The sequence below is a fragment of the Actinomadura sp. 9N407 genome (genome assembly GCF_044326315.1).
Classification (GTDB): Bacteria; Actinomycetota; Actinomycetes; order Streptosporangiales; family Streptosporangiaceae; genus Spirillospora.
This window is the reverse complement of the sequence record NZ_JBIRAW010000049.1, coordinates 1-55,817: the sequence shown is the minus strand read 5'-3', so window position 1 is coordinate 55,817 and position 55,817 is coordinate 1. Positions and strand designations below refer to the sequence as shown.

Here is a 55,817-nt window from a genome sequence, read left to right as displayed (position 1 = left end):
CGTCCATCCAGTAGGCCCTGTCCATCGAGTAGCCACCCGCGACGTGCGGAGGGATTCATGCATCAGCCGCCTGACAACGGGACGTTCCGCCGCGTCCTGGGGCACCTGCCGACCGGTGTCGTCGTCGTGACGGCCTCCTCGGCCGGCGTCCCGCACGGGCTGGCGATCGGCAGCTTCACCTCGGTGTCGCTCGACCCGCCGCTGATCGGCTTCTTCCCGGCCAAGACCTCGCGGAGCTGGCCCGCGATCGAGGCGGCCGGGCGGTTCTGCGTCAACGTCCTGGACGAGGACCAGCAGGACCTGTCGGCCCGCTTCGCGGCCAGGGACGGTGACCGGTTCGCGGGCGTGACCTGGCGCCGGTCACCGTCCGGGTCGCCGATCCTGGCCGGCGTGCACGCCTGGATCGACTGCGTGCTGGACGAGGTGACCGGCTACGGCGACCACTGGTTCGTCTCGGCACGCGTGACGGCACTCGGCGTCGAGCGAGGTCACGGCCCTCTGGTCTTCTACCAGGGCGGCTACGCCCGGCTGGTGTCCGGCGACCCGGTGTCCGGCGGTCCGGCCGGATAGGACGGCCGGTCGGCGGGCGCCCCGTCGGCAGGCGGCGGGTCGGCGGATGGGCCGTCGGCGGGCGGGCCCAGCAGCCGGGTCAGCTCCACCCGTGACCGGACGCCGAGCTTGCCGTACGCGGACTTGAGGTGCTGCTTCACCGTGTACACGCTGATGTGCAGGGCCTGCGCGATCTCGGTGTCGCGCAGGCCCTGACCGGCCAGCGCGGCCACGTCCGCCTCCCGGCCGGTCAGCGCCGCGGCCACATGTGCGGGAAGCCCGGCGAGCGCCGCCGCCCTATCGGAACCGCCCGGCGCGCCCGGAGCGCCGGCACCGCCCGGAGCGCCCAGGCTGCCCGGACGGACCGGAGCGGCGCCGGAGTCCAGCCGCAGGCGGAAGATCCGCGTGCGCTCCCCGTTCCCCGCTTGCAGCGGGTGACCGGCGAGGGACGCGGGAGTGCCGTCGTCCTGGGTGACAGGCAGGCGCGCGGGCCCCGTCCCTGCGAGGTACCGGGTGTCGCCTAGTGCGGCCAGCGCCTGCGCCGCATCCCGGATCCCCGCCAGCAGCCGCCTGGCCGCCGCGTTGGGACGGGGCGGCAGCCCAGAGGCGAACAGCACCAGGGGATCGCGGCCGCGTTCCAGCGGTTCCCAGACGGCGGCCGATTCGCGCTGCGCCACGAGCCGGGCCTGGAAGCCGGTGATCGCCACCCCGAAGATCGCGGCGAGCGTGTCCGCCACCGCCAGCTCCCGGGCGTCGAAGGGCGGCGCCGACCGGTCGCGGCCGAAGTTCAGCGTGCCCAGCAGCCGGTCGCCGGCCAGGACCGGCACCATCATGAGGCGGGCCAGGCCCGCCGGACGGAAGACCTCGCGGAAGACCGGCAACTCCGTCCACCGGTCGGCGGGCATCAGCAGATGATCTGCGACCGCGCGCCGCCGGGCCAGCGCCTCCCGGTGCACCGGGTCGCGGTCGCGGCCGAACCGTTCGTACGCCTGGAGGTACCCCGTGCCGACCCCGCGAGCGCTGACCGGCCGGGGCCGTTCGGTCGCCGCGTCGACCAGGTAGCAGGCGGCCCTCCCCGCGACGAGTCCCCCGACCGCGTCGATGTACAGCCGGCCGAAATCGTCGAGGTCATGGGCGTTGACGAGGCTGATCCCCAGCCTCACCAGGTCCGGGACGGCCTCTACCGCCGCCCCGTGGTCGTCCGGGAACCGCACGAGCGGACCGTCTTCCATTACCGAATACTGATGACATATCCGCTGCGAGTACAGCCCCCCGTTCCACTGAACGGACCCGCACGGCATGGTGCCGCACTCCACGAGCGAATTCGGGGTGGTGGGCGGTTTCTTGTCATCACCAATGTCCGTGAAGGCCGTTCGGTCGTGGAGGCGGGCTGTTTGAATTTCGATCATGACTGACTGGACGCAACTGAGGCACGCCTACGGACGCGCGGACGACGTACCCGGCATGCTCGACCGGCTCGTCCCGGACGAGGACGCGGAGGTGTGGACGGAGCTGTGGTCGGCCATCTGTCACCAGGGGACGGTCTACTCGGCGAGCTTCGCCGCGCTGCCCCGGCTGACGGAGCTCGCGCGGGACTGGGCACCGGCCGACCGGCTGTGGCCCCTGTCGCTGGCCGGGAGCATCGTGGCCGGTGCGCATCAGGACCACGGGCTGGGGGACGTCCGCGCCGAGCACGCGGCCGAGATCGCGGAGCTGCTGCGGCTGGCCGAGGAGACACTGGAGGCGGTCGGCGGCGAAGGCCGGGAGTCCGACTTTCTCGACCTGCTCCAGTCCATCCTGGCCTTCGAGGACGTGCCGGTCTGGAGCGAGCGGCTCTTCGCTCTCGCCCATGGAGAGTTCGAGCTGTACTGCGAGGATTGTGATGGGCTCATGCACATCATCCTCGACGGACCTCGGTTCTACCTCTATGTCATCGGAGGCGAGTCCGAGGCCGAGGGTGAGGTGGTGCCGGTGGCTCCGGACGATCTCGAACCCCTGGGGCGCCGCCTCTACCTCGCGGCCGAGGCCGCCGGGCGCTCGAAGATCATGGCTCGGCTGCTCCATCTGTTCGGGAGCACCGCGTGCCCGGAGTGCGGGCGGAGCTTCCAGGTGGCCGCCCAGGTGGCCTCCCCGGGGGGCTAATAGGCGGATCACAGGGGCGGGCAGCCGTCGGCGCCCGGACGGGGCGAGCGGCGTAGGGGAGGGGTGGGGGCCCGCGTCAGCCGTGACGTGTGCGATCGGCCGAGTTCGGCAGCGCTCGACCGAACGCCGGCGCTTCTCGAGGCTGAGCGGGCTGTTCGAGTGGGTCATGGCCGCCGGCCCTCGTGTGCACGGTCGACGAGGATCAGCGGAATCGCGCTGATGGCGAGGACGGCTCCGACCACACAGACAACGGTGAGACCGACTCCCTGGGTGAGGACGATCCCCGCAAGGGCGGGGGTGATGCTGATGCCCAGTTGGAACGCTGAGACGGTCGTGGCACCGGCCAGAGTAGGTGCGTGCGCGGCAAGTGCGAACACCCGGCCGTAGAGGGCCGGGTTCAGCACGAAGGCCGCGATGCCCAGCAGGAATACGGTAGGAGCCACTGCCCGACTCTGGTGGATGGCGAGTGCCAGCCCGGCTGACAGGATCGCTATGGCCGCGGCTCCGGACAACATCGCGGCGTGGGGCCGCCGGTCAGAGATGCGGCCACCGACTGAGAGGCCGATGAAGGCGCCGATCCCGAAGAGCGCGAGAACCGCCGGGATCCAGGCTTCCATCAGCCGAGTGATGTCGGAGAGCATCGCGGCGAGGTAATTGTAGGTGACCATGTAGGCGGCGGTCGTGAGGATGGTGATCGCCCAGATACCCCAGAGCCTCGGGTCGCGGATGGCGGCCAGTTCTTGCGAAACCGTGGGCCGAGCGGCCGAGGCATGTCCGGGGTTCGCGTTCGGGATCATGAGCAAGCAGCCGACGATGCCGGCGAGAGTGAGGGCTACGACGGCCCAGAAGCCTCCTCGCCACTGGGTGAAGTGGCTCAAGAGAGTGCCCGCTGGGCCACCGGCGACCATGGCGACGCTGAGACCGCTGACCACAACGCCCGAGGCGCGGGCGTTCCGGTCTGAGTTGACCAGGCTGATGGCGGTCACCGTTGCGACGGCGAAGAAGCCGGCGTAGGCGACACCCGCGACCGCCCTGGTGAGGAGAAGGACCGTGTAGTCGCCCAGCAATCCCGCGGCGATGCTGGCCGCGAAGACCCCCTGAGCCGCCATCAGCGCGGTGCGTCGTGGCCAACGCAGGCTGAGCACGGCGAACGGTGGGCCGCCGATCACGACGCCAAGCGCGAACGCGGTGATCAGGTATCCGGCCGAGGGAAGTGATACGTCCAGGTCGGCCGCCACCGCTGGGAGGACGCCGGCCAGAAGGAATTCCGCGCTTCCCATCGCGAACAGGCAGAACCCGAGCAAGTACACGCCGGCAGGCAGTCTGCCGGACATGGACTTCCGGGACGTCTCCGTGGTGGTGCCGGTCATCGGCCTTCGCCCCCGAGCTCTGTGACCGCCCCGGACAGTTCGCGTTCCAGCAGCCAGCTCGACATGGCGATACCCGCCGCGGAGCCGGCACCGGCAGCGGTGACGACCTGGGCGCGCGGATTGACCACGTTCCCAGCCGCCCACAAGCCGTCGACGCTCGTGGCCCCTGAGGTGTCGACGGTGACGAGGGCACTCGCCGGATCGGTCTGGGCGCCGAGCGTGGTCAGGATGGCGTCATGGGGCGCCGGGCGGGGTGCGACGAAGATGGCCTCGCACCTGAGTGACTTCCCGGTGTCCAGCTCGACGATGACCGACGGCTCGCCCTCACTCGCCGGTGCCTGTGCCTGTGCCTGTGCTGAGACTCGCTCCACATGCGCGTCGATGACGTTCACGCCGTAGGCCGTCAGGCGCTGTCGCTCGGTCTCCTCGAGCTCGGCTCCGTTCACGCAGAGCGTCACCGAGGTGCTGTGGCGGCGCATGAGCGCCGCCAGATGTGCCGACGACGCACCCATGGCCGAGCCGATCACCACGATCTTGCGGCCGCTCACCTCGTAGCCATGGCAGTGGGGGCAGTGATGCACCACCGATGCCCACCGCTCGGCCAGTCCGGGGATGTCGGGCAGCTCATCGGTCAACCCCGTGGCCACCAGCAACGCCCTGCCACGAACGGTGCCCCCGTCGGCGAGCCGCAGGACGAATGTGCCATCGGTGGCGCGTTCTGCCTCGGCCACGGTCGCCTGCACGATCGAGGCGCCATAACCGGAGAGTTCTTCCTGCCCGGCAGCGATGAAGTCGCGGGGCGCCATGCCATCGCGGGTCAGGTACCCGTGCATGTGCGCTGCGGGGCCGTTCCTGGGGGCCTTGCTGTCGAGCACCAGGGTGGCGAACCGTGCCCTCGCGAGTACGAGGCCGGCTGACAGCCCGGCGGCACTTCCGCCGATGATGACGCTGTCCCAGACGTCTTCTACCTGCGGTTCACCCGGTGCGTTCGTCGTCGTATCCATGTGGACCACCTCCGCGGAGAGGATCCGACGGAGGCGCCGGGATCGACAACTATCGTTGCCGTTTCCGGGATGGATTGGTTGACTGCCGGCTGTGAACGATCAGCCCAGCGTCGGCGCCGTGATCGAACAGATCGCACCGCGCCTGCGCGATGCCCGCGAGAAGAAGAACCGCAGCCTGGCCGACCTCGCTCGCGCCACCGGAATCTCGACCAGCACCCTGTCCCGGCTCGAATCAGGCCAGCGCAAGCCCAGCCTCGAGCTGCTTCTCCCGATCACGGCGGCTCTGGGCGTTCCGCTCGACGAGATCGTCGCCGCGCCCCGCATCGTCGACCCACGGGTGCCTCAACAACCCACCAAGAGGGACGGCCGCGTGCTGATCCCGCTGTCGCGACAGCAAGGCGAACCCCGCGCCTACAAAATGATCATCCCGGCCCACGATGAGGAACCGCACCTACGAACACACGCGGGCCACGAATGGCTCTACGTCCTGCGAGGGCGGCTTCGCGTAAAGCTTGGCGACCACGACTTCGTCATGGGCGCCGGCGAAGCAGCCGAGTTCGACTGCCAGATCCCGCACTGGTTCGGCGCCGCAGGGCGCGGAACCGTGGAGGTCCTCAGCCTCTTCGGCAAGTCCGGCGAGCGCATCCACCTCCGCACCCCACGACGCTGACCTCCGCTGTGTTTCAAAGTCCCGGCCCAGGTACTCGCCTGGCGGCTCGTACCTGACCGGTTCTTGTGCGAGCGCGGCATCGCTTCGCGATCTGACCGGTGAGGCTCGCCTTCGGCTTCGCCGCACCGGCCAGGTAACGCGCTCGCGCGGTGGCTGAGGCCAAGGCCCTGTCACTGTCGGACGCGTGGGGTTACGGGGCGGGTGCGTTCGGCGATCGGCGGGTCACGGTGTGGTTCGAGGTGACGTCGTGACGCGGAACCGGGGGCGTCTCGGCGAGGCGGGCGGTGAGGAAGGCGCGTTCGGCTTCGTTGCCGGTCAGGGTGAGCGCTCGTTCGTACGCGGCGGCGGCCTCCTCGGTACGGCCCAGGCGGCGCAGCAGGTCGGCCTTGATCGCCGGCAGGTAGCGGTAGCCGGTGAGCCGCGCGTCGCGTTCGAGGGACTCGATCTCGGCCAGCGCGGTCGCCGGTCCGCTGACCATCGCGACGGCCACGGAACGGTTGAGCGCCACCACCGGTGAGGGCCAGACCTTCAGCAACTCGTCGTAGAGCACCAGGATCTGGTCCCAGTCGGTGTCGTCGTACGTCGGTGCGGTCGCGTGCAGCGCCGCGATGGCCGCTTGCAGGGCGAAGCGGCCGGGATCGCCGCCGCGAAGCGCTCCCAGGACCAGGTCGTGTGCCTCGGTGATGGCCTGGCGGTCCCAGGCGGAACGGTCCTGTTCCTCCAGCAACAGCAGGCGCCCGTCCGCGCCCGTACGGGTGGATCGGCGAGCGTGGCTCGTGAGCAGCAGCGCGAGCAAACCCTTGGCCTCGCGCTCGTCGGGCATCAGGTCACGAAGGAGGCGTGCCAGGTCGAGTGCGCGTTCGGCCAGGTCGTTCCTGGTCAGCCCGGGCCCTCCGGGTGCGGTGTGGCCGGTGGTGAAGAGCAGGTGGATCGCGGTGAGGGCCGCGTCCAGCCGGCCGGGCAACTCGTCCGGTCCGGGCATCCGGAACGGGATCCCCGCCGCCGCGATCTTCTTCTTCGCCCGGGTGATCCGGGCCGCCATGGTCGGCTCCGAGACCAGGAACGCCTTCGCGATCTCCGGGGTCGTCACACCGCAGACCAGCCGCAGCGTGAGCGCGACCTGGGCCTCGGCGGCCAGCGCCGGGTGGCAGCACAGGAAGACCAGCCGCAGCCGGTCGTCGCCTCCCGCCGGGAGCCCCGGACTCGCCTCCGGCTCCACCAGCAGGTGCAGCTTCGACCGCAGCGTGGTGGCCCTGCGCAGGACGTCCAGCGCGTTGTGCCGGGCCGCGGTGGTCAGCCAGGCACCCGGCCTGGACGGTACGCCGCCGCGCGTCCACTCCTTGAGCGCGGCGACGTACGCGTCCTGCACGCATTCCTCGGCCAGGTCGAGATCGCGCGTGACGCGTACCGTCGCGGCGAGCACCCTGGCCCACTCGCGGCGATGCGCGTCGGCGATCGCCTCCTGGACCGAGGTCACTCGGCGAGCAGCGGCCGTACCTCGACGGCCCCGTCCATGATCGGGAGCAGCCGGCCGATGGCGATCGCCTGGTCCAGGTCCGCGGCCTCCACCACGAAGAACCCGGCGATGACCTCCTTGCTCTCCAGGAACGGGCCGTCGGTGACCATGCCGCCCTTGTGGATCGTCCGCGCGGTCGCGCTGGGCTGCAGCCCCTGCTCGTTGACGACCCGCGCGCCCATCGCGGCGATCCGGTCCCCGGCGCGCAGGTTGGCCTCCATGACCTCAGGCGGGATGTCGGCCACCCCGCCGGGGGTCTCCTTCTCGTAGATCAGGATCGCGTACTGCGGCATGCGGCTTCCTTCCGGGTCACACGATCACCAGTTGCCGGTCTCCGGGCCCATCGCACCGTATTCGAGCTTGCCGGCTCGCGCGTAGGTGCTGATCTGGACGCCGGTGCCCGACGTCGCGGTGTCGACCAGCTTGAGACCGCCAGGGACGGTCCCCTCCGCGAAGAGCCGCTTGCCGGAGCCGATGAGCACCGGGAACACCACCAGGTGGAACTCGTCCACCAGATCATGCCCGATGAGCGTCTGGATCAGCCCGCCGCTGCCGTGGACCTGGATCTCGCCGCCCTCCTCCCGCTTGAGCCGGCCGACCGCCTCGGCGACGTCGCCGGTGAGCAGCGTCGAGTTCTGCCAGGACACGCTGTCCAGCGTCCGCGACGCGACGTACTTGGGCAGGGTGTTCATCCGCGACCCGATCGGGTCGTCGGCCTCGGCCAGCGGCCAGGTGGCGGCGAAACCCTCGTAGGTCTTGCGCCCGAACAGGAGCGCGCCCGCCCGACGGGCCACCGCGGTCATCACCTCGATCAGCTGCGGGTCGAAGTACGGCACGGCCCAGCCTCCGTGCTCGAATCCGCCCTCGCGGTCCTCATCGGCGCCGCCCGGTGCCTGCATGACCCCGTCCAGGGACATGAACGTGGTCACCATCAGTTTCCGCATGTCGACTCCTCGGTTCGTACCGCCGCAGGGCATCGGTTGGTGATGCCCTCACCAGATACGGCGAACGAGACCGTCCCCAATCGACAGCGACCCGTTCACGAACGTCTTTCGCGGAACGAGGCCGTCATGTCCTGAGTGCCGATGACCGACAGCAGATCCAGTTGGGCCGCGCCCTCGGTACCGGGCGGGGCGGCGAACCACAGCAGGCGCTGGCGTCCGTCCTCGCTGAACAGGCTGTGGCAGTCCAGTTCGATGATGCCCAGCGCGGGGTGGACGATGCGCTTGTGGTCGGTACGGCGCAGCGCGACGTCATGGGTGTCCCACAGGGCGGCGAACTCCTCGCTGCGGCGGCGGAGCGCGGCCACCAGCCCGGCCACCTCGCTGTCACGGCCGCGCTTGGCCGCGACCGCCTGGAGGTCGGCCACGAAGACCCGTGAATGGTGCGGGTGATCGTCGACCGGGTAGATCGCGCGGGACGCGGGGTCGGTGAACCAGCGGTGAACGAAGCTCGCCTCCGGGCCGCGTACCGCCGGAGCGCGTCCCAGGAGCGCGACGGCCGGCTCGTTCTGGACGAGGGGCTCGTGCAGGTCGGTGATGATCTGGGCGGGGGTCGTGGTGAGCCGGTCCAGCAGGCCGAGCAGGGCAGGCCGCGGGTGCGTGGACGGGCCGTGCGCGACCAGGGGGACGGGCCGGTCGGCGAGGTGGAACAGGTGATCGCGTTCGTCGCCGTCCAGGCGCAGCGCCCGGGCGAGGGCGGCCAGGGTCTGGGCCGAGGGCTGGACGCCGCGCCCGCGTTCCAGCTCGGTGTAGTAGTCCGCAGACAGGGCGGCCAGCTGCGCGACCTCCTCGCGGCGCAGGCCGGGCACCCGGCGGCGGGGACCGGTGGGCAGGCCCACGTCGGCCGGCCGGACCCGATCGCGCCGGGACTTCAGGAAAACGGCCAGTTCGGGAAGGTTCACACCCCCATCGTCGCCCATCGCCCGAGGTCGGAGCCAGGGGACGGTGACCCCAGGGTGAACACGGCCCTGGCTGGGCATGGAGCCTTGGCCGATCGTGGAGGGGACCGCGATCACCGACCCTTGCAGGAGTCACCATGTCCCTCTCATCAGAGAGCCGAGCCATGCCGGCTCACCCCCGCGTCGCCGTCGTCACCGGCGGATCCCGCGGTATCGGCCGCCAGGCGGTGAGCCGGCTGGCCGCCGACGGGTTCGCCGTCGTGGTCGGCTACGCCGGTGCCCGCGACCTGGCGGAGGAGGCCGTCAAGGAGGTCACCGCGGCCGGTGGCCGCGCGGTCGCCGTCCAGGCCGACGTCGCCGAGGAGCGGGAGGCGGCCGGGCTCTTCGCCGCCGCCGAGTCCGAGTACGGCGGTGTCGACGTCGTCGTCCACGCCGCCGGCCGGATGCACCTGGCGCCCATCGCCGACCTGGACCTGGCGGAACTGGACGCGCTGTACCGCACCAACATCCGCGGGACGTTCGCCATCGCCCAGCAGGCCGCCCGGAAGGTGCGGCCCGGTGGGACGATCATCACGTTCTCCACGTCCGTGGTGGGCCTGGCCTTCCCCGGGTACGGCGCGTACAGCGCGAGCAAGGGGGCGGTCGAGGCGCTCACGCTGATCCTGGCCCGTGAGCTGCGCGGCCGGGACGTCACCGTCAACGCCGTCGCCCCCGGACCCACCGCGACCGGCCTGTTCCTGGACGGCAAGGACGAGGAGACCGTGGCCCGGCTGGCCGCACAGCCCCCGCTGGAACGGCTCGGTACCCCCGCCGACATCGCCGAGGTCGTCGCGTTCCTCGCCTCCCCGGCCGGCCACTGGATCAACGGCCAGGTCGTCCACGCCAACGGCGGCATCATCTGACGGCCGGTGCCGGGGAGTTCGGCGAGCTCGGCAAGCTCAGGACTCGCGCTTCGGCTCGAAGCGCAGCGCGACGATCCCGCAGTCGAACGGTGTGGCGGCGACGAGGCGGAGCCGCTGGTACGCGCCGCTCGGGAACACGGGCATCCCGGTGCCGATCGCGGTCGGGTTGACGAACAGGTGGAGTTCGTCGAGCAGGTCGGCGGCGATCAGGTTCGACACGAGCGTGCCGCCGCCGTAAGCGATCATGTCGCCGCCCGGCCGGGACTTGAGCCCGTTCACGGTCTCGGCCAGGTCGCCGCCGGCGACGACGGCGTTCTTCCAGGGTGACTCGGTGAGGGTGTCGGAGATGACGACCTTGGGGATCCGGTTCATCTGGTCGATGGACTCCTGGGTCTCGCCCTCGGGCCCGGCCTCCCACGTCGGGATGAACCCCTCGGCCAGCTTGCGGCCCAGCACCATGCAGTCGACCGGCTTCGTGAGGGCGTCGACGTAGGCGTTGATGTCGTCGGTCCAGTCGAACGTCAGCCAGTCCATCTCGCCGTTCGGGCCGGCCATGTAGCCGTCGACGGTGGTCTGGACCTGGAGCTTGAACTTGCGCATGAGGTGCTTCCTTCCGGGATCCGCCGGGCCCCATCGGCCCCGCTCTCTTCCTGTGCCCTCACCTTGGCGGACCCCACTTACGGAACTCCTACGGCTTGCCTAAAGCGGTGACCGCGAACGTTCACCGTGCTGGGGCCCGCGCGCGTCGCCGGCACCGCCGCCGCGTTCAGGGCCGTCCGCGCCGCCGTGCTGTGCCCGCCGTACCCGCCGTGCGATCAGCCGAGTGATCTCGACGGCGACCGCCACGACGAGGACCAGGAAGGCGACGGCGACCGAGCGTCCGGGCGCGTCCGTCGTCACGGTCTCGGCGAGGGACTGGTCCGGCAGGAAGATCAGCGCGCTCAGGGTGACGAGCGCGAAACACGTGACGTAGGCCGTCACCGGGGCGATCAGGGGCCGGATCGCCCCCAGCGGCGACTGCGGGCGGCCGGCCAGCCGCCAGGCGAGGACGATCCCGCCGACGAGGGCGAACGCCATCCATCCGAAGTTGGTCGTGCTGAAGCCGCTGATGCCGCCGTAGTCGAACCGGCGGCCCAGGCCGCCGAGCAGCAGGTTCACGACGATGGCGGCGATGGTGGCCGGGATCCACGGCAACGTCCGGAGCAGGTCGGGGAGGCCGGGGAACGTTCCGGCGTCTCCCATGGGCCGGCTTCTCTCGTCCGGCTGGACGGCATCTGACATGTCACGTCTCCATCCCTCGCGGCCTCCGACGACGGCCGAGTATTCGGCCATGCGTTTCGGCCGTGCATCGAACGCTAGGAGAACGCGCGCCGCGTTCCATCGGCCCTGGGAGCGCTTAGCGGTACCGCGTTCGCTGCAGCGCCGTTACCGCGTCCGCGGTACGTTCCGGATTGACCTCTTCTCTGGCGATCCGTGTGAACCGCAGGCCGGCATTGACGAGCGCGTAGTGCCGGTATGCCGGAGGGGGCGGGCTTGATGAGGAGGCCGGTGGCGCCGCGCGTGGATCTCGCCGGGTGGGCGCGCCGGATGCCGTGGGCGCTGGACGCCGCGGTCTGCGCGGTCGCCGCTGCAGCGAGCGCCTACCGGATCGGCACGGGAGCGCTGGAGCCCGGCGACCGAGCCGTGGACGGGTGGGCGTTCGGGCTCGGTGTCGCCATGGCCGTCTGCCTGGCCGCGCGGCGCCGCCGGCCCGCGCTCGTCCTGGGCGCGGTGTCGCTGCTGTGGCTGGCGTACCACATGCGCGACTATCCGGGCGGGGCACCCGCGGTCGCCGTGTGGATCGCGCTGTACTCGGCGGCCGCCGCGCCACGGCGGCGGGCGGGTCTCGCCGTGGCAGTCCTGCTGATCGCGGCGGACGCGCTGACGCGGTCGGAGGACTCCGGGGTCGGGCCGTTCGACGCCGTCCTGGACGGGTCGACGGTGGTGTTCGTGGCGATGCTGCTGCTCGGCGACGCCGTCCGCAGCCGCCGGGCGAGGCTCGACGAGTACGAGGGGCGGCTGGTGGCCCTGGCGGAGCGGCGCGAGTACGAGGCCGCGCAGCGGGTCGCCGAGGAGCGGATCCGGATCGCGCGCGAGTTGCACGACGTGTCGGCGCACACGATCACGGTGATCGGAGTGCAGTCGAGCGTGGCGGCCGAACTGCTCGACGACGACCCCGCCGCGGCCCGCGAGGCGCTGCGGGAGGTCAGGCGTACGGCCGGTGCGGCACTGCGGGAGCTGCGGGCGGCCGTCCACGTGCTGCGGGACGAGGACGAGGCGGAGGGAGCCGCTCCGGCGCCGGGCCTCGACGGACTCCCACGGCTCGTGCGCGCGTACGGGGAGGCAGGGCCCCGTATCGACCTCCGGACCGAGGGCGACGCCCGGCCGATGCCGCGGCTGGTGGAGCTGACCGCGTACCGGATCGTGCAGGAGGCGCTGGCGAACGCCCTCCGGCACGGTGATCCCGAGCTGGTCGAGGTGATCGTCCGGTACCGTGACGGCGGCCTCGACCTCGAGATACGGGACGACGGGGGCGCGCCCAGGGGACGGGACGGTCACGGGCGCGACGGTGGCGGCCCGGGCGGCCACGGGCTGCGCGGCATGGCCGAACGGGCGGCCGGGCTGGGCGGCTGGGTCGAGGCTGGGCGGAGCGGTCCGGCGGGCGCCGCCGGGAGCGGGTTCCGGGTGCGCGCGTGGCTGCCCGGCGAAGGGACGGCATGACGCGGGAACGATCGCCGGAGGATGCGGACGCTGTGATCCGGGTGCTGCTGGCCGACGACCAGACGCTGGTCCGCGCCGGGTTCCGGGTGCTGCTGGAGCGCGCGGACGACATCGAGGTCGTCGGCGAGGCGGCCGACGGCGACGAGGCGGTCGCGCTCGCGCGGGCCCACCGTCCCGACGTCGTCCTCATGGACGTGCGGATGCCCGGGACCGACGGCCTGACCGCCACCCGGCTCCTGCTGGCGGACGACCGGCTCGCCGCGACCAGGGTCGTGGTGCTGACGACGTTCGACGACGACGAGTACGTGTTCGGGGCCCTGCACGCGGGCGCGAGCGGCTTCCTGCTCAAGGACATCGACCCGGAGGCGCTGCGGCAGGCCGTCCGGACGGTGATGGCGGGCGACGCGCTGCTCGCGCCGAGGGTGACCAGGCGGCTGATCTCGGCGTTCACGAGCCGCGGCGGCCGGGCACCGGTCGAGCCGGAGCTGCTGGCCGCGCTCACCGGCCGCGAGCGGGAGGTCGTGGCGCTGGTCGCGGAGGGTCTGTCCAACCAGGAGATCGGCGACCGCCTCGCGATGCGTCCCGCCACGGCGAAGACCCACGCCAACCGCGCCATGGCGAAGCTCGGCGCCCGCGACCGCGCCCACCTCGTCGTCATCGCCTACCAGTCGGGCCTGGCCGGGATCCCGCGACCGCGCTAGCCGGTGTCGTGTCCCCAGGGTGTTGACTCGTGGCGTGTTCGCCTGGAACGACAACGCCAGAGGCGAACACGCCACGAGTCAACGGAGGCCGGCGGTGCGGGCGAGCCGGAACCCGAGGTCGTCGATGCGCAGGGTCGGGTGGCTCTTGCGGCGGCACGACGCCCGGCACCCGCGCGGCTGGTCATCCGCGCCGCCCCCACGGAACACGCGGTACGGGCCGTAGATCTGGGGATCGTAGCGATCCCAGCACCACTCCCACACGTTGCCGATCATGTCGTGCAGCCCCCACGCGTTCGGCGCGCGGGTGGCGACGTCATGGACCCGGCCGCCGGAGTTCCCGCGATACCAGGCGATGTCTTCCAGGTCCCCGTAGCGGGCGCCGGACGTCCCGGCCCGGCACGCGTACTCCCACTCCGCCTCGGACGGAAGGCGATATCCACCGGCCTCCCGGTCGCAGGTCACGTCCAGGCCGTCGGGGTCGTCGCCTATCGAATAGCAGGGCTTGAGCCCCACTGCTTCTGACAGCAGGTTGCAGAACTGGAGGGCGTCCAGCCAGGACACTTCGGTCACCGGCGTCTGCGGGCCTGCCGTGGGCCCGGGCACCTCGTTCTGTACGGCGCCGTACAGCTCACGGGTCACCGGCGTCGACCCCAGCAGGAAGGGCTCGACCTGGACGTTCCAGGTCGTGCGCGTGCCCTCGTCCAGCAGGACGATCTCCCCGGCGGGGATACCGATCATGCGCTCGTCCAACGTTCCGAGCTTCATCGCGGACCTTGCGCGCCCTGCTCAAGCCGTACGCGCTCAAGCCGTACGCGCAACGCGTCGATGTCGGGCAGGAACCAGAGCTGCGTGCCGCGGTTGCTCTCGCGGACGAAGTCCCGGAGCGCCGTGCCGCCGTCGGTGTGCCGGGAGATGTCCCCGATGATGGCGAGGCCCATCCGGTAGGTCACGAACTTCTGGACGATGTCGCCCGCGAGCCGGGTCCGCAGCCGGAAGAAGTCGTCGGTGAACCGTTCCGCGGGGATCACGGTCCAGGCGGCGCCGGCATAGGACGCGTTGCCGATCAGGTCGGTCGCGTCGCGCTCGTCGAGGAGCGGCGCGCCGTCCGGGGCGCAGATGAACACGGACGTCCCGGCGAGGTCCTGGAGTACGTCGGTCATCGGGATCGTGGTCCTTCCGGAGGTTCGCTGAGGAGTGCGTCGATGACCTTGAGCAGGTCGGCCACGACGGCCAGCCCGCCCAGCACGACGATCTTGAGTGCGGCCCGTTCCTCGTCGTAGACGGTCTCCACGCGCAGATGGTCGGCGCCCCCGTCGCCGCGCCGGCTCTGGGCGACGGCCACGATCGTGTTGCTCAGCCGGGTCGTCTCCTCGGGGGAGATGGCGTCGACCTGGACGATCCCGGAGACCTCGGAGTGGCGCGTACGGCGAGCGGCCGGCGGGGCGGGGACGCCGGTGAACGCCTCCAGGTCCTCGCGCGTGATCCGGTACTGCCTGCCGACCCGGGTCGCCTTCAGCCGCCCGTCCCGGACATAGCCGCGCACCGTCCTGACGTGCAGCCCGAGCAGCTCCGCCACCTGGTCCACCGAGTAGTAGGCCTGCCGCACCCTGACGCCCTCACAAGATCAGCCCTGAAGCGGGCACCGTAAACTACCTTCAACATACCTAATGAGAGGGCTTTTGCGTAATTTTAGGGAGTGCACTGAGGAGCGAGGTGCGTCATGCCCCGGGGGGTTCCGCCGCAAGGGCGGCGGCCAGGAGGCCGCCGCCCTCGCCCGGCGGGCCGGGAAGCTCACTGATCGCGGCGGTGCACGCTGATGACGGTGAGTACGGCCGCCGCGAGCGCCCACACGGCGTAGACCGTCCAGGCTCCGCCCGTCGTCCAGGGGAAGGCGGTCGGGGCGGGATCGGCCGCTACCAGCCGGAGCCATGCCTGGTAGGGGAGGGCGTGCCCGGCCACCGCCGACCAGTGGCGGTCGTCGCTGAAGACGATGGGCAGGACCAGGATGACCATGACGGCGACGATCATGGTGGTCGCGGTCTGCCGGATGACGGTCCCGAGCGCCAGGCCGGCGAGCGCGCACACCGGCGCCAGGAGGGTGGACGCGGCGACGACGCTCAGCGCGCCCGGATCGCCGATCGAGATCCCGACGCCACGGCCGTCGAGGATCGCCTGCGTCAGCCCGAACGAGATCCCCGCGACGAGCGCGCCGAAGGCGGTGGTGACCGCCGCGACGACGACGACCTTGGCCGCCATCACCGAACGGCGGGCGGGAACGGCCGCGAACGTCGTACGGATGGTGCCCGTGCTGTACTCGCCGATGATCGCGAGGGAACCGATGGTGGCGAGGGCGAGCGCCATCACGATCGTGGCGTTCGCGGTGAAGGCGGTCTGCAGCGGGATCCCGTCCCGGACGAAGGCGGCCGCGCCCTCCGCACCCTGCTGCGACCAGTGGCTGTAGGTGTCGTAGGCGGTGCCCGCGTTGATCGCGATGACGGCCAGGGCGGTGGCCCCGTACGCGATCCAGGTCGAGCGCAGCGAGCGGAGCTTGACCCATTCGGCGGCGACCAGGTCGCGGAAGCGGGGGCGGGGCTCGGCCGCGCCGGTTCCGGTGGCGGCGATTCCGGCGGCGGGTACGGATGTCGCGGTCATCGGTTCTCTCCTGCGGGGTACTGGACGCTGTCGGCGGTGAGTTCCATGAACGCCTCTTCCAGGGAGGCGGACGAGGCGTTGAGGTGATGCAGCATGATGCGGTGCTCCTGGGCGATCGCACCGATCCCGGCCGCGGTCAGCCCGGTCACGGTGAGCAGTTCGCCGTCCGTGTGAACGGCCGCGCCCGCGGCCAGCAGCAGGTCTCCCAGGATGCTGGGGGTGGGCGTGCCGACCGTGACGCTCTGCCGGGTGCCGCGGGCCGAGAATTGCGCGAGGCTCTCGGCCGCGATCAGCTCGCCGCGGCCGATGACGATCAGCTGGTCGGCGGTGTGCTCCATCTCCGCCATCAGATGGCTGGAGACGAACACGGTGCGGCCCTCGGCGGCGAGCCGCCCGAACAGGTCGCGTACCCACTTCACGCCCTCGGGGTCGAGGCCGTTCAGCGGCTCGTCGAAGAGCAGCACCGGGGGGTCGCCGAGGAGGGCGGAGGCGATGCCGAGCCGCTGCTTCATGCCGAGCGAGAATCCGCCGATGCGGCGCCGGGCGACCTCGGCGAGGCCGACCTCCTCCAGTACTTCGTCGACCCGGCGCCGCGGGATGCGGTTGCTGCGGGCCAGGGCCGTGAGCTGCGCCACCGCGCTTCGCCCGCCGTGCACGTCGTGCCCGTCGAGAAGGGAGCCGACATGGCGCAGGCCCCGGGGGCGGTCACGGAACGGGCGGCCGTCGATGGTGACCGTGCCGCTGGACGGCTCGTGCAGGCCGAGGATCATCCGCAGCGTGGTGCTCTTGCCGGCACCGTTCGGCCCGAGGAACCCGGTCACCTGGCCGGGCCGCACGGTGAAGGTCAGGTCCTTGACGGCGTTCGCCTTGCCGTAGCGCTTCGTTAGTTCGTTGACTTCGATCACGAGGACAACGGTGCCGCCGGGGACCCCGTCCCGTCGTCGGACCGGCGCTGACAATCGCGGGGCCCGGGTGTCGACCGTGGTTGTACGACCCCGGGTCGACGACGGCACCACGAGCCCGCGCTTACGATGACGGCATGTCCGCTTCGCCGTCCCTTCCGCTGCTCAAGCGCATATCGGCGGGCTTCTGGGTCGCTCTGCTCTGGGTCACGGCGGCGGTGTATCCGATCGTCGAGTACGTCCTGAGGCCGCCACGGCAGATGTACTCGACCAGCTATCCCCGGGACGGTCTGGACTCGCCCGGAGCACAGGCGCTGCTCGCCCTCGCCTTCGCGCTGGTCGTGGCCGGCGGCGTGCTGCTGCGCCGCCGGGCGTTCGCGGCGTACGGCCTGGTGGTCGCCGGAACGGTCGTCCAGACGGTCGCCTGGCGCCAGGACGAGATCCCGTCCATCCAGTTCCTCGGAGTGAGCGTCGCGCTCTGCTACGTCGCCGCCACCAGGTCCCGGCGGGGCTCGCTCATCGCGGCCGGCGCGGCGGTCGGCGTCCTCGTGGGCTATCTCATCATGCGCGCGGTCATGGGGATCGGCTCCGGTACGGACTCCGAGCCGTACATGGTCCTGGTCGTGGCCATCGCCTGGCTCATCGGCAACTCGGTACACCAGGCGCGTGCCCACACCGAAGAGCTGCACGCGCGGGCCGCCGCCCAGGCCGTCACCGCCGAACGGCTGCGCATCGCGCGGGAGATGCACGACACGGTCGCCCACAGCATCGGCATCATCGCCCTGCAGGCCGGCGCCGCGGCCCGGGTCGTCGAGACCCAGCCGGACCGGGCCCGCGAGGCGATGATCACCGTGGAGAAGGCGGGCCGCGAGACGCTGTCCGGGCTGCGGCGGCTGCTCGGCGCGCTGCGCCAGGCCGACGAGGACCCGGAACGTTCCGGCGACCGGATGGAAACGCCCCTGCGACCGGCCGCCGGACTGGCGGACGTGGAACGGCTCGCCGCGACGACCACGGCCGCCGGTATCCGCGTGGAGGTGTGGTGGCAGGGCACGCGCCGGACGCTGCCCGCCGACATCGACCTGACGGCCTTCAGGATCGTCCAGGAGTCGGTGACCAACGCCGTACGGCACTCGGGCGCCGATGCCTGCCGCGTACGGGTCGACTACCGAGAGGACGAGATCGCCATCGAGGTATCGGACCGTGGGAAGGGCGGGGGCACCGGCACGAACACCGGGTACGGACTGGTCGGCATGCGCGAGCGGGTCACCCTGCTGGACGGCGCCTTCACCGCGGGGCCGCGTCCCGGGGGCGGCTTCCTGGTCGCGGCCAGGCTGCCCGTACCGGCGGGGGCCGCGTGACCATCCGCGTCGTCCTCGCCGACGACCAGCCCCTCGTTCGCGCCGCCCTGCAGATGGTCATGACCGACGCCGACGACATCGAGGTCGTGGGCGAGGCCGGGGACGGTGCCGAAGCGGTACGGCTGACCGAGGAGCTCGCCCCTGACATCGTCGTGATGGACATCCGGATGCCCGGCATGGACGGCGTCGAGGCCACCCGGCTGATCACCACCAGGACCGACGCGACCCGGGTCGTGGTCCTGACCACGTTCGACGACGACGATTACGTCTACGGGACGCTGCACGCGGGCGCGTCCGGCTTCCTCGTCAAGGACATGGCCCTGGACGACATCCTCGCCGCGGTACGGATCGTCGCCGCCGGGGACGCGCTGCTCGCACCGAGCGTGACCGGCCGGCTGATCAAGGAGTTCACGGCCCGTCCCCAGGCGGCGCCGCCGCGGCGGGTCGAGCTCGGCGGCATCACGGACCGGGAACGCGAGGTCCTGACCCTGGTCGGCAGCGGCCTGTCCAACACGGAGATCGCGGAGCGGCTCTCCATCAGCGTCGCCACGTCCAAGACGTACCTGACCCGCCTGCTCGCCAAGCTCGACGCCCGCGACCGGGTCCAGCTCGTGATCCTCGCCTACGAGGCCGGCCTGGTGGCACCGTCCGCGAACTGAGGCCGACCCGGATCAGGCATGACCGGGGGATGTGCGGCGGCCGGCGCCGGTCAGGTAGGCGACGACCATCTCGCCGATCATCTCGCGGTGCCGGTCGCGGTGCTCCGGGGCGGTCAGCTCGCGGCCGAACAGGGCACCGAAGGTGTACTGGTTGGAGATCCGGAAGTAGCTGAACGCGCTGATCATCATGTGCACGTCCACGGCGTCGGCGCCGGTCACGAAGTCGCCGGCCGCGCGTCCGGCGGCCAGGATCTGGGAGATGAGCCCGGCCGCCGGCGCGCCGAGGTTGGACAGCACCTCGGACTTGCGCAGGTGCTCGGCCTGGTGGATGTTCTCGATGCCGACGAGCTTGATGAAGTCCTGGTGCGCGTCATGGTGGTCGAAGGTCAGCTCGGCCAGCGTGCGGATCGCCTCGACCGGGGCCAGATGCTGCACGTCGATGGTGGCCTCGGCGGCCCTGACCTCGCTGTACGCCCGTTCCAGTACGGCGATGTAGAGCTGCTCCTTGCCGCCGAAGTAGTAGTAGATCATCCGCTTGGTGGTGCGCATCAGCGCGGCCATCTCGTCCACCCGGGCGCCCGCGTACCCGTGCCTGGCGAACTCCCGCTGCGCGATCTCGAGGATCTCGGCCCGGGTGCGCTCGGCGTCGCGCTGGCGTCCCCCGGAGGCGGGCGTGACGGGCTGGGACGACATGTGACTCCACGGGACGGCTGCCTTCGGACGTTCCATCCTAGGACGAGCCCTCCTAGGACGAGCGCGAGGCGCTTCCCCGCCGCAGACCGTGCGCGTGCTGGGCGGCGAGCCGGATCGGGGCGTTGACGGCGCCGTACCCCTGGTAGCCGCCGGTGCGCTGGACGATCTCGAAGAAGACCCGGCCGGTGGTGACGGTGTAGAAGTGCAGGAACTCGCCGTGCTCGTCCCGGTCGTACAGCAGGCCGAGTTCGCGGAGCAGCCGGTGCCGTTCGGAGCCCAGGTCGTGGCGCGCTTCCAGATCGTTGTAGTAGTTGTCGGGGATCGCCAGCTGCGCCGCACCGGCCGCGCGGACGCGGCGCGCGGTGGCGATGATGTCGCCGCTGGCGAGGGCGACATGCTGCCAGGCCACGTCCGGAGCGCTGTCGTGCGCGCCGACGTAGGCGACGTTGAGGGCGATCCTGACGCGGCCGTCCTCGGTGGAGACCGCCCGGCTGCGCAGCAGGCCGTACGGGTCGGGCAGCTCCAGGCTGTCGTGCGGCCGCAGGCCGAGGACGCTGCGGTAGAACAGCGAGGCCTCGTCGAAGTGGTGCCACGGCTGGGTGAGCGCCACATGGTCGATGTGCGTGATCTCGCCGGCCACGGCGCCCGGGCTGCCGGTGAAGTCCTCGGTCCAGCTGGGATGGTCGGCGTGCGCGGTCCGGCAGAAGAACAGCTCGGTGCCGTCCGGTGCGGCGACGGCGTCCAGCGGCGCGTCGTGCGGGTCCCGCATCCGGGGTAGAACGGGTGACAGCAGCGATCCGGCGCGCTTGACAGAGGCGCCCGGATCGGGGGATTCCAGGCCGATCGCGCTGAGCGCGGGGCCGTCCTGGCTCTCGGTGCTTCCGGTGTTGAGCAGGATGCGAGCGGTGTTCTGCTCCCACAGCTCGACGGGCTTGTGCGCGTGCGTTCCGGTACGGGTGAAGCCGAGCGCGGTCAGGAGATCGCCCAGCGGGCCGGTGCTCGGCGTGGCCAGTTCGGCGAAGGCGAAGCCGGTCGGGACCACCGGCGGTGGCGGCGAGGCGAGGGTCGCCGGACGGGACGCGCCATCGAGCCGTTCGCCGACGGCCTCCTCCAGTGAGATGAGCGAGCGCATGGCGTCCTGGGCGGTACGCATGGACGCGGCCTGCCGGAAGATGTCGTTGAACACCTCCAGCGACAGCGGCCCGCGATATCCGGCCCGCAGGACGTGCGCGACCAGTCCGGCCACGTCGAGGTCGCCCTGGCCGGGGAAGCAGCGGTAGTGCCGGCTCCAGTACAGGACGTCCATCGGCAGCCGGGGAGCGTCGGCCAGCTGGAGGAAGAAGATCTTCTCGGCCGGGATGGTCTCGATCGCGTACGGGTCCACGTCCCGGGCCAGGATGTGGAAGCTGTCCAGGCAGACCCCCAGGTTGGGGTGGTCGGCCATCCGTACGATCCGCCAGGAGTGCAGGTAGTCGTCGACATGCCGGCCCCACGCCAGCGCCTCGTACGCGATCCGGATGCCGTGCTGCGCGGCCCGTTCGGCCAGCAGCCGCAGTTGCTCGGCCGCCAGCTCGTCATCGTCGATCGAATCGGGGGAGACGCTCGAACAGACCAGCAGCCGGGTGGCGCCGAGCCGTTCCATCACGGCGAACTTGTGCTCGGCCCGCCGCAGGTTGCGGGCCAGGAGGGCGGGCGGCACCGCCTCGAAGTCGCGGAACGGCTGGAACAGATCGATGGACAGCCCCAGATCGGCGGCCCGGCTCCGCACGTCCTCCGGGCTCATCGGGCCGGCGATCAGATCGTTCTCGAAGATCTCCACACCGTCGAAGCCCGCCGCGCCGATCGCGGTCAGCTTGCCGGCCAGCGAACCGCTCAATGACACCGTGGCGATGGATCTGCGCATCTCCCGTACCTTCCCAGCTCGGCCCTTGTGCAAGTACGGACTAGTTCGTACATTGTGCCATGTGAGTCAAGCCACAACCACCCGCAGGAGTCCGGCATGAGCGAGCACCCGATCACCGAGGTGCGCGCCATGCGGCCGTGCCGGTACGGGCTGATCGGCTCGGGCATCGGCACGTCGCTGTCCCCGGCCCTGCACGAGGCCGAGGGCGGCCGGCACGGGCTCGACCTGTCCTATGCCCTGATCGACATCGAGAGACCCGGGACGCCGGCCGACCTGGGCCGGCTGCTGAGTGACGCGGAGCGGGTCGGGTTCGCCGGGCTCAACATCACGCACCCGTTCAAGCAGCAGGTGATCTCCCATCTCGACCGGCTCTCGCCGCAGGCCGAGGCCATCGGAGCGGTGAACACGGTCGTGCTCGAAGGCGGCCGCCGGATCGGGTACAACACCGACGCCATGGGGTTCGCCGAGTCGTTCCGGCAAGGGTTGCCCGGCGCGCCGACCGGCCATGTCGTCCAGCTCGGCGCGGGCGGGGCGGGCGCCGCATGCGCCTATGCCCAGCTGTCCGCCGGTGTCGGCCGGCTGACCGTCGCCGATCCCGACCCGGCCAGGCGCACGGAACTCGTCCGATCGTTCACCGCCAGGTTCGGCGCCGACCGGATCATCGGCATCGCCCCCGAGGACCTGGGCGAAGCGCTCGCGTCCGCCGACGGCGTCGTCAACGCGAGCCCGATCGGCATGCGGGCGCATCCCGGGTCGCCGATGCCGGTCGAGCTGCTCCGTCCCGGACTCTGGCTTGTCGACATCGTCTACATGCCGCTGAACACGCCGCTGCTGCAAGCGGCGCGCTCCCGGGGCCTGCGCGCCATCGGCGGCGCGTCCATGTGCGTGTTCCAGGCGGCCGAGAGCTTCGAGCTGATCACCGGCCGTACCCCCGACACCGGCCGGATGCTCGGCCACCTGAAGAACCTGCTCGCCTCCGCCCCCACCACCCCCCGGAGAGTCACATGAGCCAGCCCACCAAGTCACCCGGTCCATCGGCGGAACCGGCCGTACAGCGGGACCTGCCCGAACCGATGCCGCTGCGCCGCATGGTCGGCCCCGGCATCGTGGCGGTCGGGATCGGCCTCGCCGCCGGCGAGATCATCCTGTGGCCGTACCTCACCTCGATCGGCGGGCTCGGGCTGCTCTGGCTCGCCCTGATCGCGCTGGTGATGCAGTTCGTCATCAACATGGAGATCGAGCGCTACACGCTGGCCACCGGCCAGACGGCGGTGGCCGGGTTCTCCCGCTGGTGGAAGGGCTGGGGCGTCCTGATCTGCCTGGCCGGGGCGTTCCAGTACGTCTGGCCCGGCTGGGCGACCAGCGGCTCGACCGTGTTCACCTACCTGGTCGGCGGCGGCGACCCGGTCTGGATCTCGGTCGCCACCCTGTTCGTCATCGGCGTCCTGCTGACCTTCTCCAAGGTCATCTACAGGACCGTCGAACGGGTCGAGATGGTCAAGGTCGCGCTGACCCTGTTCTTCCTCGTGGTCGCCGTGGTGTTCGTGATCTCCCTGTCCAGCTGGGGCGAGGGCGCCGAGAAGACCGTCACCGGGTTCGGCCGGATCCCCGAAGGCATCACGTTCACCATGATCCTCAGCGCACTCGGCGCGGCCGGCGCCGGCGGCGTGCACAACCTCGTGCTGAGCAACTGGATCCGCGACAAGCGCTACGGCATGGGCGTCCACGTCCCCCGCCTGGTCTCCCCGATCACCGGCAAGGAGGAGGCCTCCGGCGGCGACCGGTTCGCCTTCCCCGAGGACGAGGAGAACCTCGCCCGCTGGCGGATCTGGTGGAAGCGCGCCAACATCGAGCACTTCACCACGTTCTTCCTGGTCTGCATCGCCACGATCGGCATCATGAGCCTGCTGGCGTACGAGACGCTGTTCGGCCGCGACGACCTGGAGTCCGACACCTCGTTCCTGCGCATTCAGGGCGACATCTTCGCCGCCGAGGTCGGCGAGTGGGTCAAGATCCTGTTCTTCGCCATCGCCGCCGTCTCCCTGTGGGCCGCCGCGATGGGGCTGCTGGACGTGATCGGCCGGGTGGCGGGCGACTTCCTCAGGCGCAACTACCTGATGGACTCCACCCGCTGGACCGAGGCCCGCATCTACCTCGCCGTCGTGTGGGCCGAGATCGTCCTCGGCTCGATCATCCTGCTGTCCGGCTTCGACCAGCCGATCGGCCTCCTGCTGGTCTCCACCTGCGCCGCCTCGGTCGTCACCCTGCTCTACTCGATCCTGCTGGTCCGGCTGAACATCAAGGACCTGCCCCGCGCCATCCGGATGCGCGGCGTCCGCCTCACCACCATGGTCATCGCGATCTGCTTCTACGGCTTCTTCGCCATCGCCATGATCGTCACCCAGATCCAGAAGCTGTAAGCGGCCGGTGCCCTCGGTCCAGGCCGAGGGCACCGCCGACTTGATCTCAACCAAGCTTGAGGTCGCACGGTGGGGCCATGAAGAACTTCGAGGTCGGCGTCATCCTCCCCGCGATCGCCGTCCAGCGTCAGTCCGGGCTCGACCTGCGACGAGCCGCCCGCCACGCCGAGGAGGCCGGCCTGGACGGCGTCTGGCACGGCGACCACCTGGCCGTCGGCGGCCCGACGCTGGACGCCCCGATCGCGCTCGCCGTCGCCGCGTCCGCGACCACCCGGATCAGGATCGGCACCAGCGTGTTCATCCCCGCGATCCGGCCCCTGGCCTGGGCCGCCAAGCAGATCGCGACCCTCCAGTACGTCTCGGGCGACCGCCTCGTCCTAGGAGTCGGATCCGGCGGCGGCCCCGGCCAATGGGCCGCCGCCGGAGTCCCCTATGCCCAACGAGGCCGTCGCACCGACACGGCCCTGGAACTGCTCCCGCACCTCCTGGCCGGCAAGGAAACGCCACTGCCGGACGAGCCCGGGGAGCCCGGCGTCACGCTCGCTCCAGCCACGGCGATGCCGCCGATCTGGGTCGGCAACGCCTCCGCCGCGGCGATCCGCCGCGCGGCCCGGCTGGGCGACGGCTGGTTCCCGTCCCTGATCACCCCCCGCGAGGTCGCCGAAGGACGAGCCTGGCTCGCCGAACTGGCCGCCGAACACGGCCGATCTGCCCCGGTCATCGCGATCGGGGGCGCCGCGGCTCTGGGCAACGGCCCGGGCGTCCCGTCCAGCAACGAGATGGCCTCGGGTATCAGCGCCGCCTATGGCCGTCCGCTGGAGGAGGTCGCCCAGATCCCGCTCACCGGCCACCCGGAACAGGCCGCCGAGAAACTCGCCGCCTACCGCGACGCCGGCGCCGACCACGCCGTCATCGGAATATCAGGCGACGACTGGCAAGCCCAAGTAGACCTCCTCGCACAAGCCCGCACCCTCCTCCACTAGCCCGCGGGTCGTCGGTGGACGTTGGCGGTCACCGTTCCGGCCTTTCGCCCAGGAGGGAAGGATCTTCCGGGTGGGGCTGGAACGATGGGTGCATGATTTCTGTCGAGGGCCTTGCCAAGCACTTCGGGCCCGTACGTGCCGTGGATGGGTTGAGCTTCACCGCGGAGCCGGGGATGGTCACCGGGTTCCTGGGGCCGAACGGAGCGGGAAAGACGACCACGCTGCGGATGCTGCTCGGTCTCGTGGCGCCGACCGCGGGACGGGCGCTGATCAACGGGCGGCCGTATGCCGAGCTGGAGCGGCCCGTCGCCGAGGTGGGCGCCGCGCTTGAGGCGACCGGGTTCCATCCCGGCCGCAGCGCCCGCGATCATCTGAGGATCACGTGTGCGGCGGCCGGGCTGCCCGAGAAGCGGGTGCCCGAGGTCCTGGAGATGACCGGGCTCGTCGATGCCGCGGACCGCCGAGTGGTGGGGTTCTCCCTGGGGATGCAGCAGCGGCTTGCGCTGGCCACCGCGATCCTTGGGGAGCCGCGGGTCCTGATCCTGGACGAGCCCACCAACGGCCTCGACCCGGCGGGCGTCCACTGGCTGCGCTCCCTGCTGCGCCATCTCGCGGGGATCGGTTGCACGATCCTGGTCTCCAGCCACGTGCTTCCCGAGGTCGAGCAGACCGCCGACCATGTCGTCATCGTCGCGCGCGGCCGGATGGTACGGGACGCGCCGCTGGCCGAGCTGGTCGGCGCGGGCGGGGAGTTGCGGGTCCGTACCGAGCAGGCCGGGGAGCTGGCCGTCGCGCTGGAGAACGCCGGCGGCGAGGTCCGGCGCGAGGACGACCGGCTGTGGGTGACCGGGCTTGAGCCGGAGGAGGTCGGCGCGGCGGCCCTCCAGGTCCAGGCCGTGCTCGGCGAGCTCGCGCGGGAGCGGTCGGGGCTGGAGAAGATCTTCCTGGAGCTGACCATGGCGGAACTGAGCGGCCCGGCTGCTCCTGACGGCGCGCCTCGGCCGCCCGTACCGGACGAACCCGTACCGGACGAGACCGCGACGGCAGGCACGGACTCGGGAAAGGGAGGCCCGGCATGATCAGGCTGATCAAGGCGGAGCTGCTGAAGATCCGTTCCACCCGGATGTGGCTCGGCATGCTGGCCCTGAGCCTGGGCTTCAGCCTGATGGGCCTGGCCGTGTACGTGCTGCTGGCCGGGACGGAGATGAACGGGCAGACGGCGATCCCGCCGGTCACCGACCCCAGCACGGTCCGCGCGTTCTACGCCAGCGCGAGCGGCGGGGTGATGTTCATGATGATCCTCGGCATCATGGGGATCACCGGCGAGTACCGGCACCAGACCATCAGCGGGGCGTTCCTGATCACGCCCCGGCGCGGCCGGGTGCTGGTGGCCAAGCTGATCTCCTACTTCCTGTTCGGCGCGGCGTTCGGGCTGGCGACCGTGCTGTTCACGGTGGCGGTGGCGCTGCCCGCGCTGGCGATCAAGGGTGGCTCCACCTCGCTGCTGGACCATGACGTCCCGCTGATCCTGGGCGGCACGGTGCTGGCCATGGCGCTGTACGCGCTGGTCGGCCTGGGGCTGGGCGCGCTGATCCGCAACCAGATCGCGGCGATCATCGTGGCGGTGGGCTGGGTGCAGCTGGTGGAGGGCATCGTCACCGTGGTGCTGCCGCAGGTCGGGCAGTGGCTGCCGGCCGGGGCGGTACGGGCGATCACGCTCACCACGTCGGCGTTCGGCGGATCGGGCGGGCTGGACACCCTGCCGGCCTGGGGCGGGGTGCTGCTGCTCGTCGCGTACGGGCTGACGTTCGCGGCCATCGCCACCGTCACGACCGTCCGCCGCGATATCACCTGATCACGTAGTTACCCCTGATCACGTAGTTACCATGGCCTATGACCAGCGAATCCCGTGCGGTGGCGCAGCGCCGCCGCGAGCAGCTCCGCGACTTCCTGCGTACGCGCCGGGCACGGCTCACGCCCGGTGACGTGGGCATGGCGGTGGCCGGCCGGCGCCGGACACCGGGGCTGCGGCGCGAGGAGGTCGCGGTGCTGGCCGGGGTCGGGGTGTCCTGGTACACCTGGCTCGAGCAGGGCCGCGACATCAACGCCTCGGCCGAGGTGCTCGACGCGATCAGCCGGGCGCTGCGGCTGAGCGAGTCCGAGCGCGCCCACCTGTATCTGCTGGCCGGACTCAACCCGCCACTGGAGGGCGGGGCGCGCGGTGCCTCGGTCACTCCTGAGCTGCGGCACCTGCTCGACGCGTGGCGGCAGCCCGCGGTGCTGCGGGACCGGCACCGCAACCTGCTCGCGATCAACGACGGGGCGCGGACGGTGTTCGGGTACGACGACACCGACCACAACTGCATGGTCATGTTCTTCACCAACGCCCGGTACCGCGACATGCACCTGCACTGGGAGTCGGTCGCGCCGGGCGTCGTCGCCGCCTTCCGCGCCGACGCGGCGCTCTCTCCCGACGACCCGGAGTTCCGCCGCTTGGTGGACGACCTCAGCGCCGTGAGCTCCGAATTCGCGGAGCTGTGGGCCCGCCATGACGTCGGCCCGCAGATCCAGGCGGTGAAGGCGGTGCTCCATCCCGAGGCCGGCGAGCTGCTCTTCGACACGACGACCCTGGCGGTGGTCGACCATCCGGGCTGGTACCTGGAGCTGTACAACCCGCGTCCCGGCACCGAGACCGCCGAACGGCTCGAACGGGTACCGCACCTCCGGCTCGCCGCCCCGGCGTGATCGTTCGCTGAGCCTGGTGGTGCCACTCCCCGGATAGCCGCGCACTGTTCGCCCCACGTGCCCGGCGGCACGCTGGGACCCATGACGAACTCCCGATTCGACGGCAAGATCGCACTCATCACCGGTGGCACGAGCGGCATGGGACTGGCCACCGCACGACGGCTGCTCGCCGAGGGCGCCGAGGTGGTCATCACCGGCCGCGACAAGACCCGGCTGGACGCCGCGGTCGAGGAACTGGACGGCGGCGACCGCGTTCTCGCGGTACGCGGCGACGTGGCGAACCTCGCCGACCTCGACACGCTGACGGCCGCGATCCGGAACCGGTACGGGCGCCTGGACGTGGTCTTCGCCAACGCGGGCGCCGCGTCGTTCCAGCCGAACGGCGAGGTCACCGAGGCCGACTTCGACCGCCTGGTGGACATCAACTTCAAGGGCGTGTTCTTCACCCTCCAGAAGACCGTCCCGCTGCTGTCCGACCACGGGGCGATCGTGATCAACGCGTCCTGGACGCTGCACCGCGGTCTGGCCGGCGCCTCCGTGTACGCGGCGACCAAGGCGGCCGTGCACAACCTGTCCTACACCTTCGCGGGCGAACTGGCGCCCAGGAGGATCCGGGTCAACTCCGTGAGCCCCGGCTACATCGAGACCCCGATGTTCCACAGCGAGGTCCCCGCCGAGGACCATGCCGGCGTCGTCGCCGGGGTGGCCGCCGGCCGGCTCGGTACCGCCGAGGACGTCGCCGACGCGGTCGCCTTCCTCGCGTCCCGCGAAGCGTCCTACATCAACGGCCAGGACCTGATCATCGATGGCGGCCTGGTCGCCACCGTCCCCGGGGCGACGGGATAGCGGCGGGCGCCAGGGCCGGGGCGGCGTCACGGTGAGCCACCAGGGACCCAGTGCCACCGGAGACTCAGTGCCACTGGGGACTCAGTCGATGATGCCGCCCAGGCCCTTGCCGATCAGTACGGCGCCGATGACCAGCAGCAGTACGAACATCACGGTGGCGCTGTTGGCCTCCAGCCAGGCCTTCAGGTCTTCGAGCGGGGCGCGGACGCGTTCGGCGTTCGAGACGTACACGATCACCGGTACCGTCACGCTGCAGGCCGCGATCAGCGTGAAGATCAGGATGGCCACGATGTCGCCGCCGGCGCTCAGTTCGCCCTGGCCGATGGCGATGCCGGCGGCGACGCACATCATGAGGTTCTTGGGGTTGGCGGCCGACAGCAGCAGCCCCAAGGACGCCGCTCTGGCCGGTGTGACCTTGTCGATGGCCCTCATCCAGCCCGGCAACTCGGCCGAGGCGCCCGCTTTGGGGCGCGAGGTCCATTGCTGGACGGCGAGCACGAGCAACAGGATGCCCAGCAGCAGCTTGATCCAGGACACGGAGGTCTTCGGCTCGCCGGGCGAGGACGCCATGCCGATGCCGTTGGCGATCAGTACCAGCACCACGGTCGTGAGCACGATACCCAGGGCCCAGCCGGCCAGGAACCCCAAGCCGGTGTCGCGGGCTTTCGGCGCCAGCAGCATGAGGATCACCGCGATGATCGGGATCGGGCTGATCGCCACTCCGATCGCGAGCGGCAGCAATTCTCCGATGACTTCGCCCACTGTCCCCCCACTGCGGCCGGGCGGCGACGACGACCGTGCCGCCTGAGGCCCGAAATACCCCACATAGCGGCACTGATAACGCAGGATGCGCGTGGTGGTGGACAAAAGGACGGCTGTGGCCATTCCTTGTTCAAGGGTGTCCCTGTTTTTCTTAAGGGTGGCCTCAAAATCCTTTCGCTTTGGTTTGTTGCCCATGGAGAAATGGGGATTTTCCGGTCGATCGAGAGAGGGGAAGGTTCCATGACGTCCAAGACGATGCCCGACTCCGGGCCCCCGGCGTCCGCGCAACGGCAGGTGCGGACATCGGGGTGGCTGGCGTTCGCCGGCACCCTGGCCCTGGTGATCGGCGCGTTCAACGTCATCGACGGGCTGGTGGCCCTGTTCAACGATGACTACTACCTGGTCGGGGCGGACGAGATCCTGATCTTCAACTTCACCACCTGGGGCTGGATCTGGCTCATCATCGGCATCGTCCAGATCGCCGTGGGCGCGGGGATCATGACGGGAAAGATGTGGGCGCGCGCCACCGGCGTGGTCTTCGCCGTCCTGGCCGCGGTCGGGCACCTGGCCTTCCTGCAGGCGTTCCCGGTCTGGTCGGTGCTGACCATCGCCATGTGCGTGCTGCTGATCTACGCGCTCACCGCGCCACCGGCGGGCACGACCGGCCGCTGACGGGGCCTCGAACGGGGGCGGGGACGGGGTCTCGGGCCACCTGTGCGGCGGCGGCCGGGGCAAAACTGGACAGATGTCTGGTCAAGTGCCTAGATTGAGTCGGACCTACGCCTGGAGGTCCCGTTGCCCAGTCGCTACCACCATCTGTCCCGTGCGCAGCTCGCGGTGCTGGTGCCGGAGCTGCTGTTGATCGGCCATCTGATCGACCGTGCCGGCATGCCCTTCTGCCTGGAGGCGTGGGGCGAGGACCAGATGACGCAGGTCGCCATCGAGGAGTGGGCCGGCGCCAGCCCGATCTACACGCGGCGGATGCAGCGGGCGCTGGCGTTCGAGGGCGACGACGTCCCCACGATCTTCAAGGGCATGCAGCTGGACATCGGCGCGCCGCCGCAGTTCATGGACTTCCGCTACAGCGTCACCGACCGGTGGCACGGCGGCTTCCATCTCGACCACTGCGGCGCGCTGCTGGACGTCGAGCCGATGGGCCCGGGCATGGTCAAGAACATGTGCCACGACATCGAGGACCCCACCTTCGACGCGACCGCCGTGGCCACCAACCCCAGGGCGCGGATGCGGCCGATCCACCGGCCGCCGCGTACCCCGTCCGACCGGCAGCCGCACTGTGCCTGGACGGTGGACATCGAACCGGACTCCCCGGAGGTGCAGCCGATCCCGGCCCTGGCCGTCAACGAGCGCTCGCACGCCGCCACGCTGGTCCTGGACGGCATCGACCCGGCTCAGGACGGCTTGGCCGACTACAGCGGGGCCCTGGTCAGCGACTTCGACTTCGGGGCGTTCTCCCACTCGGCCCTGGTCCGCATGGCCGACGAGGTCGTCCTGCAGAACCACCTGCTGAACCTGTCGTTCCACCTGGCCGTCCGGCAGCGCGCGGCGGACGACGACGCGACGTTCCACCGCGTTGTATCGCGCCAGCTCATCGGGCACGCCGGCGTGGCGGCCGAGCGTCTGCACAAGGCGATGGGCTTGGGCGACACCCCGCAGGACGCGGCGTACCTCATCGAACTGCACCCGCTGATGAATCCCCAGCCGTACACCGAGTTCTCCAGGGACGGCGAGACGGTCACGGTGTCGCGTTCCCTGGCCCACGAGGACGCGGGCTGGCTCTCCCTGTGTACGCCCGACACGCCGGATGCGCTGCGCTCGATCGTCCGAGCGGTGAATCCGTACCTGGACGTGGAGATCGCCGGAACCGACACCGACTGGACCGCACGGGTCGTCCTGACGGATACCGCCGCCCGTGAATCGGGCGAGGTCGCCGTCACCAAGTTCAGCAAGGGCGCGGCCTTCCAGTTCGAGCCGCGCAAATCCCTCCCGCTGTTCGTCAAGTAGGCGAGCAGGGGATCACGACGGCTCCGACCAGCCGTCGAGGGTGCCGTCGCCGTGCAGGTAGCGGCCCGGGGAGGTACCGACCGTTCGGCGGAACGCCGCGAGGAATGCGCTCGGGGTCGAGTAGCCCACGGCATGCGCGGCCTGCGACACCGGCCGGCCTTCGGCGAGGAGGGGGAGGGCCGCACGCAGCCGCATGTGGGTGCGCCAGCGGTCGAAGCTCATGCCCGTGTCGTGGGTGAACAGCCGGGTCAGGGTACGCCGGCTCACCCCGATGGCCCGCGCGTGCGCCTCGAGGTTCCGCGAGTCGGCGGGATCGGCGAGCAGCGCGTCGGCCACGGCACGGACCCGTTCATCGGCCGGATACGGCACCTCGATCGGCGTGGCCGGCAGGGGATGCAGCAGGTCCAGGACGACCGCCTCGGCGCGCAGCCGGGCGTCGTCGGCCAGGTCCTGGCGGCCGAGGTGGGCGATCAGGTGGGCCAGCAGCCCGTTGACGGCGACCGGTGTGGGCAGCGCCCAGTCCAGAGCGCACCGGTCCGGTTCGAGGTAGAGGCTGCACAGCACCGCGTCGCGGGTCGCGCCCGTGTCGTGGACGACTCCGGCCGGCAGCCAGAGCGCCCGCGTGGGCGGCAGCACCCAGTACGCGTCGTCGACGGCGATGCCGAGCACGCCCCGCCTCGTCCAGGCCAGCTGGTGCTGCGGATGGCTGTGCGGGCCGATCCACTGGCCCGACGACAGCGGAAAATGCCCGACGACGATCGCTCCCACTCCGGTGGGAGCGGCCTCTACGAAGGCCTTGGTCATGCGTCGCAGCGTATGTCCTCAACGCGACATGGAACGTCCCCATCGCGGATTGTGGCCACCGCGGACGGATCCATAGCGTTGCCGCATGCTGAACGAGTCACCCGTCCCATCAAGACCTGCCGACCGCGTCGACGTGCCACCGGCCTCTGGGCTTGCAGCCCGGCGGCGATCGGCGCTGGTCGTGCTGTGCTTCGTCCAGTTCATGCTCGTCCTGGACGACACCGTGGTGAGCGTCGCGCTCCCGAGCCTCCGGGACGATCTCGGTTTCGGCAGCGCGGGACTGGCCTGGGTCGTCAACGCCTACTTCCTCGCCTTCGGCGGTCTGCTCCTGCTGTTCGGGCGTGCCGGCGACCTGCTGGGCCGCCGGCGCGTCTTCATCGCGGGCGTGGCATTGTTCGGGATCGCGAGCCTGGCGTGCGGTCTCGCCCAGGAGCCCTGGCAGCTGGTGACCGGACGATTCGTCCAGGGAGCCGGTGCCGCCATGGCCGCGCCGGCGGCCCTCTCACTGATCACGTTGATGTTCCCCGAGGCCAGGGAACGGGCCTGGGCGCTGGGCATCTGGGGCGGCATCGCCGGCCTGGGCGGCACGCTGGGCCTGGTGATCTCCGGTGCGCTGACCGGACTGGCCTCGTGGCGCTGGATCTTCCTGATCAACCTGCCCGTGGCCGTGCTGGCCGTCGTCCTGCTCCCGCGCCTGGTCGGCGAGAGCCGGGCCGACCACAGGCCACGCCTGGACGTGCCCGGTGCCGCACTGGGCACCGGCGCCGTCCTCGCCCTGGTCTACGGATTGCTCCAGGCCGGGGAGTCCGGCTGGACGGGCCGGGCCGTCGCCGTTCCGCTGCTTCTGGCGGCGGTCCTGGCCGTCTCGTTCGTGGCCGTCGAGTCGAGGACGGCCGAGCCGCTGGTCCCGCTCGCGTTCCTGGCGTCCCGGACGCGTGCCGTCGCCAACGGCGGGACCCTGCTGTTCTCCGCCGCCTTCTACGCGATGGCGTTCCTGCTGATGATCCACCTGCAGACCGTGCTCGGGTACGGCCCGCTCAAGGCCGGGTTCGCGTACCTGCCCTACGGCGCCGGCATCCTCGCGGGCATGTGGCTGTCCTCCCGCGCGGTGATCCGTTTCGGGATGCGCCCGACCCTCGTCGTCTCGTTCCTCATCAGTGCGGCCGGGCTGCTCCTGCTGTCCGGCGTCGCCCCGAGCGACGGCTATGCGGCGGGAGTGCTGCCGGGCATGCTCATCACCAGCCTCGGCTGCGGACTGAGCCTGCCCGCCCTGACGGTCGCCGCCGTCTCCGGAACCGACAAGGAGAACGCCGGCCTCGGCTCGGCCGTCCTCAACTCCGTCCAGCAGATAGGCGGCGCAGTGGGAGTGGCGGTCCTGGTCAGCATCGCCGCACGCCGCAGCGACGACCTGGCCGATCCGCTGCGTGCCGCCACCGAGGGCTTCTCGTACGCGCTCACCATCGCCGCCGTTCTCCTGGCAGTAGGCGCCGTCCTGATAGCCGTCCTCCTCAGAACGAGCCCCCAGCCTCCCGCGCACCACCGATAGCCCGCCGTAGGCTGGAGGCATGCCTTCGATCGCGACCAACACCCGAGTCGACCGTGACGGACTGCTGGAGTTCGTCCGTCCCCGGCACCGGGCGATCCTGCTGACGACCCGCGCGGACGGCGGCGTTCAGGGGTCCCCGCTGACCTGCGGGGTCGATGACTCCGGCCGCCTGGTGATGTCCACCTATCCCGAGCGCGCGAAGTCCCGCAACGCCCGCCGCGACCCCCGGGTCAGCGTGATCGTCCTGTCGGACGAGTGGAACGGCCCCTGGGTCCAGATCGACGGAACGTCCGAGGTACTCGACGTCCCCGAGGCCGTCGAGCCGCTCGTGGAGTACTTCCGCAACATCTCCGGCGAGCATCCGGACTGGGACGAGTACCGCACCGCCATGATCGAGCAGGGCAAGTCCCTCATCCGCGTCACCCCGGAACGCTGGGGCCCCATCGCGACCGGCGGCTTCCCACCACGCCTAGTCTCTTAAAGTCCCGGTAAAGTCCCGGCCCACGGCGACTCGCCTGGCGGCTCGCACCGTGACCGGTTCTTGTGCGAGCGCGGCATCGCTTCGCGATCTGGCCGGTGAGGCTCGCCTCCGGCATCGCCCCACCGGCCAGGTAACGCGCTCGCGCGGTGGCTGAGGCCACTTGAGACAGTAGGCCTGGCCGTACGTCGCCCGCCTCCGACCACTGCGAGATCCCTGACTTCCCGTTGACTCGTGGCGTGTTCGCCCTTCCAGGGGTGGCGAACAGGCGAACACGCCACGAGTCAACCGGGGTAAGGCCGGGCGGTGGTGATGTTGTGAAGCGTCGGATTCTGTCGGAGAGGCCGATGGAACTGTGCGTATAGGTGAGGTCAGCGCGTATCGCGAGCGCGTGGGCGGTCGGTGAACAGGACGCCGAGCCGGTCGGAGGTCAAGTCTCCTCGAGTTGCCGCAGCTCTTCGGCCAGTTCGGGGACCATCGGCAGTAGCTGCGGGTCGACGCTCTGGCGGATCAACCTGGCGACCTCCTCCTCACCGCGTTGGCCCTCGAGGATGACGACGATGAATCCGGGTGGAAGCGAGCCGTGGATGCCGCCCCGGCGTGCTGTCGTGGTCATCGCTTTGCAGACATTGGCCATCGCGGTGTCGTGCGCCGCATCGAGCGCCTCCACCGCCGCATCCAGTTCGGCCTCGGTGGTAGCGGGCGCCAGGTACTCCTGGGTGAGACGGTGGTACCACGGCGACATCGCATCGTTGGTGTTCAGGACGTCCCACCGCCACTCAGGCGGGGCGAACCGTGTGGAGTATCCATGGTCCTGGTGCACCGCTGCCTCCGTGTTGGCGGCCAGGCCAGGCGCGAGGATCTGGGTGTCGTCCAGGTAGAAGAGATGGAAGGCCGCGGCGTACAGCCGCTCGTCCGGATGCGCCGCTGCGAGGTCGCTCAGGACGCGGCAGCCGAGGTCATGCCATGCCGTCTGGAAAGCGCCCCAGTCCATCGCCGCATGCTACCCCCGGCGCAGTTTCTTTCAGGGACTGGATGACGCGGCCGCGATGGGGTTGGAGGACTCGTGGCGTGTTCGCCTCTGGCCATGGCGCTCCAGGCGAACACGCCACGAGTCAACGCCCTGGGTGCGTTCGGCTGCCTGGCGGCTCGGGGCGGAGTCGGCCGCCGGTGATGTGGCTGTCAGGGCTCGACGCGGCCCGGCCACCAGTTCCAGGTGCCGAGCACGGTCATCAACGCGGGCAGGACGAAGACGCGGATGACGACCGCGTCGATGAGGATGGCGACGGCCAGGCCGACGCCCAGCTGTTTGAACTCGACCATGCTGAGCGTGCCGAAGACGGAGAAGACGCCGACCATCACGATCGCGGCGCTGGTGACCACGCCGGCCGAGCGGGTGATGCCCTCCCGTACGGCGTCCCTGGTGGACAGGCCGGTGCCGGCGGCTTCGCGGATCCGGCTGACCACGAATACGTGGTAGTCCATCGACAGGCCGAAGAGGACGACGAACAGGAACAGCGGCAGCCAGGAGACCACCGCGCCCGAGGACCGGAAGTCCAGCAGCCGTTCGGCCCAGGTGTTCTGGAAGACGGCCACCAGGACACCGAACGAGGCCGCGGCCGACAGCAGGTTGAGCGCCGTGGCGGAGAGCGCGATGGCCACCGAGCGGAAGATGGCACCCATCGCCGCGAGGGTCAGCAGCAGCACGAAGCCCACCACCCAGGGCAGGCGTTCTTCCAGGTGGGCGGTGAAGTCGGTTCCTTGCGCCACCTTGCCGCCCACGCCGTACTCCGCGCCGGGTACGGCGCTGACCGCCTGCGGGAGCCAGGATCGCAACGTGTCGAGCGATTCGCGGGCTCCGTCGCTCTTCGGGGAGAACGGGGTACCGATGTCGACGGTGTGGACGCGGCCGTCCGCGGACGCCCGTACCGCGGGGCGGCGGTCGTGGGCGAACAGCCGATCCTGCGCCGCGCGCTGGACCAGGCCGTTCAGGGCGGCCCTGGCCTGGCCGGCCTGCTCGGCCGGTGCCCGGACCGCCACCTGATGGATCGTCCCCTCGCTGGGGAAGGCGGCGGTGAGCCGGTCCATGGCGCGGACGACCGGGATGTCGCGCGACAGGTCGTCCGAGCCGGGCTGCTTGAGCCGCATGTCCAGGGCCGGCAGCGCCAGGAGGAGCAGCGCGCCGACCGACACCGCCAGGGTCGCGAAGGGACGGCTCAGCGCGGGGCGGAGCAGGGCGGGCCACACGCGCGAGGGGCCGGAACGCATGGTCATCCGCCACAGGAACGGGATCCTGGGGCGGTCGACCCACCGGCCGAGCTTGGCCAGCAGCGCGGGCAGCACGGTCAGTGAGGCCAGTACGGCCACCGCGACCACGATGATGGAACCGGTGGCGAGCGAGGAGAACGTCGACTCCCCGGCCAGGTACAGCCCGGCCATCGCGACGATCACCGTGCTGCCCGACACGACCACCGTGTGGCCGGAGGTCTCCGCGGCGATCTCGATGGCATCGGCCCGGCCCCGGCGCCGTTCCTCCCGTTCGCGCTTGAGGTAGAACAGCGAGTAGTCGACGCCCACCGCCATCCCCATCAGCAGGATCACGTTGCCGATCGCGCTCGTGGCCGGCATCAGATGGGAGACCAGCGAGGACAGGCCCATGGCGGCGGCCACCGAGGACAGGGCCAGCGCCACCGGGACGCCCGCGGCGATGACGGCGCCGAACACCACCAGCATGATCACGAGGGTGAGCGGCAGGCTGATGAACTCGGCCCGGCGGAAGTCCTCGCCGAGCGTCTCGGTCAGCCCCTTGGCCGTCGATCCGGTGCCGACCTGCTCGACGCGCAGGCCGGGATGCGCCTGCTCGACCGCCGCGCTCTGGTCGAGTAGCGCCGGGACCCGGGCGTCGGCGGTCTCCGGATCTCCCTTCATCGTGACCGGTACCAGAATCGCCGTCGCGTCCGGGGAGGTCTGGGCGCGCCCGACGGACTCCACTTCCGGCAGCGCCCGCATCCGCCGTCCGACCTCCTTCGCCGCGCCCCTGGCCACCGGTACGTCCAGGGGGCCGCCCCGTACGGCGGTGATCAGGACGTTCTCCTCGGCCACGGTGCGAAAGTCGCCGGAGGCCACGATGCGACCGGCGCGCCCGGACCCTCCGACGCCGGACTCCTCATCGCTGATCGAGTCGGTGCCCGCCGCGCCACCCAGTGCCAGGCACAGGAAGACGAACAGCGTCCACAGTCCGATCGCCGACCACGGGTGCGCCGCGCTCCATCGGGCCATCCGTACCGTCGCGGGTCTCTTCTTCAACGCGGTGCCCTCCGTTCCGGGTGCCCGGAAGATCACCGGGCATCCCGCGAGAAGGACGCTAGGTCGCACGGCTCCACGGAGACCACGAGGCGGACCACAGTCCTGAGGCACCGAAACCGCACCCGCGACCTGCGGGAAACCACACCCCGCGCGAGTGCGGGGTCAGGGCTCGAAGCGGTAGCCCATGGCGGGCTCGGTGATCAGGTGGCGCGGGTGCGCCGGGTCGGGCTCCAGCTTGCGGCGGAGCTGGGCGAGGTAGACCCGCAGGTAGTTGGTCTCCTTCTCGTACGAAGGACCCCACACCTCGTGCAGTAGCCGCTGCTGGGCGATCAGCCGTCCGGGGTTGCGGACGAGCACTTCGAGGATGTGCCACTCGGTCGGGGTGAGGCGGACGTCCCGGCCGTTCCGGGTCACCTTCTTGGCGGCGAGGTCCACGGTGAACGCCTCGGTCTCGACGACGGCGGCCTCCTCGGCCGGCTGCGCGCGCCGTACGGCCGCGCGCAGCCGGGCGAGCAGCTCGTCCATGCCGAAGGGCTTGGTGACGTAGTCGTCGGCGCCGGCGTCCAGGGCCTGGACCTTTTCCGCCGAGGCGTGCCGGGCGGACAGCACGATGATCGGGACGGTCAGCCAGCCGCGCAGTCCCCTGATCACCTCGACGCCCTCCATGTCCGGCAGGCCCAGGTCGAGCAGGACCACGTCGGGGTGCCGCTTGGCGGCGAGTTCCAGGGCCGTCCGGCCGTCGGGTGCCGCGTCCACCTCGTAGCCCCGGGTCTTCAGGTTGATGCGCAAGGCGCGGACGAGTTGCGGCTCGTCCTCCACGAGGAGAACCCGTGTCACGTCGACTCCCTTGAACGGTGGCCCGGCCCGGTTCCGGCCCGGCGCAATTTAGCAAAGAGCGCGGGGCGCCTCGGCCTCCGACCAGCCGTGACCGTGCGGAACGAGGTCCTCGTTAGGACGGCGTTAAGACCGGCGCGGCGGGCGCTAAGGACCCGTCAAGAGGCCACGAAACCAGTCGGAAGCAGGGCAACACTGCCTAACGGCCCCAGCAGGGACTGGTGGCCCGTTCCGGTTCGCCGCCGGACATCCGACAGAGGAAACCGACCATGAGTGACGTGGCATTCGTCCTGCTGACAGTGGTGATCTTCGCCCTGCTCGGCCTGCTGGTGAAGGGCGTCGAGAAGAACGGGGCGGAGAATCCGTGACCGCCGAGAACGCCGCCGGCCTGGTGCTGGCCGTGCTGCTGATCGCCTTCCTGATCGCCGCCCTCTTGTTCCCGGAGCGCTTCTAGATGAGTACGAACGTCGCGGGGATCCTCTTCCTGGGATCCCTCGTGCTCGCCCTGGCCGTGGTCCACCGGCCGCTGGGCGACTACATGTACCGCGTCTACAGCGGGACGCGGCACTCGCGCGTGGAGCGGGTGGTCTACAAGCTGATCGGCGTCCGGCCCGGCACCGAGCAGACCTGGGGCGTCTACGCCCGCAGCGTGCTGGCCTTCTCCGTGGTCGGCGTCCTGTTCCTGTACGGGCTCCAGCGTGTCCAGCAGCACCTGCTGCTGAACCTGGGCTTCGGTCCGGTCAAGCCGGACCAGGCGTGGAACACCGCGATCAGCTTCGTGACCAACACCAACTGGCAGTCGTACTCGGGCGAGTCCACGATGGGTCACCTGGTCCAGATGTCCGGGCTGGCGGTCCAGAACTTCGTGTCGGCGGCGGTCGGGATGGCGGTCGCCATCGCGCTGATCCGGGGCTTCGCGCGCAGGAAGTCCGAGCAGCTCGGCAACTTCTGGGTGGACCTGACCCGGGGCGCGATCCGGATCCTGCTGCCGATCGCGTTCATCGGCGCCATCGCGCTGATCGCGGGCGGGGTCGTCCAGAACTTCGGCGACGCGGGCGACCACGTGGTCCGCACGCTGTCGGGCGGGCGGCAGGCCCTCACCGGCGGCCCGGTGGCCAGCCAGGAGGTCATCAAGGAACTGGGCACCAACGGCGGCGGCTTCTACAACGCCAACTCCGCGCACCCGTACGAGAACGCCACCTCCTGGACCAACTGGCTGGAGATCTTCCTGATCCTGGTCATCCCGTTCACGCTGACCCGCACGTTCGGCCGGATGGTCGGCCAGGTGCGGCAGGGGTACGCGATCGCGGCGGTGATGAGCCTGCTGGCACTGGTCAGCATCTCGCTGACGATGCTCTTCCAGGGAATGGCCGGCGGCACCGTGCCCACGGCGGTGGGCGCTGCGGCCGAGGGGACCGAGGCGCGGTTCGGGGTGATCAACTCGGCGGTCTTCGCCGCGTCCACCACGCTGACCTCGACCGGCGCGGTGAACTCCTTCCACGACTCCTACACCAGCCTCGGCGGCATGATGACGATGGTCGACATGATGCTGGGCGAGGTCGCGCCCGGCGGGGTCGGCTCCGGCCTGTACGGAATGCTCGTGCTGGCCGTGATCACGGTGTTCGTGGCCGGGCTGATGGTCGGCCGTACCCCCGAGTACCTCGGCAAGAAGATCGGTGCCCGCGAGATCAAGTTCGCGGCGCTGTACTTCCTGATCACGCCCATCCTGGTGCTGACCGGGACCGCGATCGCGATGGCCACCGGGAGCGGCCGGGCGGCGATGCTCAACACCGGCCCGCACGGGCTCTCCGAGGTGCTGTACGCCTTCACCTCCGCCTCCAACAACAACGGGTCGGCGTTCGCGGGCGTCACGGTCAACACGGTCTGGTACGACACCGCGCTGGGCCTGTGCATGGCGCTCGGCCGGTTCATGCCGATCATCTTCGTGCTCGCGCTGGCCGGCTCGCTGGCCCGCCAGGGGCACGCGCCGGAGTCGGACGGCACCCTGCCCACCCACCGGCCGCAGTTCGTCGGCCTGGTCGCCGGCGTGACCGTCATCCTCGTCGCGCTCACGTTCCTGCCCGCGCTCGCGCTCGGGCCGCTGGCCGAAGGAATCCACTGATGTCCGTACAGACCCAGACGCCCGCGCCCGTTGAGGCCTCCGCACCCAAGGAAGGCGGCAAGGTCTCCGGTGGCCTGCTCGATCCGGGGCAGCTGGTCAGATCGCTGCCGGACGCCGTCCGCAAGCTGAACCCGCGCACCCTGTGGCGCAACCCCGTGATGCTGATCGTGGAGATCGGCGCGGCATGGACGACCGTCCTGGCCGTGGCGGATCCCAGCGTGTTCGCCTGGCTGATCGTGGCTTGGCTGTGGCTGACCGTACTGTTCGCCAACCTGGCCGAGGCGGTGGCCGAGGGCCGGGGCAAGGCCCAGGCCGACGCGCTGCGCAAGGCCAGGACCGACACCGTCGCGCGCCGGCTCACCGGCTGGGCGCCGGGCCGTACCGGATCCCCTGAGGAACGGGTCGGCGCGCCGGAACTGCGGCAGGGCGACCATGTCGTGGTCGAGGTCGGCGAGATCATCCCGGGCGACGGCGACGTGGTCGAGGGCATCGCCAGCGTGGACGAGTCCGCGATCACCGGCGAGTCGGCCCCCGTCATCCGGGAGTCCGGCGGCGACCGCTCGGCGGTGACCGGCGGGACGAAGGTGCTGTCGGACCGGATCGTCGTGCGGATCACCCAGAAGCCGGGCGAGAGCTTCATCGACCGGATGATCGCGCTGGTCGAGGGGGCGGGCCGGCAGAAGACGCCCAACGAGATCGCGCTGAACATCCTGCTCGCCGCGCTCACCGTGATCTTCCTGCTGGCCGTCGCCACGCTGCAGCCGCTGGCGATCTACTCCAAGGCCGGCGACCCCGGCGTGGCCGACACCCTCGCCCTGAACGGCGACGGCGTCACCGGCATCGTGCTGGTCTCGCTGCTGGTGTGCCTCATCCCCACCACGATCGGGGCGCTGCTGTCGGCGATCGGCATCGCCGGCATGGACCGGCTCGTCCAGCGCAATGTGCTCGCGATGAGCGGGCGGGCTGTGGAGGCCGCCGGCGACGTCGGCACGCTGCTGCTCGACAAGACCGGCACCATCACGCTGGGCAACCGGCAGGCGGCGGCGTTCGTCCCGGTGAACGGGGTGGGCGAGGACGAGCTGGCGGACGCCGCGCAGCTGTCCAGCCTGGCCGACGAGACCCCCGAAGGCCGCTCGGTGGTGGTGTTCGCCAAGCAGCGGTACGGCCTGCGCGAGCGCACGTCCGGCGAGCTGCCCCACGCGACCTGGGTCCCGTTCACCGCCCAGACGCGGATGAGCGGCGTTGACCTCGACGAGGGCGTGGAACGTTCCCTGCGCAAGGGCGCGGCGACCGCGGTCGCGGACTGGGTGCGCGAGCGGGGCGGGACCGTCCCGCCGGAGCTCGGTGAGATCGTCGACGGCGTCTCCGCTTCCGGCGGCACGCCGCTGGTGGTCGGCGAGGTCCTGGACGGTACGGCCCGCGTGCTGGGCGCCGTCCACCTCAAGGACGTCGTCAAGGAGGGCATGCGGGAGCGGTTCGGCGAGATGCGCGCGATGGGCATCAGGACCGTGATGATCACCGGCGACAACCCGGTGACCGCCAGGGCGATCGCGGACGAGGCCGGCGTGGACGACTTCCTCGCCGAGGCCAGGCCGGAGGACAAGCTCGCGCTCATCAGGAAGGAGCAGGAGGGCGGCCGGCTGGTCGCGATGACCGGGGACGGCACCAACGACGCGCCCGCGCTCGCGCAGGCCGACGTCGGGGTGGCGATGAACACCGGGACCTCGGCCGCCAAGGAGGCCGGGAACATGGTGGACCTGGACTCCGACCCGACCAAGCTGATCGAGATCGTGCAGATCGGCAAGCAGCTGCTCATCACCCGCGGCGCGCTGACCACGTTCTCGATCGCCAACGACATCGCCAAGTACTTCGCGATCATCCCGGCGATGTTCATGGGGCTGTTCCCCGGCCTGGCCGCGCTCAACGTCATGCGCCTGCACAGCCCGCAGTCGGCGATCCTGTCCGCCGTCGTCTTCAACGCCCTGGTCATCATCGCGCTGATCCCGCTGGCCCTGCGCGGCGTGCGGTACCGGCCCGGGAGCGCGTCCCAGCTGCTGTCGCGCAACCTGTGCGTCTACGGCCTCGGCGGGATCGTCGCGCCGTTCATCGGCATCAAGATCATCGACCTCATCGTCCAGTTCCTTCCTGGGATGTCCTGACATGCGAATGCCCACCTGGATCCGCCGGCACCTGGCGGCGCTGCGCGCGCTGCTGGTCTTCACCGTGCTGCTCGGCGCCGTCTACCCGCTCGCCGTCTTCGCCGTGGGACAGTTGCCCGGCCTGAACGGCAAGGCCGACGGATCGCTCGTGAAGTCGGACGGCCGCGTCGTCGGCAGCAGGCTCATCGGCCAGTCCTTCACCGACGCGAACGGCGACGCGCTCCGGCAGTACTTCCAGAGCCGCCCGTCCAACGCCGGCGACGGCTACGACCCCACCTCCAGCGGCGCGAGCAACCTCGGCCCCGAGAGCGTCGTCGACACCCTGCCCGACCCGAAACTCATCGCGGCCGGCAAGGAGGACGGGAACGCCGCCCAAAGCTTGCTCACCCAGATCTGCGAGCGCGGCAAGGCCGTCGGTGAGCGGGAGGGTGTGGACGGGCGCCGCCCGTTCTGTACGCCCGGCGGCGTCGGCGCGGTCCTCGCGGTCTTCGGCACGCGGACGGCGGACGGCACCGTACCGGCGCCCACCCGCGTGGTCAGCCTGAACGAGCAGGACGGCGTCGTGCGCGCCCCGTTCATGGCCACCTACAAGGGCGTCAAGGTCGAACTCGCCCGGTACGGCGAGGACTACGCCATGGGCAAGGTCGTCCCGATCAGGGGGAACGCGCCGGACAAGCCCGCCGTACCGGCCGACGCGGTCACCGCCAGCGGCAGTGGCCTCGACCCGCACATCAGCCCCGCGTACGCCACCTTGCAGGTCAAGCGGGTCGCGACGGCCCGGGGGATCTCCACCGCCCAGGTGGAGGAGCTCGTCAAGGCCAACCGCACCGGCCGTGCCCTCGGCTTCATGGGCGAGCCCGTCGTCAACGTCCTGACGCTCAACATCGCCCTGGACGAGCGGTTCCCCGTTCAGAAGTGAGGCCTCCAGGGCGCCGCTACAGGAAGGAGGGGTGATGGGCCGAGGACGGTTGCGGATCTACCTGGGAGCGGCGCCCGGGGTGGGCAAGACCTACGCCATGCTCGCCGAGGGTGCCCGGCGCCTGGCCCGGGGCACCGACGTGGTGGTCGGGTACGTGGAGACACACGGACGGTCCCGGACGGCCGAACTCCTCGATGGGCTGGAGATCGTCCCGCGAAGGACCGTCCACTACCGGGGGACCACGTTCACCGAGCTCGACACCGACGCCCTGATCGCGCGGCGCCCGCAGGTGGCGCTGATCGACGAGCTGGCGCACAGCAACGTGCCCGGCTCGTCCAACGCCAAGCGCTGGCAGGACATCGAGGCGGTCCTGGACGCCGGCATCGACGTCATCTCCACCGTCAACGTCCAGCACCTGGACTCGGTCAACGACGTCGTCGAGCAGATCACCGGCGTACCGCAGCGGGAGACCGTACCGGACGAGGTCGTCCGCCGCGCCGACCAGGTCGAGCTGATCGACATGGCACCCGAGGCGCTGCGCCGCCGGATGGCGCACGGCAACATCTACGCCCCCGAGAAGATCGACGCCGCCCTCGGCAACTACTTCCGCGTCGGCAACCTCACCGCGCTGCGCGAGCTGGCGCTGCTGTGGCTGGCCGACAAGGTCGACGACCAGCTCGACCGCTACCGCGCCGACCACGACATCGACAGCACGTGGGAGACCCGCGAACGCGTCGTCGTCGCCCTCACCGGAGGGTCCGAGGGCGACACGCTGATCCGCCGCGCCGCCCGGATCGCCGACCGGACCAAGGGCGCCGACCTGCTGGCCGTCCACGTCACCCGCAGCGACGGCCTCACCGACGCCGACCCCGCCAACCTCACCCGCCAGCGCTCCCTGGTGGAAAGCCTGGGCGGCAGCTACCGGCAGGTCGTCGGTACGAACGTGCCCGACGCGCTGCTGGACTTCGCGCGCGGTGTCAACGCCACCCAGCTCGTTCTCGGAGCGTCCCGGCGGGGCCGCGCCGCACAGCTCTTCTCCCGTGGCGTCGGCGTCACGACCACCGCCCAGTCGGGGACGATCGACGTCCACCTGGTCACCCACGAGGAGGTCAACCAGGGCCGGCGGTGGAAGGCCCTGCGCACCGCCTGGGGCGTCCCGTCCAGCCGGCGGAACGCGGGTTTCGCGGTCGCCACCCTGGGGCTGCCGCTGCTCACGCTCCTGCTGGACCATCTGAGCGGCCAGCTCTCCCTGACCAGCGACATCCTGCTGTTCCAGGCCGCGGTCATCGGCGTCGCCATGATCGGCGGGTTCTACCCCGCGCTGTTCGCCGCGATCGCCGGGTCACTGCTGCTGAACTACTTCTTCACCCCGCCCTTCTACACCTTCACCATCCATCAACCCGAGGCGTTCCTCCAGCTCGTGGTGTACGTCGTGGTGGGCGTGACCGTCAGTACCGTCGTCGACATCACCGCGCGCAGGAGCCGTGAGGCCGCCCGCGCCAAGGCCGACTCCCAGATCCTGTCCACCCTCGCCGGCGACATCCTGCGCGGTGAGCACGGCGCGGGCGCCGCGCCCCGGGCCTCCCGCACCCTGGCCCGCATCCTGGAACGGCTCCGCGAGACGTACGGGCTCAGCTCGGTCACGCTGCTGGAACGCGCGCACGACGCGCCCATGACACCCGCCACCAAGCGCGACCCCGGCTCCTGGATCATCGTCGCCACCGTCGGCGGCGAGCCCTGCACCAGCCCGGACGCGGGGGAGTCCGACGTCCTCATCGACGACGGCCCGCCCGACGGCGGCGTCCTCGCGCTGGTGCTGCGCGGCCGTACGCTGCCCGCCTCCGACCGCCGCGTCCTGGAGGCCTTCGCCGCCCAGGCCGCCGTCGCGCTGCGCCACCAGCGCCTGGCCGAGGCCGCCGAGCAGGTCCGTCCCCTGGCCGCCGCCGACAAGATGCGCACCGCCCTCCTGAACGCCGTCAGTCACGACCTGCGTACACCGCTCGCGTCCGCCAAGGCCGCCGTGGACAGCCTGGGCAGCCGCGAGATCACCTGGAGCGTCCGGGACCGCGACGAGCTGACCGCCACCGCAGCCGAGTCCCTGGAACGGCTCGACCGCCTCGTCGCCAACCTGCTCGACATGAGCCGCCTGCAGGCCGGCTCCCTCGGCATGTCCCTGCAGCAGATCGCGATCGAGGACACCATGCCCCGAGCCCTGGCCGACGTGGGAGGCGCGGACATCGAGATCCGTACCCCCGAGGGCCTGCCGGAGGTGGTCGCCGATCCCGCGCTCCTGGAACGCATCCTGGTGAACCTCATCAGCAACGCCGTCCGCTACAACCCGCCGGGACGGCCGGTGCTGCTCACCGCCAGCGCCCACGCCGACCGGCTGCAACTGCGCGTCATCGATCGCGGCCCCGGCATCCCGCCCGCCGACCGCGACCGCGCCTTCGAGCCGTTCCAGCGCCTCGGCGACCGCGACAACCACACCGGCGTCGGGCTCGGCCTGGCCCTCTCCCGCGGCCTCGCGGAGGCGATGAACGGATCCATCGAGATCGAGGAGACCCCCGCCGGCGGCCTGACCATGGTCCTCACCCTTCCCACCGCCGTCCCCCCTTCCCGTTGACTCGTGGCGTGTTCGCCCTCCCAGGACCGAGGAAAGGCGAACACGCCACGAGTCAACGGGGTGGTGGTGATGTCGTGGAAGTGTCGGATTCTGTCAGTGGGGGCCGATAGAACTATGGGTATACGACGGACCGCGAGGGTGGAGGTCGAAACTCATGAGTTCCGGCGAGGCCGGGTGGGAGGAACGGAGTGCGGTGCGTGTGGTGCCGCCCGTTCAACCACGCAAACTGGTCAAGGTGCCGTTCGTCGAACTGGCGGACGGGCGGCTGCAAGGAGTGGTATCGAGCGGTTCTGATATCGCTCGGGTGTACGTTTCCTCCATCGCGGCGGAGACGCACAATTTCAATTGCAGTACCAATAACAATCGGCCGTGCAGTGGGGCCGGAGGCTTCCATCGCTGCAAGCACCTCAAGGCGCTGATCGATGAGGCGGTGAAGCAGTACGGCCTTGAACGGGTCGCGCGTTACCTGAAGGTCGAGGCCGCGGAGGGCGACGATCTGAACTCCCTGCTGAAGGGCGCTCAGGAAAAGGCTCCGGCCGCCATGGTGTTCAGCCGGTTCCTGCGGCACCTGACCTATCTGGAGGTTCCGGCGAGCCCGGAGCCCCTGACCGAGATGCACTGGTTCCCGGCTTTGGGGGCGGTCCGCTGATGCAGGGAGTCCAGCTCGCCGAGCTGCTCGTCCAGAGTCCGCCCGGCGCGGGGGAGGCGCTGGATGTGGTCGCCGGGTTCGACGCCGCGCTGGCCAACGGCCTCGCCCGGCTCAGCCCGCGGCATACCGAGGCCCTCGACGCGCTTGCGGGCGCGGTGGGCGCGTCCCCGCTCGGCACGGCGGTGGCCGACGCGTCCGGCAAGCTCGCCGCCGGTTCGATCGGTGTCACCGAGTTGTCCGTACTCGCCGGGGCCCGCGCCGCGCTGCTCGGTGCGGTGCACGATGCGCTGCTCGCCCAGCTCGACGGCGCGCTCGGCCGGTCCCGTTCCACGTGGGAGGAAGCCCCCGCCGATGGGGAGCCGGTGCCCGCCAACCTGCTCGCCGGAGGCCGCGCCTGGTTGCAGGAGCTGGCCATCGCGGGCTGGCGGGGCGTGAACGACGCGCTGGTGTCGGCCGCTGACCAGGCCCTTGAGGCACTGTGGGCGGAGCCGCGGTTGCGCCGGGTGGCCGTGCTGCTGGACGGCCTCGCCGCCGAGCTGCGCGCCTCGTGCCCGGTCGCGACGATGGAAAAGGTCCCGGAACGCCGCTGGGCCGACCTGTGGACGCGCGCGGTGCTGCTGTCGCACTCCGGCAGCTGGACGGGCGGCGCGAGCGTCGCCTCCGGACGGCTCCTGCCCCTGGGCGTCGACGTCCAGGAGCACGGAACGGCCGTTCAAGCACAGTTGCACGCGGTGCTGGAGCCCAAGGGCGAGGGACCGGTGCGCCTTGTACGCGTCGCCGTCGCCGCCGCCAAGGTCGACACGATCCTCGGTCCCTCACTGTGGCAGCTGCTTTCGGCGTACCCGACGCTGCTGGCCGCCCTCGCCGAGCACCGCGCCGTCGACATCACCGACATGTCCCTGACCGCCGGCGGCGACCTGCTCTGGGACGAGGAGCGCGCGGAGGCCGGTGAGACCGCCGACCCGTTCGCGACGGCCCGCGTCCGGCTCCCCGGCGCCGAGGCCCCGGCCGTCGCACCGCTCGACCGCCACCCGGTGCGCGTCGCCGAGCCGGTGCTGGTCGAGGGCTACACGGCGAAGCGCGACGGCACGTTCGACCTCAACGGCGAGACCCTGGCCGTCGACCTCGACCGGCTGCCGCTCAGCGGCCCGCTCACCCCGCAGCTCGTGGGCGCGTCCACGGCGTGCATCGGCCTGCTCCGCTGGGATGCCGGGCAGTGGACGCTGCAGCCGCTCGCCCTGCAGAGCAGCGTGAAGAAGCAACCGGTCGAGGCGCACAACGGCGACTGGGCGCTCGGCCCCACCGATCCGAAGGTCGTGAAGGCCCAGGCCCGTTCCGGCGACGCCGTGGCCGTCCTGACCGAACGCGCGGGAAGGCTGCTTCGCAAGTGAGCGAAAGTGAGAGCGAGAGCGACGATGTCCGCCGGCAGGTGCTCCTCTGGCGGCTGCTGGGACGGGTCTTCAACGCCGAGGAGCAGCCCGCCCTGGAGGCGGCGAGCATGGCCGTCGTCGGGGAGCGCGAGCTGCCGGCGGCACTCCTCGACCCCGGCGTGTCGGTCGACACGGTCGTGCAGCGGTTCCCCGAGCTGGAGCCGGAGCTGCTCGACCCGCTGGCGGACGGCGACGACGGCGACCGGGTGCGGCGTACGGCGCTGGTGTCGAAGCTGCTGCTGAACGCGTTCTGTACGGGCGGTGGCAGCGTCACCGTGAGCCAGCTCTCCGCCTGGCAGCGCGACGCCGAATGGCTGCGCCGCGCCCTTGGTGCGTGCGCGGGCGGCGGGCCCGGCCAGGGGCAAGGAACGGGCATGGGCACCGGGGAGGGCAACGGCACCGGGCAGGATAACGGCAAGGCGCCCGGTCCGGGGCGCGGGTCCGGGGCAGGGCAGGGGTTCGATGTCACGGACGCCGACCTCAACGCGCTGCTGGCCGACCTGGAGGGCGATCTCGTCCGGCGGATGCGGTTGCGCGAGGTGCTGGCCGACCCGGCGCTGGCCCGGCAGCTGACTCCCAGCATGTCGCTGATCGAGCAGCTGCTGCGCGACAAGCACAACCTGTCCGGGGAGGCTCTCGCGAACGCCAAGTCGCTGATCAGGCGGTTCGTGGACGAGATCGGCGAGGTGCTGAAGACCCGGGTGGAGAAGGCCAGTACCGGCAAGATCGACCGTAGCGTGCCGCCCAAGCGGGTGTACCGCAACCTCGACCTCGACCGGACGATCTGGAAGAACCTGGTCAACTACAGCCCCGAGGACGAGCGGCTCTACGTCGACAAGCTGTTCTACAAGCGCACCGCCCGCCGCACCACCCCGGCACGGATGATCGTGGTGGTCGACCAGTCCGGGTCCATGGTGGACGCGATGGTCAACTGCACCATCCTGGCCTCCATCTTCGCCGGGTTGCCCAAGGTCGACGTGCACCTGATCGCCTACGACACCCGCGCGATCGACCTGACGCCGTGGGTCAACGACCCGTTCGAGGTGCTGCTGCGCACCACGCTGGGCGGCGGTACGCACGGGCCGGTCGCGCTCCGGCTGGCCCGGCCGAAGATCGCCGACCCGCGCAACACGGCGCTGGTCTGGATCTCCGACTTCTACGACGACCGGAGCATGATCGACGACTTCGGGTCGCTGCACCGGTCCGGGGTGAAGTTCATCCCGGTCGGCTCCGTCAACAGCTCCGGCCAGGCCAGCGTCGACTCCTGGTACCGGCAGAAGCTCAAGGAGCTGGGCACCCCGGTCATCTCCGGCCACATCGACAAGCTCGTTCTGGAACTCAAGACCTTCCTGGGCTAGACCCGGACCTGCAGAGGAGACCCCCACATGACCGACGACATCCTGCGCGCCCCGGCCGAGGTCAAGTACGCCGACGAGCTGGACTACCTGGAGTCGATCGACGACGCCCCCAAGCCGTTCTCGTGGCGGCTGAGCCCGAAGATGGTGTGCACGTTCATCCTGGGTTCCGAGCGCTCCGACGGGCTCGACCGGGAGATCCCGCAGAAGTGGTTCGGCGACCGGACCTTCGTCGAGCGCTCGATCGTCACGCTCGCGTCCGACCGCGGGCTGCTGCTGATCGGTGACCCGGGCACCGGCAAGTCCTGGCTGGCCGAGCTGCTGTCGGCCGCGATCAGCCGCAACTCGACGCTGGTCGTGCAGGGCACCGCCGGCACCACCGAGGACCACATCAAGTACTCCTGGAACGTCTCCATGGTGATCGCCAAGGGGCAGTCCAGGGAGTCGATGATCCCCTCCCCGATCATGACCGCGATGGAACGGGGCGTGATCGGCCGGTTCGAGGAGCTGACCCGTTCCACCAGCGACGTCCAGGACGCGCTGATCTCCATCCTGTCGGAGAAGTACGTCTCCATCCCCGAGCTGGACACCGACAACACCGTGTTCGCCCAGCCGGGCTTCTCCATCATCGCGACGGCCAACAGCCGCGACCGGGGCGTCAACGACCTGTCCTCGGCGCTCAAGCGGCGCTTCAACTTCGTCCGCATCCCGATGGTGACCAGCAAGAAGGCCGAGTCGGAGATCGTCCGGTTCCGGACCACCGAGCTGCTGCGGCGGCACCGGATCGAGCTGGAGGTCGCGCCGTCGCTGCTGGAGGTGCTGCTGCAGAGCTTCGCCGACCTGCGCGCCGCCGCCGCGTCCGCCCGCAGCGACGACGAGAAGCTGGAGTCGGCGCTGTCGACGGCCGAGCAGATCGGCGTGCTGGAGGACGCGATCCTGCACAGCCAGTTCTTCGGCGAACGGGAGTTGCGCGCCGAGACGATCGCGTCCTCGCTGGTCGGGTCGCTGGCCCGCCGTACCCCGGAGGACCTGGCCATCCTGAACAAGTTCTGGCACGGCGTCGTCGAGCCGCGCAGCAAGAAGGAGGAGGGCGCCTGGCAGGGCTTCCTGGCGGGCGGCCGCGAGGCCCTGGCGAAGCTGTCGTGACCGGCCCCGCGACGGAGGTGACGCCCCAGGCGACCGGCCTGGACGTGGGCGCGGGGCCGTTCGGCGGGCTGCGGGAGCAGCTGCTCGGCGCGGCCGAGCGGTTCGGCTCCGGCCCGCTGACCGACATCCTGGGCGGCCTGGTCGAGGACGTCGACCGGGCGCTGCGCGAGCCGCTGGAGATCTTCCCGGTCTGCCACCACTCGCCCTCCTCGGCGACGGCGATGGCCCGCCGGCTGCGGGACAAGCGGCCGAAGGTCGTCTATCTGGAGCTGTGCGAGGACATGCGGCCGCTGCTGGACGAGCTGCACAACTGCACGCTCCCGGTCGCGCTGCAGTCGTTCGCCACCGACATCGACGGCTTCCCGGCGGACTGGGCACCGCTCAGCGTGGTCGCGCCGATCACCGAGGCGTCCGCCGAGTACCAGGCGATCTCGTACGCGCTCACCACGCCCGGCGTTGAGCTGGTCCTGGTGGACCGTTCGACCGACCACGTCTTCCAGTGGGAGCCGCGCGACGACGACACCGCCGGCAAGGCCGAGGACGAGACCGCGGCCGAGGACGAGGAGTCCGCGCTGCACGGCGGCGCGGTCGGCGTCGAGATCGGCGACCTGCGACCGCGCTTCGCCGAGCTGGAGGAGCACCTGCTCCACCACGGCAAGGTGCGGCACTGGTCGGAGTGGTGGGACCAGTACGTCGAGCAGCCGCTGGTCGACGCCGACCACGACACCTACCGCCAGGTGCTGGTGCTGATCGGCAGCCTGTTCCGGCGCCTGCGGCCGGACGGCTCCGCCCGTACGGCCGTCGACGAGAACCGCGAGCGCTACATGTGGACGCGGATGCGCGAGCACCTGCTGTCCTCGGGTGCCGATCCCGCCGACTGCCTGTACGTGTGCGGTGCCTTCCACGCGGCGAGCCGGGTCGAGGAGTTCGGGCTGCACGGCACGGCGGGCTCGTTCGAGATCACGCCGCGCTCGGCCACGAGCTGGCAGTACGGGCTCATCCCGTCCAGCCACTCGGCGATCGAGGCGCAGTTCGGGCTCGCGCCCGGCTCGGTGTCGATCGCCGCCGCGACCTACTCGAAGGCGCTGCGGCGGACCGGCCTCAAGCCGTTCCGGCTGGGCGGGAAAGCGGCGGCGAAGGCACCGGCCAAGGCCGCCAAGCCGCCCGCACCGGTGACCGACCGGCTGTCGGGCTTCCTGACGGCCGCGCCCGCACCGGACGGCCTCGACGACCAGGAACTGCTCGGCTGGTGCGTCGACATCGTCCGGCTGGCCCGCAAGAACGGATACGCCTCCAGCACCGCCGACGCCATCGCGGTGTACGAGACGTCGATCCTGCTGGCCGGGATCCGCGGGCGGAAGCGCCCGACGCCGTACGACTTCCAGGACGCGGCGGTCACCTGCATCGAGAAGGACGCGGTACCGGGCCGCCGCGATGTCGCGCGCCTGTGCGAGATCCTGCTCGGCGGCGACCGGGTGGGCGAGGTCGGCTACGACGCGCTGCCACCGCTGGCCCGCAACGTCCTCGACCGGCTCGCGCCGCTGGGCCTCGACCTGGAGAAGCGCGCCGTCCAGCGGGCGCTGCTCGACCTGGACGCCGATCCGCGCCTGCGGCCGTGCTCGGATCTGCTCTGGATCCTGCGCCGGCTCGTACCGCACGACGTCGTCCAGCCCATCATGGGCTCGCGCCGCCTGGGCGAACGCTCCATCCAGGAGAGCTGGGACCTGGCGATCGGCCGGAACATGCGCTCGATCGTCGAGCTGGGCTACGAGGGCGTCACCATCGAGCAGGTGCTGGAGCAGCGGCTTCGCAAGGCGGTGCACGCGCCGCGCGCGACCGCCGCCGACGCCCTCGCCGCGGTGGAGGACTCCATCCTCTACCTGGGCGGCAGGCGCTTCACCGACGAGCTGGGCGCCCGCGCGGTCGAGTTGCTGGCCGCCGAACGTACCGTGGACGGCGCGCCGGAGGTGCTGCGCCGCGTGCGGCGGCTCCTCACTCACTACCAGGCGACCCAGCCGGAGCTGCCGGAATGGTGCCAGGCGTTCGTCACCGCCGGGTACGCGCACTACTGCACGCTGCTGCCGACCGCGTTCACCGACGATGACACCGGCGTACGGCAGGTCGCGGCGATGCTCGGCTTCCTGTTCGGGATGGAGAGCCTGGCGCTGTCCCTGGGCTGCGACCACACGCAGCTGGAGCTGGCCGTCCAGCAGTCACATCCGGAGTCCCCCGCCAAGGTCGCCCTGCTGTGGGCGGCGCAGACCCAGCTGGGCCTGCTGCCACTGGAGGAACTGCGGCGGCGGTGCGACGAACTGCTGGACAACCCGCTGGTCGTCCCGTCGTTCCCGCTCTACCTGAGCGGCTTCGTCCAGGCCCTGGAGCCCGCCCCGGCGCTCGCGTCGCTGGTGGTCGAGATCCTTTCGAAGGCGTTCGCCCGGCTTCCCGACACGGTCCTGCTGCCGTGGCTGCCGAAACTGATCACGACGCTGAAGGACCACGCGGAGGAGATGGTCCCGGTACTGATCAGGGAGGCGGGCCGTACGTTCCCGGCCACCCTGGTGGGGCTGGACTCGTGGACCCCGCCCTGGTCGGCCCAGGCGGCTCCGGCCGGACCGCCGTCCGGCTCCGTCCCCGACGGCGGCCCGGCCGCGGAACTCCTCGCCGCCCACCCCGCCGCATGCGACGCGCTCGCCGGCCTGCTGGGCCTCCCACCCGGCTGGACGGCAACTTCCGCGCCCGCACCAATGTCGACCGCCCTACTGACCGAGCACCCGACCACCGCACACGCCGTTTCCGGCCTCCTCCTGAACTGAGCAACACCCACCTGCCCGGGCGGCGGGCCCACTCCAAGGGCCCGCCGTCCGGCCGCTGCTGCAGGAGCTTCAGAGACACCGTGGCATTCTTCCCACGTTGCCTGTCCACGGCAGGGTGTGGCTAAGGTCCGGCGTGCACTGGAGACTGGCCCGCATGGACGGAAAACGGCAGCTCGGGGAGTTCCTGCGGACGCATCGTTCTCGGCTGCGTCCGGAGGACGTCGGGCTGGTCGCGTACGGCGAGCGGCGGCGGGTGCCGGGACTGCGGCGCGAGGAACTGGCGCTGCTGGCCGGGGTGAGCGCGTCGTACTACTCCAGGCTCGAGCGGGGGCACTCGCTCAACGCCTCGCCCGAGGTGCTGGACGCGATCGCCCAGGCGCTGGGGTTGGAGGAGGCCGAGCGCCGGCACCTGCATGACCTCGCCGCCGTCCGGCGCCGACCGGCGGGTGGGCGCCGGCCCGCACCCGAGCGGGTGACGGCGGCGGTGCGCCAGCTGGTCGCGGCGATGGCGGACGTTCCGGTCATCGTCCTGGGCGTCCGCGGTGACGTGCTGGCCTGGAACCGTACGGGACACGCGTTGTACGCCGGGCATCTGGACGCCGGTAGCCCGGATCGTCCGGCCGAGCGGCCCAACATGACGCGCCTGGTGTTCTGTGACGCCCACACCCGCGAGATGTACGCGGATTGGACGCAGAAGGCGAGGGACGTGGTGGGCGGCCTGCGTCTCGCGGCCGGACAGAATCCCGCTGACCCGAAACTGGCGTCACTGATCGGCGAGTTGATGATGCAGAGTACGGAATTCGCCAGAATGTGGGCCGACCATAAGGTCCGTCCCTGCGATGTCGGCGTCTATGACATGCGGCATCCGCTGGTCGGCGCGATGACCGTCAACCAGCAGACCCTGCGCACCGCACAGGGACAGCGGATCGTCGTGGCGACGGCGGAACCCGGGTCCGCGTCGGAGAACGCGCTCGTCCTCCTGTCACGGGCCGCCATGTCCGCCGACGGCGATTCCGCGGTCGCGAAGGAATCGCGCCTCACCTGATCAGTCCCATCGCAAGTCGCGGTCGCTCATGACCGCGCCGTGAATCGAGCTCGGCCGCCTTAAAACGACACCCATGGAGTGCGCTGTTCAGCGCGCCCGAAAACAGAGGGAATCATGAAGATCAAGCTTTCATCCGCCGTTCTGGCCGTCGTGGCAGCGGGAACCGCCGCTCTGACGACCGTCACCGCTCTTCCGGCGTCGGCGGCCGCCACACCTGACAGCCGGGCGAAGGTCATCGCCCATTTCGACCTGGACAATGGGCAGATGCCGGAGAACGTGGCGGTGGAGCCCGGCGGCGCGCTCAATGTCACCTTCGCCGCCGCCCGGCAGATCGCCCGCGTCGATCGCACCGGCGCGACGCGGATCCTGGCCACCCTGCCACTACCGGCGGACGGCGGCGTCGGGACGCCCGTCCTGGGCTTCCCGCTGACCACCGGCATCGTACGGACGCGCAACGGCACCCTGTACGTCCTGTACGCGGCGGGCAGCGCCGACATGACGGGGCTGTGGCGGCTGACCCCAGGCGGGACGCCCCAGCGCATCGCCGCACTGCCCGCTGAAGGCCTGCCCAACGGGCTGGCGCTGGACGAGCGCGGCGAGCGGTTCTACATCACCGACTCCGTGCTCGGCAAGATCTGGACGGTGCCGCGGACCGGCGGTACTCCGGCGGTGTGGTCGGCGGCCGATGACCTCGCCTCGACCAGTTTCCTCGGCGTCAACGGCGCGAAGGCGCGCGACGGTGCCCTCTGGGTCACCAACCTCGACAAGGGCACCGTGCTGCGGATCCCGTTCCGGAAGGGCGGCCGCGCGGGCCTGCCGCAGGTGAAGGCCACGGGTCTGGTCGGCCTCGACGACTTCGCCTTCACCGGGCGAGGCGAGGAGATCGTGGCCGCCGTCAACGGCCCGAACAAGGTCGTGCGCATCCGGCCCGGTGGCGCCGTCTCCACCGTTCTGGACGCCGCCGATGGGTTGCAGAACCCGACCTCGGTGGCGGTCCGTGGCGGCAAGGTCTACGTACTCAGCGCCGCCTACACCACGAAGACCGACCCGAACCTCCTGCAGGCGCACCTGCCGGGTCGTCGCTGACCGCCCGTACGAAAACGGCGTCGGCCGGCGGTCGCGAGCGGAC

General features: G+C 70.9%; 52 protein-coding genes. 31 read left to right on the top strand and 21 right to left on the bottom strand.

Going from position 1 to position 55,817, the window contains the following annotated elements; translation table 11 throughout:
• Positions 1-57: 57 nt before the first annotated feature.
• A complete protein-coding gene (locus ACH34Q_RS43915; RefSeq protein WP_395989181.1) occupies positions 58-570 on the top strand; it encodes a flavin reductase family protein in 513 nt (170 codons plus the stop codon).
• Here ACH34Q_RS43915 and ACH34Q_RS43910 read toward each other — a convergent pair.
• On the bottom strand, positions 519-1,781 hold the full coding sequence (locus tag ACH34Q_RS43910) for a LuxR C-terminal-related transcriptional regulator (RefSeq protein WP_395989180.1): 1,263 nt from the start codon (positions 1,779-1,781) through the stop codon (positions 519-521). The genes ACH34Q_RS43915 and ACH34Q_RS43910 overlap by 52 nt on opposite strands.
• 175 nt (positions 1,782-1,956) lie before the next feature.
• Here ACH34Q_RS43910 and ACH34Q_RS43905 point away from each other — a divergent pair, with 175 nt between their 5' ends.
• Positions 1,957-2,691: a hypothetical protein gene (locus ACH34Q_RS43905; RefSeq protein WP_395989179.1), complete on the top strand. Its 735-nt coding sequence runs from the start codon at positions 1,957-1,959 to the stop codon at positions 2,689-2,691.
• A 164-nt stretch (positions 2,692-2,855) separates the two neighbouring features.
• Here the strand turns inward: ACH34Q_RS43905 and ACH34Q_RS43900 are convergent, their stop codons facing one another.
• Positions 2,856-4,061, bottom strand: coding sequence for an MFS transporter (locus tag ACH34Q_RS43900; RefSeq protein WP_395989178.1), 1,206 nt, complete (start codon positions 4,059-4,061; stop codon positions 2,856-2,858).
• Positions 4,058-5,065, bottom strand: a complete 1,008-nt coding sequence (locus ACH34Q_RS43895; RefSeq protein WP_395989177.1) for an NAD(P)/FAD-dependent oxidoreductase — start codon at positions 5,063-5,065, stop codon at positions 4,058-4,060. The genes ACH34Q_RS43900 and ACH34Q_RS43895 overlap by 4 nt, the downstream gene beginning before the upstream one ends.
• A gap of 91 nt (positions 5,066-5,156) precedes the next feature.
• Here ACH34Q_RS43895 and ACH34Q_RS43890 point away from each other — a divergent pair, with 91 nt between their 5' ends.
• Positions 5,157-5,735, top strand: a complete 579-nt coding sequence (locus ACH34Q_RS43890; RefSeq protein WP_395989176.1) for a helix-turn-helix domain-containing protein — start codon at positions 5,157-5,159, stop codon at positions 5,733-5,735.
• A 190-nt stretch (positions 5,736-5,925) separates the two neighbouring features.
• Here the strand turns inward: ACH34Q_RS43890 and ACH34Q_RS43885 are convergent, their stop codons facing one another.
• From ACH34Q_RS43885 to ACH34Q_RS43870, 4 genes are all read right to left on the bottom strand, one after another.
• The gene (locus ACH34Q_RS43885; protein WP_395989175.1) at positions 5,926-7,212 is read right to left on the bottom strand and encodes an RNA polymerase sigma factor; all 1,287 of its coding nucleotides are present in this window, start codon (positions 7,210-7,212) and stop codon (positions 5,926-5,928) included.
• Positions 7,209-7,544, bottom strand: coding sequence for a YciI family protein (locus ACH34Q_RS43880; protein WP_395989174.1), 336 nt, complete (start codon positions 7,542-7,544; stop codon positions 7,209-7,211). Before ACH34Q_RS43880 ends, ACH34Q_RS43885 begins: the two co-directional genes overlap by 4 nt.
• A 24-nt stretch (positions 7,545-7,568) precedes the next feature.
• Positions 7,569-8,195 (bottom strand): dihydrofolate reductase family protein, encoded by a 627-nt coding sequence (locus tag ACH34Q_RS43875; RefSeq protein WP_395989173.1) that lies wholly within the window; start codon positions 8,193-8,195, stop codon positions 7,569-7,571.
• A 95-nt stretch (positions 8,196-8,290) separates the two neighbouring features.
• Positions 8,291-9,154 carry a helix-turn-helix transcriptional regulator gene (locus ACH34Q_RS43870; protein WP_395989172.1) on the bottom strand — a complete coding sequence of 288 codons (864 nt, stop codon included), beginning with the start codon at positions 9,152-9,154 and terminating at the stop codon, positions 8,291-8,293.
• Positions 9,155-9,315: 161 nt separating this feature from the next.
• On the opposite strand from ACH34Q_RS43870, the gene ACH34Q_RS43865 reads away from it, so the two are divergent.
• Positions 9,316-10,053, top strand: a complete 738-nt coding sequence (locus ACH34Q_RS43865; protein ID WP_395989171.1) for an SDR family oxidoreductase — start codon at positions 9,316-9,318, stop codon at positions 10,051-10,053.
• Between the two features lie 36 nt (positions 10,054-10,089).
• On the opposite strand, the gene ACH34Q_RS43860 is transcribed toward ACH34Q_RS43865, so the two are convergent.
• Positions 10,090-10,653: a dihydrofolate reductase family protein gene (locus ACH34Q_RS43860; RefSeq protein WP_395989170.1), complete on the bottom strand. Its 564-nt coding sequence runs from the start codon at positions 10,651-10,653 to the stop codon at positions 10,090-10,092.
• 99 nt (positions 10,654-10,752) lie between these two features.
• Positions 10,753-11,295: a hypothetical protein gene (locus ACH34Q_RS43855; protein ID WP_395989169.1), complete on the bottom strand. Its 543-nt coding sequence runs from the start codon at positions 11,293-11,295 to the stop codon at positions 10,753-10,755.
• A gap of 306 nt (positions 11,296-11,601) precedes the next feature.
• On the opposite strand from ACH34Q_RS43855, the gene ACH34Q_RS43850 reads away from it, so the two are divergent.
• Positions 11,602-12,813, top strand: a complete 1,212-nt coding sequence (locus ACH34Q_RS43850; protein WP_395989168.1) for a sensor histidine kinase — start codon at positions 11,602-11,604, stop codon at positions 12,811-12,813.
• Positions 12,814-12,845: 32 nt separating this feature from the next.
• On the top strand, positions 12,846-13,514 hold the full coding sequence (locus tag ACH34Q_RS43845; RefSeq protein ID WP_395989190.1) for a response regulator: 669 nt from the start codon (positions 12,846-12,848) through the stop codon (positions 13,512-13,514).
• Between the two features lie 78 nt (positions 13,515-13,592).
• On the opposite strand, the gene ACH34Q_RS43840 is transcribed toward ACH34Q_RS43845, so the two are convergent.
• The 5 genes from ACH34Q_RS43840 to ACH34Q_RS43820 form a co-directional block, all read right to left on the bottom strand.
• Positions 13,593-14,252, bottom strand: coding sequence for a formylglycine-generating enzyme family protein (locus ACH34Q_RS43840; protein ID WP_395989189.1), 660 nt, complete (start codon positions 14,250-14,252; stop codon positions 13,593-13,595).
• 23 nt (positions 14,253-14,275) lie between these two features.
• Positions 14,276-14,674, bottom strand: a complete 399-nt coding sequence (locus ACH34Q_RS43835) for a DUF4180 domain-containing protein (protein ID WP_395989167.1) — start codon at positions 14,672-14,674, stop codon at positions 14,276-14,278.
• The gene (locus ACH34Q_RS43830; protein ID WP_395989166.1) at positions 14,671-15,120 is read right to left on the bottom strand and encodes a helix-turn-helix domain-containing protein; all 450 of its coding nucleotides are present in this window, start codon (positions 15,118-15,120) and stop codon (positions 14,671-14,673) included. Before ACH34Q_RS43830 ends, ACH34Q_RS43835 begins: the two co-directional genes overlap by 4 nt.
• Before the next feature lie 185 nt (positions 15,121-15,305).
• Positions 15,306-16,166, bottom strand: coding sequence for an ABC transporter permease subunit (locus ACH34Q_RS43825; protein ID WP_395989165.1), 861 nt, complete (start codon positions 16,164-16,166; stop codon positions 15,306-15,308).
• Positions 16,163-17,071 (bottom strand): ABC transporter ATP-binding protein, encoded by a 909-nt coding sequence (locus ACH34Q_RS43820; protein WP_395989164.1) that lies wholly within the window; start codon positions 17,069-17,071, stop codon positions 16,163-16,165. Before ACH34Q_RS43820 ends, ACH34Q_RS43825 begins: the two co-directional genes overlap by 4 nt.
• Before the next feature lie 134 nt (positions 17,072-17,205).
• On the opposite strand from ACH34Q_RS43820, the gene ACH34Q_RS43815 reads away from it, so the two are divergent.
• Positions 17,206-18,426 carry a sensor histidine kinase gene (locus ACH34Q_RS43815; RefSeq protein ID WP_395989163.1) on the top strand — a complete coding sequence of 407 codons (1,221 nt, stop codon included), beginning with the start codon at positions 17,206-17,208 and terminating at the stop codon, positions 18,424-18,426.
• Positions 18,423-19,085: a response regulator gene (locus tag ACH34Q_RS43810; RefSeq protein WP_395989162.1), complete on the top strand. Its 663-nt coding sequence runs from the start codon at positions 18,423-18,425 to the stop codon at positions 19,083-19,085. Before ACH34Q_RS43815 ends, ACH34Q_RS43810 begins: the two co-directional genes overlap by 4 nt.
• Before the next feature lie 12 nt (positions 19,086-19,097).
• Here the strand turns inward: ACH34Q_RS43810 and ACH34Q_RS43805 are convergent, their stop codons facing one another.
• Positions 19,098-19,778 (bottom strand): TetR family transcriptional regulator, encoded by a 681-nt coding sequence (locus tag ACH34Q_RS43805; RefSeq protein WP_395989161.1) that lies wholly within the window; start codon positions 19,776-19,778, stop codon positions 19,098-19,100.
• 52 nt (positions 19,779-19,830) lie between these two features.
• The gene (locus ACH34Q_RS43800) at positions 19,831-21,681 is read right to left on the bottom strand and encodes a bifunctional sugar phosphate isomerase/epimerase/4-hydroxyphenylpyruvate dioxygenase family protein (RefSeq protein ID WP_395989160.1); all 1,851 of its coding nucleotides are present in this window, start codon (positions 21,679-21,681) and stop codon (positions 19,831-19,833) included.
• A 96-nt stretch (positions 21,682-21,777) separates the two neighbouring features.
• On the opposite strand from ACH34Q_RS43800, the gene ACH34Q_RS43795 reads away from it, so the two are divergent.
• The 7 genes from ACH34Q_RS43795 to ACH34Q_RS43765 all read left to right on the top strand — a co-directional run bounded on the left by ACH34Q_RS43795 (position 21,778) and on the right by ACH34Q_RS43765 (position 28,675).
• Positions 21,778-22,689, top strand: coding sequence for a shikimate dehydrogenase (locus tag ACH34Q_RS43795; protein ID WP_395989159.1), 912 nt, complete (start codon positions 21,778-21,780; stop codon positions 22,687-22,689).
• Entirely contained in the window at positions 22,686-24,101 is a 1,416-nt protein-coding gene (locus ACH34Q_RS43790; protein ID WP_395989158.1) for an Nramp family divalent metal transporter, read from the top strand. Before ACH34Q_RS43795 ends, ACH34Q_RS43790 begins: the two co-directional genes overlap by 4 nt.
• Positions 24,102-24,178: 77 nt before the next feature.
• Complete coding sequence (locus ACH34Q_RS43785) at positions 24,179-25,084, top strand: LLM class flavin-dependent oxidoreductase (RefSeq protein ID WP_395989157.1); 906 nt, start codon at positions 24,179-24,181, stop codon at positions 25,082-25,084.
• A 92-nt stretch (positions 25,085-25,176) separates the two neighbouring features.
• Positions 25,177-26,163 carry an ABC transporter ATP-binding protein gene (locus ACH34Q_RS43780; RefSeq protein ID WP_395989156.1) on the top strand — a complete coding sequence of 329 codons (987 nt, stop codon included), beginning with the start codon at positions 25,177-25,179 and terminating at the stop codon, positions 26,161-26,163.
• Positions 26,160-26,939 carry an ABC transporter permease gene (locus tag ACH34Q_RS43775; RefSeq protein ID WP_395989155.1) on the top strand — a complete coding sequence of 260 codons (780 nt, stop codon included), beginning with the start codon at positions 26,160-26,162 and terminating at the stop codon, positions 26,937-26,939. The genes ACH34Q_RS43780 and ACH34Q_RS43775 overlap by 4 nt, the downstream gene beginning before the upstream one ends.
• 38 nt (positions 26,940-26,977) lie before the next feature.
• Positions 26,978-27,829, top strand: coding sequence for a helix-turn-helix transcriptional regulator (locus ACH34Q_RS43770; RefSeq protein WP_395989154.1), 852 nt, complete (start codon positions 26,978-26,980; stop codon positions 27,827-27,829).
• Between the two features lie 81 nt (positions 27,830-27,910).
• Positions 27,911-28,675, top strand: a complete 765-nt coding sequence (locus ACH34Q_RS43765; RefSeq protein ID WP_395989153.1) for a glucose 1-dehydrogenase — start codon at positions 27,911-27,913, stop codon at positions 28,673-28,675.
• Positions 28,676-28,756: 81 nt separating this feature from the next.
• Here ACH34Q_RS43765 and ACH34Q_RS43760 read toward each other — a convergent pair whose 3' ends face one another.
• Positions 28,757-29,632: a GAP family protein gene (locus ACH34Q_RS43760; RefSeq protein WP_395989152.1), complete on the bottom strand. Its 876-nt coding sequence runs from the start codon at positions 29,630-29,632 to the stop codon at positions 28,757-28,759.
• 45 nt (positions 29,633-29,677) lie between these two features.
• Here ACH34Q_RS43760 and ACH34Q_RS43755 point away from each other — a divergent pair, with 45 nt between their 5' ends.
• Together ACH34Q_RS43755 and ACH34Q_RS43750 are read left to right on the top strand one after the other, a co-directional pair.
• On the top strand, positions 29,678-30,109 hold the full coding sequence (locus ACH34Q_RS43755) for a hypothetical protein (RefSeq protein WP_395989151.1): 432 nt from the start codon (positions 29,678-29,680) through the stop codon (positions 30,107-30,109).
• Positions 30,110-30,232: 123 nt separating this feature from the next.
• Positions 30,233-31,459, top strand: a complete 1,227-nt coding sequence (locus tag ACH34Q_RS43750; RefSeq protein ID WP_395989150.1) for a hypothetical protein — start codon at positions 30,233-30,235, stop codon at positions 31,457-31,459.
• 12 nt (positions 31,460-31,471) lie between these two features.
• Here ACH34Q_RS43750 and ACH34Q_RS43745 read toward each other — a convergent pair whose 3' ends face one another.
• Positions 31,472-32,263 (bottom strand): AraC family transcriptional regulator, encoded by a 792-nt coding sequence (locus tag ACH34Q_RS43745; protein ID WP_395989149.1) that lies wholly within the window; start codon positions 32,261-32,263, stop codon positions 31,472-31,474.
• Positions 32,264-32,348: 85 nt separating this feature from the next.
• Here ACH34Q_RS43745 and ACH34Q_RS43740 point away from each other — a divergent pair, with 85 nt between their 5' ends.
• Together ACH34Q_RS43740 and ACH34Q_RS43735 are read left to right on the top strand one after the other, a co-directional pair.
• Positions 32,349-33,809: an MFS transporter gene (locus ACH34Q_RS43740; protein ID WP_395989148.1), complete on the top strand. Its 1,461-nt coding sequence runs from the start codon at positions 32,349-32,351 to the stop codon at positions 33,807-33,809.
• 19 nt (positions 33,810-33,828) lie between these two features.
• Positions 33,829-34,290, top strand: coding sequence for a PPOX class F420-dependent oxidoreductase (locus ACH34Q_RS43735; protein ID WP_395989147.1), 462 nt, complete (start codon positions 33,829-33,831; stop codon positions 34,288-34,290).
• Positions 34,291-34,717: 427 nt separating this feature from the next.
• On the opposite strand, the gene ACH34Q_RS43730 is transcribed toward ACH34Q_RS43735, so the two are convergent.
• The 3 genes from ACH34Q_RS43730 to ACH34Q_RS43720 form a co-directional block, all read right to left on the bottom strand.
• Positions 34,718-35,281: a DUF4303 domain-containing protein gene (locus ACH34Q_RS43730; RefSeq protein ID WP_395989146.1), complete on the bottom strand. Its 564-nt coding sequence runs from the start codon at positions 35,279-35,281 to the stop codon at positions 34,718-34,720.
• 188 nt (positions 35,282-35,469) lie between these two features.
• The gene (locus ACH34Q_RS43725; protein ID WP_395989145.1) at positions 35,470-37,593 is read right to left on the bottom strand and encodes an MMPL family transporter; all 2,124 of its coding nucleotides are present in this window, start codon (positions 37,591-37,593) and stop codon (positions 35,470-35,472) included.
• Positions 37,594-37,755: 162 nt separating this feature from the next.
• Positions 37,756-38,430, bottom strand: a complete 675-nt coding sequence (locus ACH34Q_RS43720) for a response regulator (RefSeq protein WP_395989144.1) — start codon at positions 38,428-38,430, stop codon at positions 37,756-37,758.
• Between the two features lie 361 nt (positions 38,431-38,791).
• Here ACH34Q_RS43720 and kdpF point away from each other — a divergent pair, with 361 nt between their 5' ends.
• The 12 genes from kdpF to ACH34Q_RS43660 all read left to right on the top strand — a co-directional run bounded on the left by kdpF (position 38,792) and on the right by ACH34Q_RS43660 (position 55,774).
• Positions 38,792-38,881 (top strand): K(+)-transporting ATPase subunit F, encoded by a 90-nt coding sequence (gene kdpF, locus ACH34Q_RS43715; protein WP_395989143.1) that lies wholly within the window; start codon positions 38,792-38,794, stop codon positions 38,879-38,881.
• The gene (gene kdpA, locus ACH34Q_RS43710) at positions 38,882-40,549 is read left to right on the top strand and encodes a potassium-transporting ATPase subunit KdpA (RefSeq protein ID WP_395989142.1); all 1,668 of its coding nucleotides are present in this window, start codon (positions 38,882-38,884) and stop codon (positions 40,547-40,549) included.
• Entirely contained in the window at positions 40,549-42,708 is a 2,160-nt protein-coding gene (gene kdpB / locus ACH34Q_RS43705; protein WP_395989141.1) for a potassium-transporting ATPase subunit KdpB, read from the top strand. Before kdpA ends, kdpB begins: the two co-directional genes overlap by 1 nt.
• Before the next feature lies 1 nt (position 42,709).
• A complete protein-coding gene (locus ACH34Q_RS43700; protein ID WP_395989140.1) occupies positions 42,710-43,627 on the top strand; it encodes a potassium-transporting ATPase subunit C in 918 nt (305 codons plus the stop codon).
• A gap of 34 nt (positions 43,628-43,661) precedes the next feature.
• Positions 43,662-46,250, top strand: a complete 2,589-nt coding sequence (locus tag ACH34Q_RS43695; protein WP_395989139.1) for an ATP-binding protein — start codon at positions 43,662-43,664, stop codon at positions 46,248-46,250.
• A gap of 154 nt (positions 46,251-46,404) precedes the next feature.
• The gene (locus ACH34Q_RS43690; RefSeq protein ID WP_395989138.1) at positions 46,405-46,899 is read left to right on the top strand and encodes a hypothetical protein; all 495 of its coding nucleotides are present in this window, start codon (positions 46,405-46,407) and stop codon (positions 46,897-46,899) included.
• Positions 46,899-48,290, top strand: coding sequence for a hypothetical protein (locus ACH34Q_RS43685; RefSeq protein ID WP_395989137.1), 1,392 nt, complete (start codon positions 46,899-46,901; stop codon positions 48,288-48,290). Before ACH34Q_RS43690 ends, ACH34Q_RS43685 begins: the two co-directional genes overlap by 1 nt.
• On the top strand, positions 48,287-49,687 hold the full coding sequence (locus ACH34Q_RS43680; protein WP_395989136.1) for a VWA domain-containing protein: 1,401 nt from the start codon (positions 48,287-48,289) through the stop codon (positions 49,685-49,687). Before ACH34Q_RS43685 ends, ACH34Q_RS43680 begins: the two co-directional genes overlap by 4 nt.
• Before the next feature lie 27 nt (positions 49,688-49,714).
• Complete coding sequence (locus ACH34Q_RS43675; RefSeq protein ID WP_395989135.1) at positions 49,715-50,830, top strand: AAA family ATPase; 1,116 nt, start codon at positions 49,715-49,717, stop codon at positions 50,828-50,830.
• The gene (locus tag ACH34Q_RS43670) at positions 50,827-53,643 is read left to right on the top strand and encodes a DUF5682 family protein (protein ID WP_395989134.1); all 2,817 of its coding nucleotides are present in this window, start codon (positions 50,827-50,829) and stop codon (positions 53,641-53,643) included. The genes ACH34Q_RS43675 and ACH34Q_RS43670 overlap by 4 nt, the downstream gene beginning before the upstream one ends.
• Positions 53,644-53,797: 154 nt before the next feature.
• Positions 53,798-54,688 (top strand): helix-turn-helix domain-containing protein, encoded by an 891-nt coding sequence (locus ACH34Q_RS43665; RefSeq protein ID WP_395989133.1) that lies wholly within the window; start codon positions 53,798-53,800, stop codon positions 54,686-54,688.
• A 114-nt stretch (positions 54,689-54,802) separates the two neighbouring features.
• Positions 54,803-55,774, top strand: a complete 972-nt coding sequence (locus ACH34Q_RS43660; RefSeq protein ID WP_395989132.1) for an SMP-30/gluconolactonase/LRE family protein — start codon at positions 54,803-54,805, stop codon at positions 55,772-55,774.
• Positions 55,775-55,817 lie beyond the last annotated feature (43 nt).

What these genes read in the sequence shown, in the direction of transcription:
- ACH34Q_RS43690 (WP_395989138.1), top strand. Translation starts at nt 46,405, where the DNA reads ATGAGTTCCGGCGAGGCCGGGTGGGAGGAACGGAGTGCGGTGCGTGTG.
- ACH34Q_RS43700 (WP_395989140.1), top strand. Translation starts at nt 42,710, where the DNA reads ATGCGAATGCCCACCTGGATCCGCCGGCACCTGGCGGCGCTGCGCGCG.
- ACH34Q_RS43735 (WP_395989147.1), top strand. Translation starts at nt 33,829, where the DNA reads ATGCCTTCGATCGCGACCAACACCCGAGTCGACCGTGACGGACTGCTG.
- ACH34Q_RS43910 (WP_395989180.1), bottom strand. Translation starts at nt 1,781, where the DNA reads ATGGAAGACGGTCCGCTCGTGCGGTTCCCGGACGACCACGGGGCGGCG.
- ACH34Q_RS43685 (WP_395989137.1), top strand. Translation starts at nt 46,899, where the DNA reads ATGCAGGGAGTCCAGCTCGCCGAGCTGCTCGTCCAGAGTCCGCCCGGC.
- ACH34Q_RS43825 (WP_395989165.1), bottom strand. Translation starts at nt 16,166, where the DNA reads ATGACCGCGACATCCGTACCCGCCGCCGGAATCGCCGCCACCGGAACC.
- ACH34Q_RS43745 (WP_395989149.1), bottom strand. Translation starts at nt 32,263, where the DNA reads ATGACCAAGGCCTTCGTAGAGGCCGCTCCCACCGGAGTGGGAGCGATC.
- ACH34Q_RS43740 (WP_395989148.1), top strand. Translation starts at nt 32,349, where the DNA reads ATGCTGAACGAGTCACCCGTCCCATCAAGACCTGCCGACCGCGTCGAC.
- kdpA (WP_395989142.1), top strand. Translation starts at nt 38,882, where the DNA reads ATGAGTACGAACGTCGCGGGGATCCTCTTCCTGGGATCCCTCGTGCTC.
- ACH34Q_RS43865 (WP_395989171.1), top strand. Translation starts at nt 9,316, where the DNA reads ATGCCGGCTCACCCCCGCGTCGCCGTCGTCACCGGCGGATCCCGCGGT.
- ACH34Q_RS43695 (WP_395989139.1), top strand. Translation starts at nt 43,662, where the DNA reads ATGGGCCGAGGACGGTTGCGGATCTACCTGGGAGCGGCGCCCGGGGTG.
- kdpB (WP_395989141.1), top strand. Translation starts at nt 40,549, where the DNA reads ATGTCCGTACAGACCCAGACGCCCGCGCCCGTTGAGGCCTCCGCACCC.
- ACH34Q_RS43665 (WP_395989133.1), top strand. Translation starts at nt 53,798, where the DNA reads ATGGACGGAAAACGGCAGCTCGGGGAGTTCCTGCGGACGCATCGTTCT.
- ACH34Q_RS43900 (WP_395989178.1), bottom strand. Translation starts at nt 4,061, where the DNA reads ATGACCGGCACCACCACGGAGACGTCCCGGAAGTCCATGTCCGGCAGA.
- ACH34Q_RS43840 (WP_395989189.1), bottom strand. Translation starts at nt 14,252, where the DNA reads ATGATCGGTATCCCCGCCGGGGAGATCGTCCTGCTGGACGAGGGCACG.
- ACH34Q_RS43855 (WP_395989169.1), bottom strand. Translation starts at nt 11,295, where the DNA reads ATGGGAGACGCCGGAACGTTCCCCGGCCTCCCCGACCTGCTCCGGACG.
- ACH34Q_RS43780 (WP_395989156.1), top strand. Translation starts at nt 25,177, where the DNA reads ATGATTTCTGTCGAGGGCCTTGCCAAGCACTTCGGGCCCGTACGTGCC.
- ACH34Q_RS43915 (WP_395989181.1), top strand. Translation starts at nt 58, where the DNA reads ATGCATCAGCCGCCTGACAACGGGACGTTCCGCCGCGTCCTGGGGCAC.
- ACH34Q_RS43675 (WP_395989135.1), top strand. Translation starts at nt 49,715, where the DNA reads ATGACCGACGACATCCTGCGCGCCCCGGCCGAGGTCAAGTACGCCGAC.
- ACH34Q_RS43880 (WP_395989174.1), bottom strand. Translation starts at nt 7,544, where the DNA reads ATGCCGCAGTACGCGATCCTGATCTACGAGAAGGAGACCCCCGGCGGG.
- ACH34Q_RS43785 (WP_395989157.1), top strand. Translation starts at nt 24,179, where the DNA reads ATGAAGAACTTCGAGGTCGGCGTCATCCTCCCCGCGATCGCCGTCCAG.
- ACH34Q_RS43660 (WP_395989132.1), top strand. Translation starts at nt 54,803, where the DNA reads ATGAAGATCAAGCTTTCATCCGCCGTTCTGGCCGTCGTGGCAGCGGGA.
- ACH34Q_RS43790 (WP_395989158.1), top strand. Translation starts at nt 22,686, where the DNA reads ATGAGCCAGCCCACCAAGTCACCCGGTCCATCGGCGGAACCGGCCGTA.
- ACH34Q_RS43815 (WP_395989163.1), top strand. Translation starts at nt 17,206, where the DNA reads ATGTCCGCTTCGCCGTCCCTTCCGCTGCTCAAGCGCATATCGGCGGGC.
- ACH34Q_RS43805 (WP_395989161.1), bottom strand. Translation starts at nt 19,778, where the DNA reads ATGTCGTCCCAGCCCGTCACGCCCGCCTCCGGGGGACGCCAGCGCGAC.
- ACH34Q_RS43875 (WP_395989173.1), bottom strand. Translation starts at nt 8,195, where the DNA reads ATGCGGAAACTGATGGTGACCACGTTCATGTCCCTGGACGGGGTCATG.
- ACH34Q_RS43795 (WP_395989159.1), top strand. Translation starts at nt 21,778, where the DNA reads ATGAGCGAGCACCCGATCACCGAGGTGCGCGCCATGCGGCCGTGCCGG.
- ACH34Q_RS43765 (WP_395989153.1), top strand. Translation starts at nt 27,911, where the DNA reads ATGACGAACTCCCGATTCGACGGCAAGATCGCACTCATCACCGGTGGC.
- ACH34Q_RS43775 (WP_395989155.1), top strand. Translation starts at nt 26,160, where the DNA reads ATGATCAGGCTGATCAAGGCGGAGCTGCTGAAGATCCGTTCCACCCGG.
- ACH34Q_RS43860 (WP_395989170.1), bottom strand. Translation starts at nt 10,653, where the DNA reads ATGCGCAAGTTCAAGCTCCAGGTCCAGACCACCGTCGACGGCTACATG.
- ACH34Q_RS43835 (WP_395989167.1), bottom strand. Translation starts at nt 14,674, where the DNA reads ATGACCGACGTACTCCAGGACCTCGCCGGGACGTCCGTGTTCATCTGC.
- ACH34Q_RS43770 (WP_395989154.1), top strand. Translation starts at nt 26,978, where the DNA reads ATGACCAGCGAATCCCGTGCGGTGGCGCAGCGCCGCCGCGAGCAGCTC.
- ACH34Q_RS43800 (WP_395989160.1), bottom strand. Translation starts at nt 21,681, where the DNA reads ATGCGCAGATCCATCGCCACGGTGTCATTGAGCGGTTCGCTGGCCGGC.
- ACH34Q_RS43755 (WP_395989151.1), top strand. Translation starts at nt 29,678, where the DNA reads ATGACGTCCAAGACGATGCCCGACTCCGGGCCCCCGGCGTCCGCGCAA.
- ACH34Q_RS43895 (WP_395989177.1), bottom strand. Translation starts at nt 5,065, where the DNA reads ATGGATACGACGACGAACGCACCGGGTGAACCGCAGGTAGAAGACGTC.
- ACH34Q_RS43905 (WP_395989179.1), top strand. Translation starts at nt 1,957, where the DNA reads ATGACTGACTGGACGCAACTGAGGCACGCCTACGGACGCGCGGACGAC.
- ACH34Q_RS43760 (WP_395989152.1), bottom strand. Translation starts at nt 29,632, where the DNA reads ATGGGCAACAAACCAAAGCGAAAGGATTTTGAGGCCACCCTTAAGAAA.
- ACH34Q_RS43730 (WP_395989146.1), bottom strand. Translation starts at nt 35,281, where the DNA reads ATGGACTGGGGCGCTTTCCAGACGGCATGGCATGACCTCGGCTGCCGC.